At 63.2% G+C, this 54,734-nt stretch carries 62 protein-coding genes and 2 tRNA genes (2 of these 64 running past the window's edge); 54 read left to right on the top strand and 10 right to left on the bottom strand.

Annotated elements, in window-relative coordinates:
- The 29 genes from AC1D0O_RS04900 to tatC all read left to right on the top strand — a co-directional run.
- Positions 1-2,833, top strand: the 3' portion of a protein-coding gene (locus AC1D0O_RS04900; RefSeq protein ID WP_477652431.1) for a glutamate synthase-related protein. 1,913 nt of this gene lie to the left of the window's left edge; 2,833 of the gene's 4,746 nt are visible here — the last part of the coding sequence; the start codon falls outside the window, past its left edge; the stop codon is at positions 2,831-2,833.
- Between the two features lie 102 nt (positions 2,834-2,935).
- Positions 2,936-4,402 carry a glutamate synthase subunit beta gene (locus AC1D0O_RS04905; RefSeq protein ID WP_477652432.1) on the top strand — a complete coding sequence of 489 codons (1,467 nt, stop codon included), beginning with the start codon at positions 2,936-2,938 and terminating at the stop codon, positions 4,400-4,402.
- 208 nt (positions 4,403-4,610) lie between these two features.
- On the top strand, positions 4,611-5,456 hold the full coding sequence (locus tag AC1D0O_RS04910) for an ABC transporter ATP-binding protein (protein ID WP_477652433.1): 846 nt from the start codon (positions 4,611-4,613) through the stop codon (positions 5,454-5,456).
- The gene (gene mlaE / locus AC1D0O_RS04915) at positions 5,453-6,247 is read left to right on the top strand and encodes a lipid asymmetry maintenance ABC transporter permease subunit MlaE (RefSeq protein WP_477652434.1); all 795 of its coding nucleotides are present in this window, start codon (positions 5,453-5,455) and stop codon (positions 6,245-6,247) included. Before AC1D0O_RS04910 ends, mlaE begins: the two co-directional genes overlap by 4 nt.
- A gap of 122 nt (positions 6,248-6,369) precedes the next feature.
- Positions 6,370-6,876 carry an outer membrane lipid asymmetry maintenance protein MlaD gene (mlaD, locus tag AC1D0O_RS04920; protein ID WP_436157486.1) on the top strand — a complete coding sequence of 169 codons (507 nt, stop codon included), beginning with the start codon at positions 6,370-6,372 and terminating at the stop codon, positions 6,874-6,876.
- 14 nt (positions 6,877-6,890) lie between these two features.
- Entirely contained in the window at positions 6,891-7,646 is a 756-nt protein-coding gene (locus AC1D0O_RS04925) for an MlaA family lipoprotein (protein ID WP_477652435.1), read from the top strand.
- Positions 7,647-7,848: 202 nt separating this feature from the next.
- The gene (locus tag AC1D0O_RS04930; RefSeq protein ID WP_477652437.1) at positions 7,849-8,493 is read left to right on the top strand and encodes an MlaC/ttg2D family ABC transporter substrate-binding protein; all 645 of its coding nucleotides are present in this window, start codon (positions 7,849-7,851) and stop codon (positions 8,491-8,493) included.
- Between the two features lie 15 nt (positions 8,494-8,508).
- The gene (locus AC1D0O_RS04935) at positions 8,509-8,781 is read left to right on the top strand and encodes an STAS domain-containing protein (protein ID WP_477652439.1); all 273 of its coding nucleotides are present in this window, start codon (positions 8,509-8,511) and stop codon (positions 8,779-8,781) included.
- Between the two features lie 109 nt (positions 8,782-8,890).
- Positions 8,891-9,856, top strand: a complete 966-nt coding sequence (locus AC1D0O_RS04940; RefSeq protein WP_477652440.1) for an ABC transporter ATP-binding protein — start codon at positions 8,891-8,893, stop codon at positions 9,854-9,856.
- Positions 9,853-10,608, top strand: a complete 756-nt coding sequence (locus tag AC1D0O_RS04945) for an ABC transporter permease (RefSeq protein ID WP_007868150.1) — start codon at positions 9,853-9,855, stop codon at positions 10,606-10,608. The genes AC1D0O_RS04940 and AC1D0O_RS04945 overlap by 4 nt, the downstream gene beginning before the upstream one ends.
- Positions 10,609-10,621: 13 nt before the next feature.
- Positions 10,622-10,864 carry a BolA family protein gene (locus AC1D0O_RS04950; protein ID WP_436157480.1) on the top strand — a complete coding sequence of 81 codons (243 nt, stop codon included), beginning with the start codon at positions 10,622-10,624 and terminating at the stop codon, positions 10,862-10,864.
- Positions 10,865-10,886: 22 nt separating this feature from the next.
- A complete protein-coding gene (murA, locus tag AC1D0O_RS04955) occupies positions 10,887-12,167 on the top strand; it encodes a UDP-N-acetylglucosamine 1-carboxyvinyltransferase (RefSeq protein WP_477652442.1) in 1,281 nt (426 codons plus the stop codon).
- The gene (gene hisG, locus AC1D0O_RS04960; protein ID WP_477652443.1) at positions 12,164-12,814 is read left to right on the top strand and encodes an ATP phosphoribosyltransferase; all 651 of its coding nucleotides are present in this window, start codon (positions 12,164-12,166) and stop codon (positions 12,812-12,814) included. Before murA ends, hisG begins: the two co-directional genes overlap by 4 nt.
- Before the next feature lie 3 nt (positions 12,815-12,817).
- Entirely contained in the window at positions 12,818-14,140 is a 1,323-nt protein-coding gene (gene hisD / locus AC1D0O_RS04965; RefSeq protein ID WP_477652444.1) for a histidinol dehydrogenase, read from the top strand.
- A 7-nt stretch (positions 14,141-14,147) separates the two neighbouring features.
- A complete protein-coding gene (locus AC1D0O_RS04970; RefSeq protein WP_477652445.1) occupies positions 14,148-14,594 on the top strand; it encodes a hypothetical protein in 447 nt (148 codons plus the stop codon).
- Positions 14,595-14,671: 77 nt separating this feature from the next.
- Positions 14,672-14,905, top strand: a complete 234-nt coding sequence (locus AC1D0O_RS04975; RefSeq protein ID WP_436157475.1) for a CopG family transcriptional regulator — start codon at positions 14,672-14,674, stop codon at positions 14,903-14,905.
- Complete coding sequence (locus AC1D0O_RS04980; RefSeq protein ID WP_477652446.1) at positions 14,902-15,360, top strand: PIN domain-containing protein; 459 nt, start codon at positions 14,902-14,904, stop codon at positions 15,358-15,360. Before AC1D0O_RS04975 ends, AC1D0O_RS04980 begins: the two co-directional genes overlap by 4 nt.
- A complete protein-coding gene (gene hisC, locus AC1D0O_RS04985) occupies positions 15,357-16,451 on the top strand; it encodes a histidinol-phosphate transaminase (protein WP_477652447.1) in 1,095 nt (364 codons plus the stop codon). The genes AC1D0O_RS04980 and hisC overlap by 4 nt, the downstream gene beginning before the upstream one ends.
- Positions 16,448-17,074 carry an imidazoleglycerol-phosphate dehydratase HisB gene (hisB, locus tag AC1D0O_RS04990; protein WP_477652448.1) on the top strand — a complete coding sequence of 209 codons (627 nt, stop codon included), beginning with the start codon at positions 16,448-16,450 and terminating at the stop codon, positions 17,072-17,074. The genes hisC and hisB overlap by 4 nt, the downstream gene beginning before the upstream one ends.
- Before the next feature lie 108 nt (positions 17,075-17,182).
- Complete coding sequence (gene hisH / locus AC1D0O_RS04995; protein WP_477652449.1) at positions 17,183-17,869, top strand: imidazole glycerol phosphate synthase subunit HisH; 687 nt, start codon at positions 17,183-17,185, stop codon at positions 17,867-17,869.
- Positions 17,870-17,968: 99 nt separating this feature from the next.
- On the top strand, positions 17,969-18,709 hold the full coding sequence (gene hisA, locus AC1D0O_RS05000) for a 1-(5-phosphoribosyl)-5-[(5-phosphoribosylamino)methylideneamino]imidazole-4-carboxamide isomerase (RefSeq protein WP_332700223.1): 741 nt from the start codon (positions 17,969-17,971) through the stop codon (positions 18,707-18,709).
- 47 nt (positions 18,710-18,756) lie between these two features.
- Positions 18,757-19,560, top strand: a complete 804-nt coding sequence (gene hisF, locus AC1D0O_RS05005) for an imidazole glycerol phosphate synthase subunit HisF (protein WP_477652450.1) — start codon at positions 18,757-18,759, stop codon at positions 19,558-19,560.
- Between the two features lie 153 nt (positions 19,561-19,713).
- Complete coding sequence (gene hisI, locus AC1D0O_RS05010; protein ID WP_477652451.1) at positions 19,714-20,130, top strand: phosphoribosyl-AMP cyclohydrolase; 417 nt, start codon at positions 19,714-19,716, stop codon at positions 20,128-20,130.
- A complete protein-coding gene (locus tag AC1D0O_RS05015; protein ID WP_477652452.1) occupies positions 20,117-20,512 on the top strand; it encodes a phosphoribosyl-ATP diphosphatase in 396 nt (131 codons plus the stop codon). Before hisI ends, AC1D0O_RS05015 begins: the two co-directional genes overlap by 14 nt.
- A gap of 53 nt (positions 20,513-20,565) precedes the next feature.
- Positions 20,566-20,916, top strand: coding sequence for a DUF4870 family protein (locus AC1D0O_RS05020; protein WP_477652453.1), 351 nt, complete (start codon positions 20,566-20,568; stop codon positions 20,914-20,916).
- A gap of 22 nt (positions 20,917-20,938) precedes the next feature.
- Positions 20,939-21,298, top strand: a complete 360-nt coding sequence (locus tag AC1D0O_RS05025) for a histidine triad nucleotide-binding protein (protein ID WP_477652454.1) — start codon at positions 20,939-20,941, stop codon at positions 21,296-21,298.
- Between the two features lie 167 nt (positions 21,299-21,465).
- Positions 21,466-21,708 carry a Sec-independent protein translocase subunit TatA gene (tatA, locus tag AC1D0O_RS05030; protein WP_477652455.1) on the top strand — a complete coding sequence of 81 codons (243 nt, stop codon included), beginning with the start codon at positions 21,466-21,468 and terminating at the stop codon, positions 21,706-21,708.
- A gap of 17 nt (positions 21,709-21,725) precedes the next feature.
- Entirely contained in the window at positions 21,726-22,193 is a 468-nt protein-coding gene (tatB, locus tag AC1D0O_RS05035) for a Sec-independent protein translocase protein TatB (protein ID WP_477652456.1), read from the top strand.
- 67 nt (positions 22,194-22,260) lie between these two features.
- Positions 22,261-23,061, top strand: coding sequence for a twin-arginine translocase subunit TatC (gene tatC / locus AC1D0O_RS05040; protein ID WP_477652457.1), 801 nt, complete (start codon positions 22,261-22,263; stop codon positions 23,059-23,061).
- 16 nt (positions 23,062-23,077) lie between these two features.
- On the opposite strand, the gene AC1D0O_RS05045 is transcribed toward tatC, so the two are convergent.
- A complete protein-coding gene (locus AC1D0O_RS05045) occupies positions 23,078-24,238 on the bottom strand; it encodes a S1C family serine protease (RefSeq protein ID WP_477652458.1) in 1,161 nt (386 codons plus the stop codon).
- 317 nt (positions 24,239-24,555) lie between these two features.
- Here AC1D0O_RS05045 and AC1D0O_RS05050 point away from each other — a divergent pair, with 317 nt between their 5' ends.
- Entirely contained in the window at positions 24,556-25,077 is a 522-nt protein-coding gene (locus AC1D0O_RS05050; protein ID WP_477652805.1) for a chalcone isomerase family protein, read from the top strand.
- Positions 25,078-25,098: 21 nt separating this feature from the next.
- A complete protein-coding gene (locus tag AC1D0O_RS05055) occupies positions 25,099-25,860 on the top strand; it encodes a Nif3-like dinuclear metal center hexameric protein (protein ID WP_477652459.1) in 762 nt (253 codons plus the stop codon).
- A gap of 21 nt (positions 25,861-25,881) precedes the next feature.
- Here AC1D0O_RS05055 and AC1D0O_RS05060 read toward each other — a convergent pair whose 3' ends face one another.
- Positions 25,882-27,246 (bottom strand): GGDEF domain-containing protein, encoded by a 1,365-nt coding sequence (locus AC1D0O_RS05060; RefSeq protein WP_477652460.1) that lies wholly within the window; start codon positions 27,244-27,246, stop codon positions 25,882-25,884.
- Between the two features lie 218 nt (positions 27,247-27,464).
- Here AC1D0O_RS05060 and pdxA point away from each other — a divergent pair, with 218 nt between their 5' ends.
- Entirely contained in the window at positions 27,465-28,502 is a 1,038-nt protein-coding gene (gene pdxA, locus AC1D0O_RS05065; RefSeq protein WP_477652461.1) for a 4-hydroxythreonine-4-phosphate dehydrogenase PdxA, read from the top strand.
- 23 nt (positions 28,503-28,525) lie between these two features.
- On the opposite strand, the gene mscL is transcribed toward pdxA, so the two are convergent.
- Entirely contained in the window at positions 28,526-28,951 is a 426-nt protein-coding gene (gene mscL / locus AC1D0O_RS05070) for a large conductance mechanosensitive channel protein MscL (protein ID WP_477652462.1), read from the bottom strand.
- Positions 28,952-29,224: 273 nt separating this feature from the next.
- Here mscL and petA point away from each other — a divergent pair, with 273 nt between their 5' ends.
- The 6 genes from petA to AC1D0O_RS05100 all read left to right on the top strand — a co-directional run bounded on the left by petA (position 29,225) and on the right by AC1D0O_RS05100 (position 33,547).
- Entirely contained in the window at positions 29,225-29,860 is a 636-nt protein-coding gene (gene petA / locus AC1D0O_RS05075; RefSeq protein WP_477652463.1) for a ubiquinol-cytochrome c reductase iron-sulfur subunit, read from the top strand.
- A 118-nt stretch (positions 29,861-29,978) separates the two neighbouring features.
- Positions 29,979-31,388: a cytochrome b gene (locus AC1D0O_RS05080; RefSeq protein WP_477652464.1), complete on the top strand. Its 1,410-nt coding sequence runs from the start codon at positions 29,979-29,981 to the stop codon at positions 31,386-31,388.
- An 18-nt stretch (positions 31,389-31,406) separates the two neighbouring features.
- The gene (locus AC1D0O_RS05085) at positions 31,407-32,162 is read left to right on the top strand and encodes a cytochrome c1 (RefSeq protein ID WP_477652465.1); all 756 of its coding nucleotides are present in this window, start codon (positions 31,407-31,409) and stop codon (positions 32,160-32,162) included.
- An 87-nt stretch (positions 32,163-32,249) separates the two neighbouring features.
- Positions 32,250-32,861 (top strand): glutathione S-transferase N-terminal domain-containing protein, encoded by a 612-nt coding sequence (locus AC1D0O_RS05090; protein WP_007868077.1) that lies wholly within the window; start codon positions 32,250-32,252, stop codon positions 32,859-32,861.
- 41 nt (positions 32,862-32,902) lie between these two features.
- Positions 32,903-33,460 carry a ClpXP protease specificity-enhancing factor gene (locus tag AC1D0O_RS05095; RefSeq protein ID WP_477652466.1) on the top strand — a complete coding sequence of 186 codons (558 nt, stop codon included), beginning with the start codon at positions 32,903-32,905 and terminating at the stop codon, positions 33,458-33,460.
- Positions 33,461-33,471: 11 nt separating this feature from the next.
- Positions 33,472-33,547: transfer RNA gene (locus tag AC1D0O_RS05100), tRNA-Thr, on the top strand.
- 122 nt (positions 33,548-33,669) lie between these two features.
- Here AC1D0O_RS05100 and AC1D0O_RS05105 read toward each other — a convergent pair.
- Entirely contained in the window at positions 33,670-33,987 is a 318-nt protein-coding gene (locus tag AC1D0O_RS05105) for a hypothetical protein (protein WP_436157452.1), read from the bottom strand.
- A 50-nt stretch (positions 33,988-34,037) separates the two neighbouring features.
- Between AC1D0O_RS05105 and AC1D0O_RS05110 the strand changes: the two genes are divergently transcribed.
- The 5 genes from AC1D0O_RS05110 (at position 34,038) to AC1D0O_RS05130 (ending at position 40,746) form a co-directional block, all read left to right on the top strand.
- On the top strand, positions 34,038-35,030 hold the full coding sequence (locus AC1D0O_RS05110) for a M23 family metallopeptidase (protein WP_477652467.1): 993 nt from the start codon (positions 34,038-34,040) through the stop codon (positions 35,028-35,030).
- A gap of 211 nt (positions 35,031-35,241) precedes the next feature.
- Positions 35,242-38,007, top strand: a complete 2,766-nt coding sequence (gene secA, locus AC1D0O_RS05115) for a preprotein translocase subunit SecA (RefSeq protein WP_477652468.1) — start codon at positions 35,242-35,244, stop codon at positions 38,005-38,007.
- Between the two features lie 58 nt (positions 38,008-38,065).
- On the top strand, positions 38,066-39,307 hold the full coding sequence (argJ, locus tag AC1D0O_RS05120) for a bifunctional glutamate N-acetyltransferase/amino-acid acetyltransferase ArgJ (protein WP_477652469.1): 1,242 nt from the start codon (positions 38,066-38,068) through the stop codon (positions 39,305-39,307).
- 6 nt (positions 39,308-39,313) lie between these two features.
- Positions 39,314-40,288, top strand: a complete 975-nt coding sequence (locus tag AC1D0O_RS05125) for an ATP-binding protein (RefSeq protein WP_477652470.1) — start codon at positions 39,314-39,316, stop codon at positions 40,286-40,288.
- Positions 40,285-40,746, top strand: a complete 462-nt coding sequence (locus AC1D0O_RS05130) for an NUDIX domain-containing protein (protein ID WP_477652471.1) — start codon at positions 40,285-40,287, stop codon at positions 40,744-40,746. Before AC1D0O_RS05125 ends, AC1D0O_RS05130 begins: the two co-directional genes overlap by 4 nt.
- Positions 40,747-40,771: 25 nt before the next feature.
- On the opposite strand, the gene AC1D0O_RS05135 is transcribed toward AC1D0O_RS05130, so the two are convergent.
- Both AC1D0O_RS05135 and AC1D0O_RS05140 read right to left on the bottom strand, forming a co-directional pair.
- Complete coding sequence (locus tag AC1D0O_RS05135) at positions 40,772-41,425, bottom strand: lytic transglycosylase domain-containing protein (RefSeq protein ID WP_477652806.1); 654 nt, start codon at positions 41,423-41,425, stop codon at positions 40,772-40,774.
- Between the two features lie 31 nt (positions 41,426-41,456).
- Positions 41,457-43,199 carry a proline--tRNA ligase gene (locus AC1D0O_RS05140; protein ID WP_477652472.1) on the bottom strand — a complete coding sequence of 581 codons (1,743 nt, stop codon included), beginning with the start codon at positions 43,197-43,199 and terminating at the stop codon, positions 41,457-41,459.
- A 123-nt stretch (positions 43,200-43,322) separates the two neighbouring features.
- Here AC1D0O_RS05140 and AC1D0O_RS05145 point away from each other — a divergent pair, with 123 nt between their 5' ends.
- On the top strand, positions 43,323-44,024 hold the full coding sequence (locus tag AC1D0O_RS05145) for an RNA pyrophosphohydrolase (protein WP_477652473.1): 702 nt from the start codon (positions 43,323-43,325) through the stop codon (positions 44,022-44,024).
- Entirely contained in the window at positions 44,021-44,542 is a 522-nt protein-coding gene (locus tag AC1D0O_RS05150) for a CNP1-like family protein (protein WP_477652474.1), read from the top strand. Before AC1D0O_RS05145 ends, AC1D0O_RS05150 begins: the two co-directional genes overlap by 4 nt.
- 32 nt (positions 44,543-44,574) lie before the next feature.
- Here AC1D0O_RS05150 and proB read toward each other — a convergent pair whose 3' ends face one another.
- From proB to rplU, 4 genes are all read right to left on the bottom strand, one after another.
- Positions 44,575-45,711: a glutamate 5-kinase gene (gene proB, locus AC1D0O_RS05155; protein WP_477652475.1), complete on the bottom strand. Its 1,137-nt coding sequence runs from the start codon at positions 45,709-45,711 to the stop codon at positions 44,575-44,577.
- Between the two features lie 115 nt (positions 45,712-45,826).
- Positions 45,827-46,912, bottom strand: a complete 1,086-nt coding sequence (cgtA, locus tag AC1D0O_RS05160; protein ID WP_477652476.1) for an Obg family GTPase CgtA — start codon at positions 46,910-46,912, stop codon at positions 45,827-45,829.
- Between the two features lie 117 nt (positions 46,913-47,029).
- Positions 47,030-47,287 (bottom strand): 50S ribosomal protein L27, encoded by a 258-nt coding sequence (gene rpmA, locus AC1D0O_RS05165; RefSeq protein ID WP_122955354.1) that lies wholly within the window; start codon positions 47,285-47,287, stop codon positions 47,030-47,032.
- Positions 47,288-47,314: 27 nt separating this feature from the next.
- Positions 47,315-47,626, bottom strand: coding sequence for a 50S ribosomal protein L21 (rplU, locus tag AC1D0O_RS05170; RefSeq protein WP_122955355.1), 312 nt, complete (start codon positions 47,624-47,626; stop codon positions 47,315-47,317).
- 186 nt (positions 47,627-47,812) lie between these two features.
- Here rplU and AC1D0O_RS05175 point away from each other — a divergent pair, with 186 nt between their 5' ends.
- From AC1D0O_RS05175 to AC1D0O_RS05215, 9 genes are all read left to right on the top strand, one after another.
- On the top strand, positions 47,813-48,796 hold the full coding sequence (locus AC1D0O_RS05175) for a polyprenyl synthetase family protein (RefSeq protein ID WP_477652477.1): 984 nt from the start codon (positions 47,813-47,815) through the stop codon (positions 48,794-48,796).
- A gap of 15 nt (positions 48,797-48,811) precedes the next feature.
- Positions 48,812-48,888: transfer RNA gene (locus tag AC1D0O_RS05180), tRNA-Pro, on the top strand.
- A gap of 128 nt (positions 48,889-49,016) precedes the next feature.
- Entirely contained in the window at positions 49,017-50,750 is a 1,734-nt protein-coding gene (pilB, locus tag AC1D0O_RS05185; protein WP_477652478.1) for a type IV-A pilus assembly ATPase PilB, read from the top strand.
- A gap of 84 nt (positions 50,751-50,834) precedes the next feature.
- A complete protein-coding gene (locus AC1D0O_RS05190; RefSeq protein ID WP_477652479.1) occupies positions 50,835-52,052 on the top strand; it encodes a type II secretion system F family protein in 1,218 nt (405 codons plus the stop codon).
- A complete protein-coding gene (locus AC1D0O_RS05195) occupies positions 52,052-52,903 on the top strand; it encodes a prepilin peptidase (RefSeq protein ID WP_477652480.1) in 852 nt (283 codons plus the stop codon). Before AC1D0O_RS05190 ends, AC1D0O_RS05195 begins: the two co-directional genes overlap by 1 nt.
- A gap of 4 nt (positions 52,904-52,907) precedes the next feature.
- A complete protein-coding gene (coaE, locus tag AC1D0O_RS05200) occupies positions 52,908-53,519 on the top strand; it encodes a dephospho-CoA kinase (RefSeq protein ID WP_477652481.1) in 612 nt (203 codons plus the stop codon).
- 45 nt (positions 53,520-53,564) lie between these two features.
- Complete coding sequence (gene zapD / locus AC1D0O_RS05205; protein ID WP_436157435.1) at positions 53,565-54,320, top strand: cell division protein ZapD; 756 nt, start codon at positions 53,565-53,567, stop codon at positions 54,318-54,320.
- A 61-nt stretch (positions 54,321-54,381) separates the two neighbouring features.
- Positions 54,382-54,597 (top strand): DNA gyrase inhibitor YacG, encoded by a 216-nt coding sequence (locus AC1D0O_RS05210; RefSeq protein WP_477652482.1) that lies wholly within the window; start codon positions 54,382-54,384, stop codon positions 54,595-54,597.
- A 63-nt stretch (positions 54,598-54,660) separates the two neighbouring features.
- Positions 54,661-54,734, top strand: partial view of a hypothetical protein gene (locus tag AC1D0O_RS05215; RefSeq protein WP_477652483.1) — the beginning only. It continues 190 nt past the right edge of the window; 74 of the gene's 264 nt are visible here — the first part of the coding sequence; it begins with the start codon at positions 54,661-54,663; its stop codon lies off the right edge, out of view.

Consider the following 54,734-nt stretch of genomic DNA (forward strand, 5'->3'; position numbering starts at 1 on the left):
CAAGAACATCCTGATCGTCAGCGACCGCGGCATCAACGCCACGCAGGTCGCCATCCCGGCGCTGCTGGCCTTGTCGGCCATCCATCAGCACCTGGTCAAGGAAGGCCTGCGCACCACGGCCGGACTGGTGGTCGAAACCGGTTCGGCCCGCGAAGTGCACCACTTCGCCGTGCTGGCCGGTTACGGCGCCGAAGCCGTGCATCCCTACCTCGCCATGGAAACCCTGGCCGAGCTGTCCAAGGGCCTGCCGGGCGACCTCAGCACCGAGAAAGCCGTCTACAACTACACCAAGGCCATCGGCAAGGGCCTGTCCAAGATCATGTCCAAGATGGGCGTGTCTACTTATATGAGCTACTGCGGCGCGCAACTGTTCGAGGCCATCGGCCTGAACCGCGATGCCGTGGCCAAGTTCTTCACCGGCACCGCCAGTCAGGTCGAAGGCATGGGCGTGTTCGAGATCGCCGAAGAAGCGCTGCGCATGCACCGCGCCGCCTTCAGCGACGACCCGGTGCTGGCCAACATGCTGGACGCCGGCGGCGAATACGCCTGGCGCGTGCGCGGCGAAGACCACATGTGGACGCCCGACGCGATCGCCAAGCTGCAGCACTCCACGCGTTCCAACAACTGGAACACCTACAAGGAATACGCCCAGCTGATCAACGACCAGAATCGCCGCCACATGACCTTGCGCGGCCTGTTCGAGTTCAAGATCGACCCTTCCAAGGCCATCCCGATTGATGAAGTCGAGCCTGCCAAGGACATCGTCAAGCGTTTCGCCACCGGCGCCATGTCGCTGGGCTCCATCAGCACCGAAGCCCATGCCACGCTGGCCGTGGCCATGAACCGCATCGGCGGCAAGAGCAACACGGGCGAGGGCGGTGAAGACCCGAACCGCTACCGGCAGGAGCTCAAGGGCATCCCGATCAAGAAGGGTGAGACGCTGAAAAGCGTGATCGGCCCGAAACAGGTCGAGGTCGACCTGCCGCTGCAGGACGGCGACTCGCTGCGCTCGCGCATCAAGCAGGTCGCGTCGGGCCGCTTCGGCGTCACGGCCGAATACCTGGTGTCGGCCGACCAGATCCAGATCAAGATGGCGCAGGGCGCCAAGCCGGGTGAGGGCGGCCAACTGCCCGGCGGCAAGGTCAGCGAATACATCGGCCAGCTGCGTTACTCGGTGCCCGGCGTGGGGTTGATCTCGCCGCCGCCGCACCACGACATCTATTCGATCGAGGACCTGGCCCAGCTGATCCACGACCTGAAGAACGTCAACCCGCGCGCCAGCATCAGCGTCAAGCTGGTCAGCGAAGTCGGCGTCGGCACCATCGCGGCGGGTGTGGCCAAGGCCAAGTCCGATCACGTGGTGATCGCCGGCCATGACGGCGGCACGGGCGCCTCGCCCTGGTCGTCCATCAAGCATGCCGGCTCTCCCTGGGAAATCGGCCTGGCCGAAACCCAGCAGACCCTGGTGCTCAACCGCCTGCGCGGCCGTATCCGCGTGCAGGCCGACGGCCAGATGAAAACCGGCCGCGACGTCATCATCGGCGCGCTGCTGGGCGCCGACGAGTTCGGTTTCGCCACCGCGCCGCTGGTGGTCGAAGGCTGCATCATGATGCGCAAGTGCCACCTCAACACCTGCCCGGTCGGTGTCGCCACGCAGGACCCGGTGCTGCGCCAGAAATTCAGCGGCAAACCCGAGCACGTCGTCAACTACTTCTTCTTCGTCGCCGAAGAGGCGCGCCAGCTCATGGCACAGCTCGGCGTGCGCAAGTTCGACGACCTGATCGGCCGTGCCGACCTGCTGGACACGCAAAAAGGCATCGAGCACTGGAAGGCCAGCGGCCTGGATTTCAGCCGCCTGTTCTACCAGCCCAACGTGCCGGCCGACGTGCCGCGCCTGCATGTCATGGAGCAGGACCATGCGCTCGGCAAGGCGCTGGACGTGCGCCTGATCGAAAAATCGAAAGCCGCGATTGAAAAGGGCGAAAAAGTCCAGTTCATCGAAGTGGCGCGCAACGTCAACCGCACCGTCGGCGCCATGCTGTCGGGCGAGCTGACGCGCCACCACCCGCAGGGCCTGCCCGACGACACCCTGCGTATTCAGCTGGAAGGCACGGGCGGCCAGTCCTTCGGCGCTTTCCTGGCCAAGGGCATCACCATGTACCTGATAGGCGACGCCAACGACTACACCGGCAAGGGCCTGTCAGGCGGCCGCATCGTGGTGCGCCCCAGCATCGACTTCCGCGGCGACGCGGTGAAGAACACCATCGTCGGCAACACCGTGCTCTACGGCGCGACCACCGGCGAGGCCTTCTTCAGCGGCGTGGCCGGCGAGCGTTTTGCCGTGCGGCTCTCGGGCGCCACGGCGGTAGTCGAAGGCACGGGCGACCACGGCTGCGAATACATGACGGGCGGCACCGTCGCGGTGCTGGGCAAGACCGGCCGCAACTTCGCCGCCGGCATGAGCGGCGGCGTGGCCTATGTGTACGACGAGGATGGCCTGTTCGCCACGCGCTGCAACACCTCCATGGTCTCCATGGACCGCATCGTCACCACGGCCGAACAGCACACCCATGACAAGGCCGACTGGCACGCGGGCGAAAGCGACGAGGAACTGCTCAAGCGCCTGCTACAGGACCACAACCGCTGGACCGGCAGCAAGCGCGCGCGCGAACTGCTGGACAACTGGAGCGAGTCGCGCCTGAAGTTCGTCAAGGTCTTCCCGAACGAGTACAAGCGGGCCCTGATCGAGCGCAAGGAGCGTCGCCTGGAAGCAGCCACCGAGACCACCCGGGCCCAGGTCGCCACCAACCAGGAAGCGGTAGCCGCCAAGTAGGCCGCCAAGCCCCACGCTTGCATTGAACCGGAACTGCCCGCGCCCATGATGCATGGGCCGGCAGCCGGAAACGCTTAAAGAAGAATTGCACAGGACCTCATCATGGGAAAAATCACCGGCTTCATGGAATACGAGCGCGTCGAGGAGGGCTACAAGCCCGTGCCGGAGCGCCTGAAGAACTACCGCGAATTCGTCATCGGGCTGGACGACGCGCAGGCCAACAAGCAGGCCGCGCGCTGCATGGACTGCGGCACGCCGTTTTGCAACAACGGCTGCCCGGTCAACAACATCATTCCCGACTTCAACGACATGGTGTTCCGCGCCGACTGGAAGAACGCGATCGACACGCTGCACAGCACCAACAACTTCCCTGAATTCACCGGCCGCATCTGCCCGGCGCCCTGCGAGGCCGCCTGCACGCTGAACGTGAACGACGACGCCGTCGGCATCAAATCCATCGAGCACGCCATCATCGACCGCGCCTGGTCCGAAGGCTGGGTCAAGCCGGTGATGCCCAAACACAAGACCGGCAAGAAGGTCGCCGTCGTCGGCTCCGGCCCCGCCGGCATGGCCGCGGCCCAGCAGCTGGCGCGCGCCGGCCACGAGGTGACCCTGTTCGAGAAGAATGACCGTATCGGCGGCCTGCTGCGCTACGGCATCCCCGACTTCAAGATGGAAAAAGTCCACATCGACCGCCGCGTCGAGCAGATGAAGGCCGAAGGCGTGAATTTCCGCACCGGCGTGATGGTCGGCAGCCTGCCCAAGGACTCGAAAGTCACCAACTGGGCCAAGGAAAGCATCAGCCCCGAGCAGCTGCAAAAAGACTTTGACGCCGTGATCCTGACCGGCGGCGCCGAGCAGTCGCGCGACCTGCCCGTGCCCGGCCGCGACCTGGACGGTGTGCATTTCGCCATGGAATTTTTGCCCCAGCAGAACAAGATCAATGCCGGCGACAAGGTCAAGGGCCAGTTGCGCGCTGACGGCAAGCACGTCATCGTGATCGGCGGCGGTGATACCGGCTCCGACTGCGTGGGCACCAGCAACCGCCACGGCGCCGTCAGCGTCACCCAGTTCGAGCTGATGCCCCAGCCGCCCGAAGAAGAAAACCGCCCCATGACCTGGCCTTACTGGCCGATCAAGCTGCGCACCTCTTCGTCGCATGAAGAGGGCTGCGAGCGCGAGTTCGCCATCTCCACCAAGGAACTGATCGGCGAAAAGGGCAAGGTCACCGGCCTGAAGACCGTTCGCGTCGAGTGGAAAGACGGCAAGATGGTCGAGGTGCCCGGCTCCGAACAGACCCTCAAGGCCGACCTGGTGCTGCTGGCCATGGGCTTTGTCTCGCCGGTGGCTTCCGTGCTGGAAGCCTTCGGCGTTGAAAAAGACAACCGCGGCAACGCCAAGGCGAGCACGGATTTCACCGGCGGTTATGCCACCAACGTGCCCAAGGTGTTCGCCGCCGGCGATATCCGCCGTGGGCAAAGCCTGGTTGTATGGGCGATTCGGGAAGGCCGCCAGGCCGCGCGTGCGGTGGATGAGTTCCTGATGGGTTATAGCGACTTGCCTCGCTAAACGCCCTGTTGAACGCCATATCCGGCGGTTAAGGAAATCCAGGCGTTTGCCTGGATGCGCGATGGCCTGCGCCGCAAGGCGAACAGGGCGGAGACCCCACGGTATTACCGGCGGGTATTACTTCCCGGGATGGGTCGGGCCAAACCCCGTATCATTAGGGCATTCCCTTAGCATCCGCCGGCGCCTTCGTCGGCTTTCCTTTTGCCCCATGGCCGACATCTCCGCTTCATCACTGGTTGAATTCAAGGATGTGACCTTCTCCTACCCGGGTTCGGCCGGCGATCGCGTCATCCTCGACAAGGTCACCCTGTCCGTCCCCCGCGGCAAGGTCACCGCGCTGATGGGCGCCTCGGGCGGCGGCAAGACCACCGTGCTGCGCCTGATTGGCGGCCAGCAGAAGGCCACCGGCGGCGCCGTCCTGTTTGACGGCAAGGACGTCGGCCAGCTGGTGCAGGAAGAACTCTATCTCGCCCGCCGGCGCATGGGCATGCTGTTCCAGTTCGGCGCGCTGTTCACCGATCTGAGCGTGTTCGACAACGTGGCTTTTCCGCTGCGCGAGCACACCGCGCTGGGCGAGCGCCTGATCCGCGACATCGTGCTGATGAAGCTCAATGCCGTGGGCCTGCGCGGCGCGCGCGACCTGATGCCGAGCGAAATCTCCGGCGGCATGGCCAGGCGCGTGGCGCTGGCGCGCGCCATCGTGCTGGACCCCGAACTCATCATGTACGACGAGCCCTTCTCCGGGCTGGACCCGATCTCGCTGGGCACCGCCGCGCAGCTCATACGCCAGCTCAACGATACCCTGGGCATCACCAGCATTGTTGTCTCGCACGACCTGGAAGAAACCTTCCGCATCGCCGACAAGGTCATCATCCTGGCCAACGGCGGCATCGCGGCGCAGGGAACGCCCGACGAGGTCAGGCATTCCACGGACCCGCTGGTGCACCAGTTCGTCAACGCCGAGAGCGAGGGCCCCGTGAAATTCCATTACCCCGGGCCGGGCGTGGAGGCCGACTTCGGCAATGCGGAAGCAGTCAAAAAGGAGCGCGCATGAGCCGCTACAGTCCCGTCGGCCTGGTGTCCGACCTCGGTTTTGTGGTGCGCAGGCAACTGGTCGACCTGGGTTATGCCGCGCGGCTGATGTCGCGGCTGGTGGCCCTGACCGGACCGGCCCTGGCCCGCTTTGGCCTGGTGCGGGACCAGATATTCTTTTTGGGCAACTATTCACTGGCCATCATCGCGGTGTCCGGCCTGTTTGTGGGTTTTGTGCTGGGCCTGCAGGGCTATTACACGCTGCAGCGCTACGGTTCGGCCGAGGCGCTGGGCCTGCTGGTGGCGCTCAGCCTGGTGCGCGAACTCGGGCCGGTGGTCACCGCGCTGCTGTTCGCCGGCCGCGCCGGCACGGCCCTGACCGCCGAAATCGGCCTGATGAAGGCCGGCGAGCAGCTGTCGGCCATGGAAATGATGGCGGTCGACCCGATACGCCGCATCCTGGCGCCGCGCTTCTGGGGTGGCGTCATTGCCATGCCGCTGTTGGCTGCGGTGTTCAGCGCTGTCGGCATCATTGGCGGTTGGCTGGTCGGCGTGGTCATGATCGGCATAGACGCCGGCTCCTTCTGGAGCCAGATGCAGTCCGGCGTGGACGTCTGGCGCGATGTGGGCAACGGCATCATCAAGAGTTTTGTGTTCGGCGTGACCGTCACCTTTGTGGCCCTGCACCAGGGATTTGAGGCCCAGCCCACGCCCGAAGGCGTCTCGCGCGCCACCACGCGCACCGTGGTGGTGGCTTCGCTGGCCGTGCTGGGGCTGGATTTCCTGCTTACCGCGTCGATGTTCAGCCTCTGATCCGGCCTTTCAACCACCCTAAAACATTTTTAATCCGCCCATGAGAAAATCCACCGATCCAGTGTTCGCCTTGTTGAATGGTCGGTGCAGGGCAGCCCTTCGGGGCCACTGAAAGAAGAACCATGCAACGCTCCAAAAATGATCTCTGGGTTGGCCTGTTTGTCCTGATTGGGGGCGCCGCCATCCTGTTCCTGGCGCTCAAATCCGCCAACCTTCTTTCACTGAATTTCGACACTTCTTACAAGATCACGGCGAAATTCGACAATATTGGCGGCCTGAAACCGCGCGCCGCGGTTAAAAGTGCCGGTGTGGTGGTCGGGCGGGTTGAAAATATCACTTTCGACGACAAGTCCTACCAAGCGAGCGTAAGCCTGGCGATGGAAAGCCGTTATGTGTTTCCCAAAGACAGCTCGCTCAAGATTTTGACCAGCGGCCTGCTCGGCGAGCAGTACATCGGAGTGGAGGCCGGCGGGGACGAGAAAAATTTCGCGGCGGGAGACGTGATCAAAAACACGCAATCTGCCGTAGTACTTGAGAATCTGATCAGCCAGTTTTTATACAGTAAAGCGGCGGATAGCAGTTCCGGATCAGGGTCTGCGCCGCCACCAGCGACGACAGAAAAAAAATGACAAGCAACAACACAATGAAAAAATCAACAGGGTGGGCCGGCGCTGCTCTCGCAGTAGCGCTGCTTCAGGGATGCGCAACCGGCCCCGGCGCCAATCCGTCCGATCCGCTGGAGCCCTTCAACCGGGCCATGTTCGGCTTCAACGAAGGCCTGGACCGCACCGTCCTCAAGCCCGTGGCCACCGCCTACCGCGACGTCACACCCCAGCCTGTGCGCACCGGCGTCACCAGCTTCTTCGGCAACATTTCCGATGTCTGGTCCATGGTCAACAACCTGCTGCAGGGCAAGGGCGAAGCGGCCGCCGACAGCCTGTTCCGCGTCACCACCAACACCCTCTGGGGCCTGGGCGGCATTTTTGACGTGGCCAGTGAAATGAAGATTCCGAAACACTCGGAAGATTTCGGCCAGACCCTGGGTGTCTGGGGCGTGGGATCGGGTCCTTACTTGGTGCTGCCCGTGCTGGGCTCCTCCTCGGTTCGCGATACCGCCGGCCTGCTGGTGGACTCCCAGATGGACGCGGTCACCCAGGCCAGCAATGTCCGTGTCCGCAATACCCTGACGACGCTGCGCGTGGTCAATGTCCGCGCCAACCTGCTGGGCGCCAGTGACGTGCTGGACCAGGCAGCGCTGGACAAATACAGTTTTACCCGTGATATCTACCAGCAGCGCCGCAACAGCCTGATCGGCAATGGGACGGTGGAAAAGGAAGAACGCTTTGACCTGCCTGAGGGCGCGCAGGCCACGCCCGCACCCGCGCCGGCGGCCAAGTAAGCAGGTGAAACAAGCTTGAACAGGGCCAAAACCAGGCCTTGAGAAGGCCTGGTAGCGCCAATATTTACAAGACTGCCGAATAACTTCATCCCCAGTCCGGAAACAATCCCGCAAAATACCTTCGAAACACCGGCTTTCAGCGTGTCATGCATCAACCCGATGCCATGAAGTTGATACCGGGTTTCGACACCGAAGGAGCACCATGAAACGCAGAACCCTTGGCCATTTGTTAACCGCCACCCTCAGCCTGGCCTTGCTGGCCGCCGCACCTTTCGCGCGTGCCGCCGCCGACGAGGCCCCCGACGCACTGATCAAACGCGTGTCGGCCGAAGTGCTGGACAACATCAAGACCGATAAAGCCGTGAAAGCCGGCGACCTGACCAAAGTGCTGTCCCTGGTGGACAGCAAGATCATGCCCAACGTGAACTTCACGCGCATGACGGCGGCGGCTGTGGGCCGCAACTGGCGCCAGGCCACGCCCGAGCAGCAAAAGAAGCTGCAGGACGAGTTCAAGATCCTGTTGATCCGCACCTATTCAGGCGCCCTCGCACAGGTCAGCGACCAGAGCGTCAGCGTCAAGCCGCTGCGTGCGGAGCCCGCCGACACCGAAGTGGTGGTGCGTACCGAAGTGCTGGGCCGTGGCGACCCCGTCCAGCTCGACTACCGCATGGAAAAAACCCCCACAGGCTGGAAGATCTATGACCTGAACGTGCTCGGCGTGTGGCTGGTGGAAACCTACCGCACCCAGTTTGCCCAGGAAATCAGCACCAAGGGCGTGGACGGCCTGATCGCCTCTCTGGTGCAGCGCAACCAGTCCAACAGCGGCGCAAGCGCCAAGAAGTCCTGAGCGGACGCGCTGCCGGTGCTGACGCTCCCCCCCATCCTCACGCATGCCGAAGCCGCAGGTTTTGCCCGCGGTCTGAAGCAGGCCGTGCTGTCCCAGCCGGCCGGGGTGGTGGCGGACGCCGGTGCGCTCAAGGAATTTGATTCTTCCGCCCTGGCCGTGCTGCTCGAATGCCGGCGCGAAGCGCTGGCCGCCGGCAAGGATTTTTCGGTGGCGGGCCTGCCGCCTCGCCTGCGCCAGCTGGCCGGCCTCTATGGCGTGGCTGAGTTGATTCCGGCCGCCCAGGCCTGAGGCGCTTCACCCGCCACTGTCCGCCGTTGGTCCCCAAGGCGGTCCCGCCAAGGGCATTGCACGGCGCGCCCAGTTGAAAAACGGCATCAGCCCTTAAAATGGCGGGCTCATGCCAGCGATCTCATTCCAGTCCGTCTCCAAAACCTACTCCTCCGCGCGAAATCAGACAGGTCCCGTCGTCAAGGCGCTTGACGACGTCAGTTTCGATATCCGGCAGGGTGAATTTTTTGGCTTGCTGGGCCCCAACGGCGCGGGGAAAACCTCTCTCATCAGCATATTGGCCGGCCTGTCGCGCGCCAGCGGCGGCAGCGTCAAGGTGCACGGCAGCGACGTGCTGACCGACTATGCCAACGCCAGACGCAAGCTCGGCGTGGTGCCGCAAGAACTGGTGTTCGACCCTTTTTTCTCGGTGCGCGAGGCGCTGCGCATCCAGTCCGGCTATTTCGGCATCAAGCACAACGACGACTGGATCGATGAACTGCTGGTCAGCCTGGGCCTGGCCGACAAGGCCAATGCCAATATGCGCCAGCTCTCGGGCGGCATGAAGCGCCGCGTGCTGGTGGCGCAGGCCCTGGTGCACAAGCCGCAGGTCATCGTGCTCGACGAGCCCACCGCCGGCGTTGACGTCGAACTGCGCCAGACCCTGTGGCAGTTCATCGCCAAACTCAACAAGCAGGGCAGCACCGTGCTGCTGACCACGCATTACCTCGAGGAGGCCGAAGCCCTGTGCAGCCGCATCGCCATGCTCAAGCAGGGCCGGGTGGTGGCGCTGGCGCAGACCTCCGAGCTGCTCAAGGCGGCGTCTTCCAACGTGCTGCGTTTCAAGATCGACAGCGAACTGCCCACGCACCTGGCTGTGCAGGCCCGTATCACCGGCCGCATCGTGCAGTTCCCGGCCCACAACGCGAACGAAATTGAACAATACCTCGCAGCCATCCGCGAGGCGGGCCTGGTGGCTGAGGACGTTGAAATCCGCAAAGCCGACCTGGAAGATGTCTTCCTTGATGTCATGAACAAAAAGCCGGCCGGCGAGAGTACGGCCGTGGCGGTAGACCTCGCGAAAGTAGCAACATGACCGGCTGGCAAACCCTGCTCTACAAAGAGACCCTGCGCTTCTGGAAGGTGGGTTTCCAGACGGTGGGGGCGCCGGTGCTGACCGCCGTGCTCTACATGCTGATCTTCGGCCACGTGCTGCAAGACCAGGTGAAGGTCTATAACCAGGTCAGCTACACCGCCTTCCTGGTGCCCGGCCTGGTGATGATGAGCGTGCTGCAGAACGCCTTCGCCAACAGCTCCTCCTCGCTGATCCAGAGCAAGATCATGGGCAGCCTGGTGTTTGTGCTGCTCACGCCGCTGTCGCACTGGCACTGGTTTTTCGCCTATGTGGGCTCCTCGGTCGCACGCGGCCTGCTGGTGGGCGTGGGCGTGTTCGCCGTCACCGTATTTTTCGGCCAACCGGCTTTTGTGGCGCCGCTGTGGATTGTGCTGTTCGCGGTGCTGGGCGCCGCCATGCTGGGCGCGCTTGGCGTGATCGCCGGCTTGTGGTCCGAGAAGTTCGACCAGATGGCGGCCTTCCAGAATTTCGTCATCATGCCCATGACCTTCCTGAGCGGCGTGTTTTACTCCATCCACTCGTTGCCGCCTTTCTGGCAGAAGGTCAGCCACCTGAACCCCTTCTTCTACATGATCGACGGCTTCCGCTACGGCTTTTTCGGCGTCAGCGACGTCTCGCCCTGGCTGAGCCTGGGCATCGTGGCAACGGCCCTGCTGGCCGTCAGCGCCGTCGCCGTCAACCTGCTGCGCACCGGCTACAAAATACGGCACTGACTGAGCACAAAACATGACCAGCGAAGAACTCCAATCCATCATCGCCGCGGGCCTGCCCTGCGAGCACCTCGAGCTGTCGGGCGACGGCCGCCACTGGTATGCCACTGTGGTCTCCAGCGCCTTTGAAGGCCAGCGCCTGATCCAGCGCCACCAGAAGGTCTATGCCACCTTGGGCGGCCGCATGCAGACCGACGAGGTGCATGCGCTGTCGATGAAAACCTATACGCCGGCCGAATGGGCCAACAATCAACAATAACGGCAACGCGAACTGAAAAAACATGGACAAACTACTCATCAAGGGCGGCAAGCCGCTGGCAGGCACGGTTGAGATTTCTGGCGCCAAGAACGCCGCGCTGCCCGAGCTGTGCGCCGCGCTGCTGACGGCCGACGACGTTACCTTGCGCAACGTGCCGCGCCTGCAGGACGTCGCCACCATGCTCAAGCTGATCCGCAACATGGGGGTCGAGGCCGAACGCGGTGACGACGGCACGGTGCGCATCAACGCCGGCAAGCTCAGCTCGCCCGAGGCGCCCTATGAGCTGGTCAAGACCATGCGCGCCTCCGTGCTGGCCCTGGGCCCGTTGCTGGCGCGCTTCGGCGAAGCAACGGTTTCGCTGCCGGGCGGCTGCGCCATCGGCTCGCGCCCGGTGGACCAGCACATCAAAGGTTTGCAGGCCATGGGCGCCGAGATCGCGGTGGAGCACGGCTACATGCTGGCCAAGCTGCCGGCCGGCCCGAATGGCGAAAGAGGGCGGCTCAAAGGCACCAGCATCACCACCGACATGGTGACCGTCACCGGGACCGAGAACTTCCTGATGGCCGCCAGCCTGGCCGAGGGTGAGACCATCCTGGAAAACGCCGCGCAAGAGCCGGAAATCGGCGACCTGGCCGAAATGCTTATCAAGATGGGCGCGAAAATTGAAGGCCACGGCACGCGCCGCATCCGCATCCAGGGCGTGGAACGCCTGTACGGCTGCACCCACCAGGTGGTGGCCGACCGCATCGAGACCGGCACCTTTCTGTGCGCCGTGGCGGCCGCCGGCGGCGACGTCGTGCTCAAGCACGGCCGCGCCGACCACCTCGACGCTGTGATCGACAAGCTGCGCGAAGCCGGCGCCATCGTGACGGCGGGCGAGGGTTTTATCCGCATCCAGGCCAGCGGCCGCATGAAGGCGCAGTCCTTCCGCACCACCGAGTACCCAGGCTTTCCCACCGACATGCAGGCCCAGTTCATGGCGCTCAATGCCATCGCGTTGGGCGGCAGCACGGTGACCGAGACGATTTTTGAGAACCGCTTCATGCACGTCAACGAGATGGTGCGCCTGGGCGCCAAGATCCAGATCGAAGGCAAGGTCGCGGTCATGGAAGGCGTCGAAAAGCTGTCCGGTGCCACCGTCATGGCCACCGACCTGCGCGCCTCCGCCAGCCTGGTGATCGCCGGCCTGGTGGCCGAAGGCGAAACCCTGGTGGACCGGATCTACCACCTGGACCGCGGCTACGACCAGATGGAAGCGAAATTGCGTGGAATCGGCGCCGACATAGAGCGAGTCAAAGCATGATCACCTTAGCGCTGTCCAAGGGCCGCATCTTCGACGACATCCTGCCGTTGCTGAAAACGGCCGGCATCGAGGTGCTGGACGACCCCGAAAAATCCCGCAAGCTGATCCTGGACACCAACCAGCCCGGCGTGCGCGTGGTGCTGGTGCGCGCCACCGACGTGCCCACTTACGTGCAGTACGGCGGCGCCGACATCGGCGTGGTCGGCAAGGACACCCTGCTCGAGTCCGGCAGCCAGGGCTTGTACCAGCCGCTCGATCTGCAGATCGCCAAATGCCGCATCAGCGTGGCGGTGCGCGAGGGTTTTGACTACGCCGCCGCCGTGCGCCAGGGCTCGCGCCTGAAAGTTGCCACCAAATACGTGGCGATCGCGCGCGACTTCTTCGCCACCAAGGGCGTGCACGTCGACCTGATCAAGCTCTACGGCAGCATGGAACTCGCGCCGCTCACGGGCCTGGCCGACGCCATCGTCGACCTGGTCTCCACCGGCAGCACGCTCAAGGCCAACCATCTGGTCGAAGTCGAGCGCATCATGGACATCAGCTCGCATCTGGTTGTCAACCAGACCGCGCTCAAGCTCAAACAAGAGCCGATCCGCCAGCTCATTGATGCCCTTTCGGCCGCCACGGCCTCCTCGCGAAAATCCTGACCCATGACACTGACCGCCGCACCCGCCCGCCTGTCCACCGTTTCCGCCAACTTTGAGGCGGAATTCAAGGCGCGCCTGCATTGGTCCGCCGACACCGACGCCGCCATCGAACAGCGCGTGGCCGACATCCTGGCCGACGTGCAGCAGCGTGGCGATGCGGCGGTGCTGGAATACACCGCGCGCTTTGACGGCCTGGACGCGGCCGCCATGGGCCAGCTGGAACTCACGCAGGCCGAGCTGAAGGCCGCGTTTGATGCGATCCCGGCGGCGCAGCGCGATGCACTCGAAGCCGCCGCGCGCCGCGTGCGCAGCTACCACGAGGCCCAGAAGAAAGCCAGCGGCGAAAGCTGGAGCTACCGCGACGAAGACGGCACCCTGCTGGGCCAGAAGGTCACGCCGCTGGACCGCGTCGGCATCTATGTGCCCGGCGGCAAGGCCGCTTATCCTTCGTCGGTGCTGATGAACGCCATCCCGGCGCACGTGGCCGGCGTCGGCGAAATCATCATGGTCGTGCCCACGCCCAAAGGCGAGAAAAACGCCCTGGTGCTGGCCGCCGCCTACGTGGCCGGCGTGACCCGCGCTTTCACGATAGGCGGCGCGCAGGCCGTGGCCGCGCTGGCCTATGGCACACAAACGGTGCCCAAGGTCGACAAGATCACCGGCCCCGGCAATGCCTACGTTGCCAGCGCCAAGAAGCGCGTCTTCGGCACGGTGGGCATAGACATGATCGCCGGCCCCTCGGAAATCCTGGTGCTGGCCGACGGCAGCACACCGGCCGACTGGGTGGCCATGGACTTGTTCAGCCAGGCCGAACACGACGAACTGGCCCAAAGCATCCTGCTGTGCCCCGACGCCGCGTATATCGATGCCGTGCAGGCCGCCATAGACCGCCTGCTGCCCGAAATGCCGCGCGCCGAGATCATCGCCAAGTCCCTGAGCGGGCGCGGCGCGCTGATCCACACACGCAGCATGGAAGAGGCCTGTGCGATCAGCAACCGCATCGCACCCGAACACCTGGAAGTCTCCAGCCGCGACCCGCACAAGTGGGAGCCCCTGCTCAAGCACGCGGGCGCCATCTTCCTGGGCGCCTACACCAGCGAATCGCTGGGCGACTACTGTGCCGGCCCGAATCATGTGCTGCCCACCAGCGGCACGGCGCGTTTCAGCTCACCGCTGGGCGTCTACGACTTCCAGAAACGCTCCAGCCTGATCGAAGTCAGCGAAGCCGGCGCCCAGGTGCTGGGCAAGATCGCCGCCGAACTGGCTTACGGCGAAGGCCTGCAGGCGCATGCGCGGGCGGCCGAGATGCGGCTCAAGCTCGATTGAGCCGGCAATGACGCGTATTTTCGGATCGTCGGCTCTAGTCTTGGTTGCCTGCATGGTGTTGACCGTGTTGCAGGGTTGCGCCTCCGTGGTTCAACCCTCGGAGAAACCTCCCAATGCGATTGAGTTGCCCGGCGTGATCTCTCAGGTATCTGCGCCTCCTTACCAGGGCTTGAGTTCGGTTCAGCAAAGTAGCGCGACGGTGGCTGGCGGCTATGCCGGTGTTTTGCTGGCCAACGCAATTGATGCGCGGCAAGGCAATCGCGATGTGAGTTCTATCGTGGTGTCCGTTTCAAACACCTTGTCACTAACGCTTCCTGTGAGCGGCACTTTCCAGATCGGCGAGTGCGTGAAGCTTTTTGTGGATCCCTTGTTCAGGGAACTCCTGAATCGCAAGGATGTGGCCAACATGAGCATGCCCACGGGTTCCGTTTTCATACAGAAAAGCGCTTGCTAGCCGATTCTGCAATCTTGCGTGGGTGCTGAAGGCAACACGAAATTCGTGCAACACGAAATTCGTGTAAACTTTGAACCATGAAGAACGTCACCATCACCGTCGACGATGCCGCCCTGGAATGGGCGCGCATCGAGGCGGCGCGGCGCAATACCAGCGTCTCGCGCCTGGTGGGCGAGATGCTGGCCGAGAAGATGCAGCGCACCGACGCCTACCAGCGCGCCATGCACGACTGGCAAAACAAGGACCGGCTGTGGGTGTCCGACGGCCAGCCCTACCCCAGGCGTGTCGACCTGGATGAGGCTGGCGCATGAGCGAGGCTTCGAACAACGTTTTTGTGGACGCCAGCATCCTGGTCTACAGCGAAGACGGCGCCGACCCTGCCCGGCAGCAAGCCGCGCTGGCCTGGCTGACCGTGTTGTGGCGACGCGGGTTGGGCCGCACCAGCACGCAGGTGCTCAATGAGTTTTACTTGCTGGCCACGCGCAAGATCCAGCCACCCATGCCTGCGGGCGATGCGCGCGCTGAAGTGCGCCGCTATGAACTCTGGCAGCCCTGGTTGACCGACCACGCCACCGTCGAGTCCGCCTGGGCGGTGGAAAGCCGCTATGGCCTGGATTACCGGGACAGCCTGGTGGTCGCGGCGGCCCAGCACCTGGGTTGCCGCTACCTGCTCAGCGAAGACCTGGCGCATGAGCAGCACTATGGTGGTGTCCAGGTGATCAATCCTTTTAAAACCGGCGTTGAACTGTTGGAGCCCCTTGCATGACCCTGCCTGCCCCTCTGTTGGATAACAAGCTCAAAAAACTGATACGCCAGGACGTGCAGTCCATGCACGCCTACGCCATCCAGGACTCGGCCGGCATGGTCAAGCTTGACGCCATGGAGAACCCGCACCGCCTGCCCGCGGCGCTGCAGGCCAAGCTGGGGCAGCGCCTGGGCGCGCTGGCGCTGAACCGCTACCCCGACGGCCGGGTCAACGACCTTCGCCGTGCGCTGGCCGATTACGCGCGCATGCCCGAGGGCTTCGACATCATGCTGGGCAACGGCTCGGACGAGCTGATTTCGCTGCTGGCCATGGCCTGCGACGTGGAAGGCGGCTCGATACTGGCGCCCTTGCCGGGCTTTGTGATGTACGGCATGAGCGCGCAGCTGCAGGGCCTGAAATTCATCGGCGTGCCGCTGACGGCCGACTTTGAGCTGGACGAAGCCGCCATGCTGGCCGCCATCAAGGAACACCAGCCCTCCATCATCTATCTGGCCTACCCGAACAACCCCACGGCCAACCTGTGGGACGACGCGGTGATCGAAAAGATCGTTGAAGCGGCGCCGGGGCTGGTCGTGATGGACGAGGCTTACCAGCCGTTCTCAAGCAAAAGTTATATCGACCGTATCGCCAAACATGGCCACGTGCTGCTGATGCGCACCCTGAGCAAGTTCGGCCTGGCCGGCGTACGCCTCGGCTACATGATGGGCCCCAAGGCCCTGATTGCCGAGGTCGACAAGGTGCGCCCACCCTACAACATCAGCGTGCTCAACTACGAATGCGCACTGTTCGCGCTAGAGCACCAGGAAGAATTCGCCGCCCAGGCCCAGGACCTAGTGGCCCAGCGCGCCGCGCTGATGGACGCGCTGGCCGGCATGGCGTCCAGAGGTGTCAAAACCTGGAAAAGCGATGCCAACATGATCCTGGTGCGCGTGCCCGATGCGGCCAAAACCTTTGATGGCATGAAATCGCACAAGGTGCTGGTTAAAAACGTTTCTAAAATGCATCCATTGCTGGCCAATTGTTTGCGCCTGACGGTCGGCACCGCGGACGAGAACGCGCAAATGCTGGCGGCGCTTGAAAAATCCCTATGACTACCCCCACACCTGTTTCCATCGCCCCCCTTGCGCCCAGGACGGCCGAAGTTTCGCGCAACACGGCGGAGACTCAGATCACCGTCAAGCTCAACCTGGACGGCACCGGCAAGGCCAGCCTGTCCACGGGCATAGGCTTTTTCGACCACATGCTGGACCAGATCGCCCGCCACGGGCTGATCGACCTGGACATCCAGGCCAAGGGCGACCTGCACATTGACGGCCACCACACGGTGGAAGACGTGGGCATCACGCTGGGCCAGGCCGTGGCCAAGGCCGTGGGCGACAAAAAAGGTCTGCGCCGCTACGGCCACGCTTATGTGCCGCTCGACGAGGCGCTATCGCGCGTGGTGGTCGATTTTTCGGGCCGCCCGGGCCTGGAGATGCACGTGCCCTTCAAGAGCGGCATGATCGGCACCTTCGACAGCCAACTGGCCTACGAGTTCTTCCAGGGCTTTGTGAACCATGCCTTCGTGACCCTGCACATCGACAACCTCAAGGGTGAAAACGCCCACCACCAGGCCGAGACCGTGTTCAAGGCCTTTGCCCGCGCGCTGCGCATGGCGCTGGAAATAGACCCGCGCGCGGCCGGTGTGATTCCTTCGACCAAAGGCTCGCTTTAAGCTTCTTCCCAAAGCCGCCGCGCCGAAACCCACTTTTGTTTTTGGCCTCGCCCCCTACCAATGGGCGCCGGCAGCCCTTAAATTCATAGCCAACCCTTCTTAACCCTGATGGCAAAACCCAAAACAGTGGCCGTGGTCGACTACGGCATGGGCAACCTGCATTCCGTCTCGCAGGCCGTGCGCCACGTGGCGGCGGGCAGCGGCTTTGAGGTGCTGGTCACCTCCAGGGCCGAAGACGTGATGGAAGCCGAGCGCATCGTGCTGCCCGGCCAGGGCGCCATTGCAGACTGCATGCGCGAGCTCGCCGATTCCGGCATGCTGGAGTCGGTGCTGCACGCGGCGGCCCACAAACCGCTGTTCGGCGTCTGTGTGGGCATGCAAATGCTGCTGAGCCACAGCGACGAAGGCCAGCCCGGCGACGGCGGCGTGGGCACAGCCGGGCTGGGGCTGATTCCCGGCCAGGTCGTCAAGTTCGAACTGGCGGGCAGGACGCAGCCCGACGGCAGCCGCTACAAGGTGCCGCAGATGGGCTGGAACCAGGTTTACCAAAATGGTGCGGGCACAGCCCCCCACCCGGTCTGGGCCGGCGTGCCCGACGGCGCCTACTTTTACTTCGTGCACAGCTTTTATGCCCGCCCGTCGGATGCGCACCACATCGCCGGCGAGGCCGATTACGGCGCGCGCTTCGCGGCGGCGATTGCACGCGATAATATTTTTGCCACCCAGTTCCACCCCGAGAAAAGCGCCGACCACGGGCTGGCGCTGTACCGCAATTTCCTGCACTGGAACCCGTAGCCACTTACAGCCGCCTTGGGTCAGACCCGGTATCGGGGCTTCCCGCTTTTTGTTACCCTGAGCACCCGTTTCTTTTTTTACCGTCTTTTTTACCGCCACATGCTACTCATCCCCGCGATTGACCTGAAAGACGGTCACTGCGTCCGCCTCAAACAGGGCGACATGGATCAATCCACCATCTTCAGCGAAGACCCGGCCGCCATGGCGCGCAGCTGGGTCGACAAGGGCGCGCGGCGCCTGCACCTGGTGGACCTGAACGGCGCCTTCGCGGGCAAGCCCAAGAACGAGGCGGCCATCAAGCAGATCCTGGCCGAAGTGGGCAGCGAAATCGACGTGCAGCTGGGCGGCGGCATCCGCGACCTGGACACCATCGAGCGCTACCTCGACGCCGGCCTGCGCTACGTCATCATCGGCACGGCCGCCGTCAAGAACCCGGGTTTCCTGCAGGACGCCTGCACCGCCTTCGGCGGCCACATCATCGTCGGCCTGGACGCCAAGGACGGCAAGGTCGCCACCGACGGCTGGAGCAAGATGACCGGCCATGAGGTCATAGACCTGGGCAAGAAGTTTCAGGACTACGGCGTCGAATCCATCATCTACACCGACATTGGCCGCGACGGCATGCTGACCGGCATCAACATCGATGCCACCGTCAAGCTGGCCCAGGCGCTGACGATTCCCGTGATCGCCTCTGGAGGCCTTTCGAACATGGCCGACATCGAAAAGCTCTGTGAAGTCGAGGAAGAGGGCGTGGAAGGCGTGATCTGCGGGCGCTCAATTTACAGCGGCGACCTCGATTTTGAGAAAGCGCAGGCCCGCGCTGACGAGCTGAACGGCTAGGAATGTCTAGAGACATCTCCAACCACCGCCAGGTCCACTGAACCCAAATGCTCGCCAAACGAATCATCCCTTGTCTTGACGTCACTGGCGGCCGCGTGGTCAAGGGCGTTAATTTCACCCAACTGCGTGACGCAGGCGACCCGGTGGAAATCGCCGCGCGCTACAACGAGCAGGGCGCCGACGAACTCACTTTCCTCGACATCACGGCCACCAGCGATGGGCGCGACCTGATCCTGCCCATCATCGAGGCCGTGGCTTCGCAGGTCTTTATTCCCCTCACCGTGGGCGGTGGTGTGCGCACCGTCGAAGACGTGCGCCGCTTGCTCAATTCCGGGGCCGACAAGACCAGCTTCAACTCGGCCGCCATCGCCAATCCGCAGGTGATCGCCGACGCGTCGGCCAAATACGGATCACAGTGCATCGTGGTCGCGATTGACGCCAAGCGCCGCAATGCGGAAGACGAAAAACGCCTGACCCCCGCCGGTGAACCCGTGGGCCCGGGCTGGGACGTCTACAGCCATGGCGGGCGCAAAAACACCGGCCTGGACGCCGTGGCTTGGGCCACCGACATGGCACGGCGCGGCGCCGGCGAGATTTTGCTGACCAGCATGGACCGCGACGGCACCAAGTCGGGCTTCGACCTGGCCCTGACCCGCGCAGTGAGCGATGCCGTCAGCGTGCCGGTGATCGCCTCGGGTGGGGTCGGTAACCTTGAGCATTTGGCCGACGGTATCCAGACCGGTGGTGCCGACGCAGTGCTGGCCGCCAGCATTTTTCATTACGGCGAATACACGGTGCAGCAGGCCAAGCAGCATATGGCGGAACGGGGTATCCCCGTGAGGATGACGTAACCCCCGTCGAATAGGCGCAACCCCCGTCGGACGCTCACTGCGTGTAGCACCTTCCCCCCTGCCGGGGCGATATCTGCGGTCCGGCAAAGCCGGTCCCGCGATATCCTTGGCCTGAACGTTTTTAAGCCTCTTTAAATCCCCGACAATAGCCCGATGAACTGGTTAGATGAAGTCAGCTGGGACGACAAGGGCCTGATCCCGGTCATTGCACAGGAAGCCTCCAGCGGTGATGTGCTCATGTTCGCCTGGATGAACCGCGAGGCGCTGCAAAAAACCGCCGAGCTGGGCCAGGCGGTCTACTACAGCCGCTCGCGCGGGCGTCTCTGGCACAAGGGCGAGGAATCCGGCAATCAGCAAACGGTGCATGAAATCCGGCTGGACTGCGACAACGACGTGATCCTGCTCAAGGTGACGCAACTGGGCCACACGCCGGGCATCGCCTGCCACACGGGCCGCCACAGCTGCTTTTTCAGTGTGTATAAAGACGGCCGGTGGGTGGTGACCGAGCCGGTCCTGAAAGACCCGACAACCATGTACAAACCGACTCCCGGCAAACATGACCACGAATGACTCTCTCCAGCGCCTGGCGCTCATCATCGAAAGCCGCAAAGCGGCCAACGGCGGAGACCCGGACAAAAGTTATGTGGCGCGCCTGCTGCACAAGGGCCCCGACGCCTTTTTGAAGAAAATCGGCGAGGAGGCCACCGAAACCGTGATGGCCGCCAAGGACATCGACTGTGCGCTGGCCCAGGGCGGTGCGTCGGACGAGCTCAAGGGCAAGCTGGTCGGTGAAGTCGCCGACCTGTGGTTTCACAGCCTGATCGCGCTGGCGCACTACGGCCTGAGCCCGGCCGACGTGATCGCCGAACTGGAGCGCCGCGAAGGCACCAGCGGCATCGAGGAAAAAGCGCTGCGCAAGGCCCAGCACCGCGACGCGGCTGAAAAACCGTGAGAGCGCCGGCCGCCGATTTCACTTTTGACTTCACCGTGACAGGAAGCTGACCCATGGAAACCGATCTGGCCGAATTCGAAGGCAAGAACCCCAACGACCGCGTTGTCATGCACGTGCTGTACGGCCTGCACACGCTGGCCTGGTTCAGCGGCGGCGTGTTCGCGGTGATTGCCCTGATCGTCAATTACATACGCCGYGCCGAAGAGTCCGACCCGCTCTACATCGATCACCACAATTACATGATCCGCACCTTCTGGTGGACGCTGGGCTGGCTGGTGCTGCTGTCGCCGCTGTGGCTGCTGTTTGTGTTCCCGGGTTTTATCGCCTACGTCGTCGTGTGGCTCTGGTACCTGTACCGCTGCGTGCGCGGCTGGATGCGTTTCAACAGCCATCGCCCCACTTAAGTCCTTCCAAACTGACCAAGCCATGAGCCATTCCGACAATTGCATTTTCTGCAAGATCGCCGCAGGCGCCATCCCCAGCCGCAAGGTCTATGAAGACGACGAATTGTTCGCTTTTCACGACATCAATCCCTGGGCGCCGGTGCATTTCCTGATCATCCCCAAAGCGCATATCCCGTCCATGGCGCAGGTGGGTCCCGAACACGCCGTGCTGCTGGGCCGCATGATGGTGCTGGCCCCGAAACTGGCGATGGAGCAGGGCTGCAACCCCTATCCAGCTGGTGGGTACCGCATCGTGACCAATACCGGCGCGGAAGGCGGGCAGGAAGTTCACCACCTGCATTTCCACGTGATCGGCGGCCCTCGCCCCTGGCTGAAGGGCTAGGAAGCACCGGGAACCCCGGACCACGGTAAACACACTAACCCGGTAGGCCAATGGGTGTAATCGGCGCCCAGGCGGGACTGGCCTTTAGAATCAACGCAACTGCGTGCAAACCGCCCCCAACCGGCAATATTGCATTTACACCTGTATTTACAGATTAGGAGCAAATCATGGGTTCATTTTCCATCTGGCACTGGCTGATCGTGCTGTTGATCGTGGTCATGGTCTTCGGCACCAAAAAGCTGAAAAACATGGGCAGCGACCTGGGTGGCGCGGTCAAGGGTTTCAAGGACGGCATGAAGGACGGCAGCCAGCCTCCCGCCGACGTTCCCGTGCCGCCCGCAAGCGTCACGACGAATGCCCAGGCCTCGGACAAGACCACGATCGACGTCGAAGCCCGCCAGAAATCGTAATTCAGGCCTGACATTCAGTGATTGACCTCGGCATTTCCAAAATGGCGCTGATAGGCGCCGTGGCGCTGATCGTTATCGGCCCGGAAAAGCTGCCGCGCGTGGCGCGCACCGTGGGCATGTTGCTGGGCAAGGCCCAGCGTTATGTGGCCGACGTCAAGAACGAGGTCAACCGCTCCATGGAGCTGGACGAACTCAAGAAGATGAAGGAAACCGTCGAGGGCGCGGCCCGCGACGTCGAGAATTCCATCCAGACCAATGCCAGCGACTTCGAGAAGTCCTGGGCCGAGGCCACGGGCGAGTCGTCCTCAGGCGCCTTGCCGGGCATGGAAATTTTCCCCGAGTACAAGCACCCCAAAAAGAAGTGGCGGCTCAAGCAGGGCGCGACACCCCAGTGGTACAAGGCCCGTTCCGGCGTGCGCACCCGCGCCCAGTCGGGGGCCGCCCGTGTGGCACGTTTCCGTCCGCAGCCGGGCCGCCTGTCTTGAGTCTTCCTGCTGACCTTCTGTTTTTTGCGCATCCCACGGCGCCACCCACCCAGCGCAAACTTCCTTCATGAGCGATCCCAACACCGACAAGCCCGACGAACTCGCGGGCACTGAGCAGCCCTTTGTGCAGCACCTCATGGAGCTGCGCGACCGGATGATCAAAGCGGTGATCGCCATCGGTATCGCCGCCGTGGTGCTGGCGTTTTATCCCGGTGCCAGTGCCCTGTATGACCTGATGGCCGCGCCGCTGGTGGCAACCCTGCCCCAGGGCTCCAAACTGATCGCCATCAGCGTGATCACGCCTTTTGTGGTGCCGATCAAGATTCTATTCATGGCGGCCTTCATGATCGCGCTGCCGGTGGTGCTTTATCAGGTATGGGCTTTTGTGGCGCCGGGCCTTTACTCGCACGAGAAAAAGCTGGTCATGCCGCTGGTGATCTCCAGCACGCTGCTGTTTTTTATCGGTGTGGCGTTTTGTTATTTCGTCGTGTTCGGGCAGGTGTTTCATTTCATCCAGAGTTTTGCGCCCAAGTCCATCATCGCCACGCCTGACATCGAGGAATACCTGAGCTTCGTGCTGGGCATGTTTCTGGCCTTTGGGCTGGCCTTTGAGGTGCCGATCGCGGTGATCCTGCTGGTGCGCATGGGCGTGCTCACCGTGGCTCAGCTGCGCGAATACCGTGGGTACTTCTGGGTGGCGGCCGCTATCGGCACCGCGTTGGTCACGCCACCGGACGCGGGCTCGATGATCATGCTGCTGGGTGTTGTCGGAGGCCTCTATGAAGTGGGCATCCTCGCCGCCCTGCTTTTCGTCAAGCACACCAAGCCGCCCGAAACCGACGGCGACGCCGAAGCGGCCAAATCCTGAAACGGCCGCCGGCAGCCTAGCGCTGCTGCTGCGCCCTGGGCCGCTGGCGCTTGCCGGGCGTGACGGCGATTTCGGTCTGCTTGTCCTTGCGCAGCACCGTCAGCGGGGCGGGGGTGCCGGGCTTGAGGGCCGCCACGGCGGTCAGCAACTGGCTCACATTGCGCACACCCTTGCCATCCACCGCGGTGATGACGTCGCCCGGCTGTATGCCGGCCTGCGCGGCCGGGCCGTTTTGCAGCACGCCGGTGATGATGACGCCGCCGTCCCTGGCCGCCGCGGGCTTGAGGCCGAAGGTTTCGGCCAGTTCGGGGTTCAGGTCCTGCGGCTCCACGCCTATCCAGCCGCGCGTGACCTGGCCGTCCTTCACGATGCCTTCAAGCACCTGTTTGGCGGTGGACACCGGAATGGCGAAGCCTATGCCCATGGAGCCGCCCGAGCGCGAGTAGATCGCGGTGTTGATGCCCATCAGGTTGCCGTTCACGTCGACCAGCGCGCCGCCCGAGTTGCCGGGGTTGATGGCCGCGTCGGTCTGGATGAAGTTCTCAAAGGTGTTGATGCCCAGCTGGTTGCGCCCCAGCGCGCTCACGATGCCGCCGGTGACGGTCTGGCCCACGCCGAAGGGATTGCCGATGGCCATCACCGGGTCGCCGACCTGCAATGCGTCGGAGTTGCCCAGCACGATGACGGGCAGCTTGTCCAGGTCGATCTTGAGGATGGCCAGGTCGGTATCGGGGTCCGTGCCTATGACCTGCGCCTTGGCTTTGCGCGTGTCGTTGAGGATGACCTCAATGTCGTCGGCGCCCTCGACCACATGGTTGTTGGTCAGGATGTAACCGCTGGCGCTGATGATCACGCCGCTGCCCAGCCCGCCCTGCGGCTCGTTGGGGCTCTGGTCGCCGAAGAAAAACTTGAACCACGGGTCTTCGGCGTGCGGGTTCCTGGCGGCGGCCTTGCTGGTGTTGATGCTGACGACGGCCGCGGAGGCCGTTTTGGCGGCGGAGGCAAAGCCGCCGGCGGCGCCCGGGCTGCGCGGTGCGCTGCCGGCCGGCGCCTCGATCACGGAGACACCGGGCGTGTTGCCGCGGTCCAGCCACTGTGGCTTGAGCGTGGCCACCACAAAATAGGCGGCCAGCAGGACGGTCACCGTTTGGGAAAAAAGGAGCCAGGTACGTTTCATGAAGCGATGGGGGCGGGTGCGGCGCGGGATGCGGGGAACAAACAGGGGTGAAGCCAGGGGCCTGGCCAGGGAGCGGCCGGGTGATGAAGTTTATCGCTTCGGGTCCCCGGCCGCTTGTAAGCAAGCATGCCGCTTCGCTCCGGTACCATGTTTCCGGGCGGCTGTCAGGCCGCGCCGCAGGACTGGCCGGAACAGCCGTCCCGGGATCAACAACCATAACGGAGGCGACATTCATGCATCAATGTTCAAGGCGGACCTGGCTTGCGCGCGGCGCGGCCACAATGGCGGCGGGTTCGGCGGGGTTGGCGTTGCCGGTCCTGGCTACGCCCACCACGACGAAATTTCCGGCCAGCCTGGTGGTGCAGGGCACGGCGCTGCAGCTCAACGGCGCTGGCACACGCTTCAAGGCCATTTTCCAGGTCTATGACATGGCCATGTACACGAGCCGCAAGGTGGCGTCGGCGGATGAGGCGATGAAGCTGGGCGCCCCCATCCGCCTGGCATTCGTGGCGCTGCGGGAAGTTTCCGGCACCGACCTCGGCCGGCTCTTCCTGCGCGGCATGGCCGACAACTCCAGCCGTGATGCGGTCAGCCGCCATTCGGTGTCGAGCAACCGGCTGATCGACATCTTCTCGGGCCGCAGCAAGCTGATGCCCGGCGATTCATTCGCGATGGAGTTCGTGCCGGGCAAAGGCACCAGTTTTTTTATCGTCGAGCAGCCGCAAGGCGCGCCGGTCGGCGACGCGGAGTTCTTCCGCATGGTGCTGGGCATCTGGCTGGGCTCCGTGCCGGCCGACTTCATGCTGAAGGACGCCCTGCTGGGCCTCGAAAAAAGCTGAGCGCCCTGAGACAATCGGGCCATGAGCACCACACGACAGGACTTGCTGCAGGCCTTTGACGCGCTTTTGCAGCCCGCGCGCTTCAAGGACTACGGCCCCAACGGCCTGCAGGTCGAGGGCAAGCCCGAGGTCCGCACGATAGTCTCCGGCGTCACCGCCAGCCTGGCGCTGATAGATGCGGCGGTTGCCGCGCGGGCCGATGCCATTTTTGTGCACCACGGCCTGTTCTGGCGCGGGCAGGACGGCCGCGTCACGGGCTGGATGAAGCAGCGCCTGGCGTTGCTGCTGGCGCACGACATCAACCTCTATGCCTACCACCTGCCGCTGGATGCGCATCCCGAACTGGGCAACAACGCGCAACTGGGCCTGCAACTGGGGCTGGCCGCCAGCGGGCGCTTTGGCGAGCAGGACCTCGGCTTTATAGGTGAGCGTGCCGACGGTGGCCGTTTTGCCGATACCGCCGCGCTGGCGGCGCATGTGCAGCAGGTACTGGGGCGGCCGGTGGTCCAGGCCGGGCCGGCGCAGAAAGCCATCCACCGGATCGCCTGGTGCACGGGCGGCGCCCAGGGTTATTTCGAGGCGGCGATCGCCGCGGGCGCCGACGCCTTCATCACGGGTGAGATTTCCGAGCCGCAAGCGCATTACGCGCGCGAGATGGGCGCGGCCTTCATCGCCTGCGGCCACCACGCCTCCGAGCGCTACGGCGCGCCGGCGGTGGCGGGGCAGGTCGCGGCCCAACTGGGCCTGGCCCACCAGTTCATCGACATCGACAACCCGGCCTGAGGCCTGTCCGCGGGGTCCGGGTCAGGCCGGTTTGTGGCGCGGCCTGCCGGCCCGGGGCGGCTTGATGCCGGCGGTTTTCGGGTTTTTCGGGGTTTTCGTGGTTTGGGGCCGTGAAGCCGCCTTCGGCACGGCATCGCGCAGGGCGCGCCAGCTGGAGCCCAGTTCGGCATGCTCCACCGGGACGGCGGTGCGGCTTTCCGGGTCCAGCAGCGCCGCGCGGGAACGCATCGCGCGAGCGGCTTCGGCGACCGACTGCGCTTCGTGCAGCAACTGGTCCACGTCCTTGCCGGCGGCCGACAGGTGGACGATGCCGACGGCGATGTCCGGTGAGATCCGGATGTGCCGGCCATCCAGCGAGGCCACGTCCAGGGGTCGGCGCAGGCTGGTGGCCACGCGCAGGCCCAGCGTGCGTATCCAGCGCGGCGAGTGCATGGTCTCCAGCAGCACCACGAAGCAGCGGTCGTAGTAGCGGCCCGCCGGGTTCACGGTGCCGGTGTGGCGTTGCATGCGGCGCGCCAGCTGGATGTAAATGTCGTTGAGGCCTGCCTGGCCTATTTGCGGCAGCAGGCGCTCGGGCTCGAACAGCAGCACGGCCATCAGGGCGCCATCGCGCCGGGTGCGCTGGCGCCGATGCTGCGCGCGAATGATTTTCTGCACCATGGCCACGCCATCGTAGAGCTGCGTGATGGGGTCGCGCCGCGACACCTCGCCCTGCATCATCTGCCGGATCTGGTGGTTACGCAGCCACAGCATCGCGGCAGTGATGAGCACGCTGAGCAGCGCCGCCAGCGCCACGCCGGCCTGCAGCGGCAGCGGCGGCCGCGTGGTATTCAGCGCCATCCCATAAAGGCCGATTTGCGCGGGCAGGGTCAGCAGGCAGCCCAGGGCCAGGCCCCAGGCCATACGGTCGCCCAGCTGCGTGGCGCGCACCGACAGCCAGAGCACCACCGACAGGTTGGCGATCGCCAGCGCGCCGGAGACCGGCAGGCGCCATTCGGGCGCGAGCAGCAGGCACAACGGCCCGCCTGCCAGGCACACCAGGGTCATCGCCAGCAGGCTGACTTTCATCAGGTGGTCGCGCTGGTGGGCCGACAGCCACTGGCTGGCGCCGTAGCTGCCCATGGCCGCGCACAGCGGTCCGGCCAGGATCTGCGCCGTGGCCAGCGGGTCTTGCGCGTCCGGCCAGATGGCGGCGGGCAGCCCGCTGAGCAGCACCACCACCACCCAGCACAGGGCCAGGTAGGCCAGTGTCTGCGAGGCGGCGCGCGTGCGGCTGTAAAAGGTATCGGCCAAGGCCAGCAGGACCACCAGGCCGAGCGCGCCGGCGGCCGCGCTCCACAGCACCATGTCGGCGTCGGGCATCAGCAGGTGGACGGCCGCATTCATGGCCGGCTCAGTACTGCGCGCAAGGGCCTGCCGGCCGCTGCGCTGTGGTTTGCGCCAAAATACCCCAAGAATGCATCTGCCCGAACCCCTCGTGTTTTTTTGCCAGCCGCGGCGCCATGCCGCCCGCGGGCTTACCCATTTTTTCGCGATTATGGTCCGTCCGGCCGCGGAATGCACCTTGCCACTGGAATTCGCCGTATTGCGGCGGGGGATGCGCTGTGGCTAAGCCGCTGCTCATCACCATGGGTGACGCGGCCGGCATAGGCCCGGAAATCATCGCAAAAGCTTTTCGCGAGGCGCCTGCCGACCTGGCCGGCTGTGCCGTGGTGGGCGACGTGGCCACGCTGCGCCGTGCCGCCGCGCTGACCGCATCCCCGCTGGCGCTGCCGGTGGCGCAACTGGACAGCCTGGCGGCGTTGCCCGGTGTGCCGCCGCGCTGCATTCCGGTGTTGCAACAGTGCGCCTTGCCGAGCCTTGTTCCTTATGGACAGGTCAGCGGTATGGCCGGCCAGGCCGCGGCTGACTGCATCGTCTGGGCGGCGCGTCGCGTGTTGGCCGGCGAGGCTGCGGCGCTGGTGACCGCGCCCATCCACAAGGAGGCCCTGGCAGCCGCCGGTGGCTGGGCGGCTGGTTTTCCGGGCCATACCGAAATGCTGCAGGCTGAAGCGGCCGCGTTTTTGGGTAAAGCCGTCGGCGAGGTGCCGGTGCGCATGATGCTGGCCAATGACGAGCTGCGCACCGTGCTGGTCAGCATCCACATGTCGCTGAGGCAGGCCATCGAGGCCGTGACTTTCGACAATGTGCTGCAAACCCTGCGCATCACGCACGGCGCTGTGGGTGCCAGCCTGGGGCGCGCACCTCGCATCGCGGTGGCCGGGCTCAATCCCCATGCCGGCGAAGGCGGGCTGTTCGGCCATGAGGAGCAGGCCATCATCGCCCCGGCCATCGCCGCCGCCCGCGCGGAAGGCTTTGATGTGAGCGGCCCCTTCGCGCCCGACACGGTGTTCATGCGCGCGCGCCAGGCCGCCGGCAAGCCCGGCGAGTTTGATGTGGTGGTCGCGATGTACCACGACCAGGGGCTGATCCCGGTCAAGTACCTGGGGGTGGAGCAGGGGGTCAACGTCACGCTGGGACTGCCGCTGGTGCGGACCAGTCCCGACCACGGGACGGCCTTCGACATCGCGGGCACCGGCCGCGCTGATGCCTCCAGCCTGCTGGCCGCCGTGCGCATGGCGCGCCGGCTTGCGGCTTGCTGACGCCTATCGGCCTGCGTTACGCCCTATTTTTTGAGGCTGTCGCGGATCTCGCGCAGCAGCTCGATGTCTTCGGGGGTTGCCGCCGGCGCTGGCGCGGCTTCGTGGCTGCGCTTGAGGCGGTTGATCTGCTTGACCATCAGGAAAATGATGAAGGCCAGGATGACGAAGTTGACGGTCACGGTCAGGAAGTGGCCGTAAGCGAAGACCGGCACGCCGGCCTTGCGCAGCGCGTCCAGCGACATGTCGGTGCCGGCAGGCACGTTGCCCAGCAGCACATACATGCTGGAAAAATCCAGCTTGCCGAAGACCAGGCCCACCACCGGCATGATCAGGTCGCTCACCACGGCGTCGACGATCTTGCCGAAGGCCGCGCCTATGATCACACCGACGGCCAGGTCGATCACATTGCCCTTGACGGCAAATTCCTTGAATTCCTGCATCATTCCCATGAAGTCTCTCCTCTTGTTGCGGGGGGCATTACCGGCCGTGCCGGGTGCTTTTGGAAAAAACATTATCAAGGCTGGGCCTGCCGGCGCGGCCCCGGCTTGAAACAAAGTATGTGCAATCCGGGCGGTGCTTAAATAACAGGCAGAAGGCAGGCCGCGGCGCGGCTTCGTGCCACCGGGATACGGGCGCTTGCCTTGAAAACCGGCATCGCGCTCCGCTACAATTGCGGGTTGACCCCACTATGCCTATTTCAAGCCAGTTCTTGAAGGACTCTCATGACCCAAGCAAGCGAAGCAAGCGTGAATGGTGTGCCGCACGGCGCTCCCGTAGACAAAGATAAAAGAAACTGGCTGGTGACCACCTGTGCGGTGGGCGGCGCAGGCGCCCTCGCCACCGCTGTTCCCTTTGTCAGCACGTTCCAGCCCTCCGAAAAAGCCAAAGCCGCCGGCGCCGCCGTCGAAGTCGATATTTCCGACGTCAAGCCCGGTGAAAAAATCACGGTGGAATGGCGCGGCAAGCCGGTCTGGATCATCAAACGCACGCCCGCGCAGCTCGCCGAACTGCCCAAGGTTGATGCCCTGCTGGCCGATCCCAAGTCCGAGCGCAAGCCCGACGAACTGACCCCCGCCTACGCACGCAACGAAAACCGCTCCATCAAGCCCGAAACGCTGGTCGTGGTCGGCATTTGCTCGCACCTGGGTTGCTCCCCTTCCGACAAGTTCCAGCCCGGCGCGCAGCCTTCGTTGCCCGACAACTGGGCCGGCGGCTTCCTGTGCCCCTGCCACGGCTCGACTTTCGACATGGCCGGCCGCGTCTACAAGAACAAGCCCGCGCCCGACAACCTCGAGGTCCCTCCGCACATGTACCTGTCAGACACCCGGTTGCTGATTGGTGAAGACAAGAAGGCCTGAAGGCGCTTTGTTCCCCAAGCTCCTTCACAAGACCCTGTAGCCAGCGCCAGATAGCTGCCGACACCCAGACGCACCTATCCGGCGCTTGCCAAAGAACCCCACCGAACCAGGATCAGTTATGGCTGAATTCAAAGAAATTTCCCCCGATGCCCCGCTCGCCGCCAAGGCGATGAACTGGGTCGATAACCGGTTTCCCGCCAGCAAGCTCTACAAAGAGCACATGAGCGAGTACTACGCACCGAAGAACTTCAACTTCTGGTACATCTTCGGCTCGCTGGCCATGCTGGTGCTGGTCATCCAGATCGTGACCGGCATCTTCCTGACGATGAACTACAAGCCTGACGCCGCCCTGGCTTTCGGCTCGGTCGAATACATCATGCGCGACGTCCCCTGGGGCTGGCTGATCCGCTACATGCACTCGACGGGCGCTTCGGCCTTCTTCGTGGTGGTGTACCTGCACATGTTCCGCGGCCTGCTCTACGGCAGCTACCGCAAGCCGCGCGAGCTGGTCTGGATTTTCGGCTGCGCGATTTTCCTGTGCCTGATGGCCGAAGCCTTCATGGGCTACCTGCTGCCATGGGGCCAGATGAGCTACTGGGGCGCCCAGGTGATCGTCAACCTGTTTGYCGCGATTCCCTTCATCGGTCCTGACCTCGCGCTGCTGATCCGCGGCGACTACGTGGTGGGCGACGCCACGCTGAACCGCTTCTTCGCGTTCCACGTGATCGCCGTGCCGCTCGTGCTGCTGGGCCTGGTGGCCGCGCACATCATCGCGCTGCACGAAGTCGGCTCCAACAACCCCGACGGCGTCGAGATCAAAGGCCCGAACGCACCGAAAGACGCGCAAGGCCATCCGCTGGACGGCATCCCCTTCCACCCGTACTACACGGTGCACGACATCTTCGGCGTGAGCGTCTTCCTGATGATCTTCTCGGCGATCATCTTCTTCGCGCCCGAATTCGGCGGCTACTTCCTCGAGTACAACAACTTCATCCCGGCCGATCCGCTGAAGACGCCGGCGCACATCGCCCCGGTCTGGTACTTCACGCCTTATTACTCGATGCTGCGTGCCATCACCAGCGAGATGATCTATGCATTGATCGCCTGCGTGATCGGTGCCGCGGCTTTCAGCATCTGGAAATTCCGCATGCCGGTGCTGCTGAAGGCGGTCATCGCCGGTGCGGCTGTCGTGGGCGCCGCGCTGCTGCTGTCCATCGATGCGAAATTCTGGGGTGTGGTCGTGATGGGCGGCGCCGTGGTGATCCTGTTCTTCCTGCCCTGGCTCGATCACAGCCCTGTCAAGTCGATCCGCTACCGCCCCGACTGGCACAAATACCTCTACGGCATTTTTGTCGTCAACTTCCTGGTGTTGGGCTACCTCGGCGTCCAGCCGCCATCGCCCATCGGTGAGCGCGTCTCCCAGGTCGGCACGCTGTTTTACTTCGGCTTCTTCATCCTGATGCCGTGGTGGAGCCGTGTAGGCACCCCCAAGACACCGCCGGACCGTCCTGTTTTCCACGGTCACTGAGAGTTGGAGATAAAAACGATGAAAAAGATTATTTTTGCGCTGGTTACCGCCTTTGGCCTTGTGGCCGGGGCACAGGCTTCGGAAGGCGGCATCGCCTGGGACAAGGCGCCCGACCGGACCAACGACCTGGGGTCCCTGCAAAACGGCGCCAGGCTGTTCGTCAATTACTGCCTGAACTGCCATTCCGCTGCCTTCATGCGTTTCAACCGCCTGAAAGACATCGGCCTGACCGACAAGGAAATCAAGGACAACCTGCTGTTCACCACTGAAAAAGTGGGCGACACCATGAAGGCCGCGATCGACCCGAAACAGGCCAAGGAATGGTTCGGCGGCAATCCTCCAGACCTCACCGTGATCGCACGCTCGCGCGCCGGCGCCGGCGGTACCGGCGCCGACTACCTCTACACTTACCTGCGCACCTACTATCGCGACGAAACCAAGGCCACGGGCTGGAACAACTTGGCTTTCCCCAGCGTTGCCATGCCGCATGTGCTGTGGGAACTGCAGGGTGTGCGCACACCCGTGTACGAAGAAAAGGAAGAGCACGGCCACAAGGTCGCGATTTTCAAAGGTTGGACCCAGGTCACGCCCGGTACCATGACGCCGCTGCAGTACGACCAGGCCATGGGCGACCTCGTGGGCTACCTGCAGTGGATGGGTGAGCCGGCCCAGAACACCCGTATCCGTGTCGGTGTCTGGGTGCTGATTTTCCTTCTCGGCTTGACCTTTGTCGCCTGGCGCCTGAATGCGGCGTTCTGGAAAGACATCAAGTAATTTTTCGCCGGGGCCTTGTTCCCGGCACCTTCTGGAGTGGATGCTTTTTATATGTATCCACTCCTTTGCATTTAGGAGTTCCGCACCATGATGGTCCTTTATTCAGGCACAACCTGCCCCTTCTCGCACCGCTGCCGCTTTGTGTTGTTTGAAAAAGGCATGGACTTCGAAATCCGCGATGTCGACCTGTACAACAAGCCCGAAGACATCAACGTGATGAATCCCTACGGCCAGGTGCCCATTCTGGTCGAGCGCGATTTGATTCTGTATGAGTCGAACATCATCAACGAGTACATCGACGAGCGCTTCCCGCATCCGCAACTGATGCCCGGCGACCCGGTTGATCGCGCACGCGTCCGCCTCTTCTTGCTGAACTTCGAGAAAGAGCTGTTCGTCCATGTCAGCACGCTGGAATCGCGCGCGTCCAAGGGCAACGAAAAAGCGCTGGAAAAGGCCCGCTCGCACATCCGCGACCGCCTGACGCAGCTGGCGCCCATCTTCCTGAAGAACAAGTTCATGCTGGGCGACAATTTCTCCATGCTGGATGTGGCTATCGCTCCGCTGCTGTGGCGCTTGGATTACTACGACATCGACCTGTCGAAGAATGCCGCGCCGCTGCTCAAGTATGCTGAACGCATCTTTTCGCGCCCGGCCTACATCGAGGCGCTGACGCCGTCCGAAAAGGTCATGCGCAAGTAATTTCATAGCCCGATTTCCGGACAAGCAGTTTGGCTGAATTCATGAACGCCCTGGACGCCACGTCGACGCGCCCCTACTTGATAAGGGCGCTCTACGACTGGTGCACCGACAACGGCTTCACGCCTTATGTGGCCGTGTCGGTGGATGACACCGTGCAGGTGCCGCGCGAGTACGTGAAGAACAATGAAATCGTGCTCAACATCAGCTTTGACGCGACTTCGTCGCTCAAGCTGGGCAATGATTTCATCGAGTTCAAGGCACGTTTTGCCGGCAGCGCCCGGGAAATCATGGTGCCCATCAGCCATGTGATCGCCATCTATGCCCGTGAAAACGGGCAGGGCATGGCTTTTCCCATGGTGGCGCCCGTTGCCGCCGGCCCGGTTTCCGGTGCCGAGGCGGGGAGCGATGCCGGCCTGACGGCGCCTGCGGCTGCGGCATCACCGGCTTCCGTGCCGGCGCAGCATGGTCCGGCGGATTCCGACGGAAAGATCATGCAACTGGTGCCTGATAGTGCCCCGGATGCGGAAGACGGCGGCCCCGACAGTCCCGAACCCCCCAAGCCGCCGCGTGCGCGGCCTTCGCTGAAACGGGTCAAGTAAAATAGACTCGCGCCGCTTTAGCTCAGTTGGTAGAGCAACCGCCTTGTAAGCGGTAGGTCGTCAGTTCGATTCCGACAAGCGGCACCATTTCCCACGATTCTTGCCTTCCCCATGCAACGTGGGTACCATACGCTACCAATTTTGTAGCGAGCCGTCAGGCAGGAGCTTTATCTTTCATGTCGCCTTGCCGTTATTGAAGAAACTGGCTACTACTTTTTCCTTATTAGGATCTTGAGTCGGATTGAGGTAACCTTCCAACCTTTGCCTATAAGGCGGGTCTGGATCAAGGGGAGCAATTGGCGGATTTTTGCGGCGGCCGCGTTGCCGTTGACCAGCAGGCACCAGGTTTCGCCGTCGATGGGCCCGGCTTGGACCGCCGGCCGCAAGGCTTCCGGCAACAGCGGCTCGATCGCCTTGAGCCTGTCGCTGGACTCCTGGACGAGTTCAGTCAGCCGTGCCAGGGAGGGTGAATTCCCGGCGGCCTGATAAACGGAGAGCGCCTGCGGAAGGCGCCGGTCGGAGGTCATGGTGGACGGTGCTCGGCTTGGTGAGCGCAAGCTTTTAAAGAGGTAGACAAGTGCACTTGATTATCACGGATGCGTGGCTGGCGAAAAGCCGGGCCATCTATTTAAGCGGGACAAAACTGGTCCTGGCGGGCTTTGTCGCCGCGCTGGCGCTCATGCTTGTGGCCGCCGGCCTCTACCACTGGGTGTTTCTCAAGGGTGCCCGCGAAGGATGGCCGGTCATAGGCTCGCTGGTCAAACTCATGGTCAAGGACGAATTCGACCAGCGCGACCGTTTCATGCGTGAAAACCTCGACGTAATGGCCAAACGGGTCGGCGAGATGCAGGCCAAGATGATGCAGCTCGAGGCGCTCGGCGAGCGGGTGTCCGGCCTGGCCGGCGTCAATCCCAATGACATCAAAGTCGCACCCGGCCGTGGCGGAGCACTGGTGGCCGGCCCCTCGCTGACCATGGAAGAGCTGCAAGCCACGCTGGCGGACCTGGACAAACTCACTGATCAGCGGGTCGATCTGATGACCGTGATGGAGTCGCGCCTCTTCGATCAAAAGATCAAGAAAATGATGGTGCCGACCCAGGAGCCCGTGGCAGGGGGCAACCTCGGCTCGCCTTTCGGCTGGCGCATAGACCCGATGAACGGACGCTCCGCGCTGCACACCGGGCTCGACTTCCCGTCCGAGCCGGGCACGGCCATCCTGGCTGCCGCGGGCGGCGTCGTGGTCACGCAGGAATACCACCCGGCCTATGGCAACATGGTCGAAGTCGACCACGGCAATGAGCTCGTCACGCGTTATGCCCATGCCTCGCGCGTGCTGGTCAAAAAGGGCGACCTGGTCAAGCGCGGCCAGAAGATCGCCGAAGTGGGCACCACCGGCCGGTCCACGGGCCCGCACCTGCACTTCGAGGTGCTGGTTCAGGGCGTTTTCCAGGATCCGCAGAAATTCCTGACCGCGGGACAGAAACTGCCCGGGCCCATGGTGGCATCGGCTGCCGCGCGGACTCCCGCTCCCGCGCAGGCACAGGCCGCGCAATTGCCGCGCCCCCACTAGGCGGTACGCCCGCCATGCGCATGTGCATGGCTTTTCAGGCCCGATGGCGGTTTTATCTCGGATAGCCGTGCAGCTCCCCTGGCAGAGTTAAAATCAGAAGTTTGGGCCCAGTTGAACTCACTGATGGCGCCCACACCTAGGTTCCGTACTCAATAAGGGATTTCGGCCGCATTGCCAGCTCATGGGGAGCGGTCAAGGCGGCCTCGCATTTATGGCTTCCAACATCCTGACCAAAATTTTCGGCAGCCGCAATGACAGGCTGCTCAAAACCTACCGCAAAACCGTAGAACGCATCAATGCGCTGGAGATCCAGTACGAAAAGCTTGACGACGACCAACTGCGTGCCAAAACCCAGGAGTTCAAAACCAGGGTAGCCGCTGGCGAGGAACTCGATGCCATTCTTCCCGAAGCTTTCGCGGTGGTGCGGGAGGGCAGCAAGCGCATCATGAAGATGCGCCACTTCGATGTGCAGATGCTGGGCGGCATGTCGTTGCACAACGGCAAGATTTCCGAAATGCGTACGGGCGAGGGCAAGACCCTGACAGCCACGCTGCCGGTTTACCTCAATGCACTGACCGGCAAGGGCGTGCATGTGGTCACGGTCAACGACTACCTGGCCAGCCGCGACGCGCGCTGGATGGGCAAGCTCTACAACTTCCTGGGCTTGACGGTGGGCATCAACCTGCCCAATATGTCGCGCGAGGAAAAGCAGGCCGCCTACGGCTCCGACATCACCTACGGCACCAACAACGAGTACGGTTTCGACTACCTGCGCGACAACATGGTCTACGAAGTGGCGGACCGCGTCCAGCGCGGCCTGAACTACGCCATCGTCGACGAGGTCGACTCCATCCTGATCGATGAGGCGCGCACGCCGCTCATCATCAGCGGCCAGGCCGAAGACCACACCGAGATGTACCTGGCGATGAACAAGATCGTCCCCATGCTGACGCGCCAGGAGGGCGAGGCCGACCCGCGCACCGGCGAAGGCGTGACCAAGCCCGGCGACTTCACCATCGATGAAAAAAGCCACCAGGTGTTCCTGACCGAACAGGGCCATGAGAGCGCCGAGCGCCTGTTGTTCAACCTGGGCCTGATTCCCGAAGGCGCCACGCTGTACGATCCGGCCAACATCTCGCTGATGCATCACCTGTATGCGGCCTTGCGCGCCAACCTGCTGTATCACCGCGACCAGCATTACGTGGTGCAGGACGGCGAAGTCGTGATCGTTGACGAGTTCACCGGCCGCCTGATGTCGGGACGCCGCTGGAGCGACGGACTGCACCAGGCCGTCGAAGCCAAGGAAGGCGTGCAGATCCAGGCCGAGAACCAGACCCTGGCGTCCATCACCTTCCAGAACTACTTCCGCCTCTACACCAAGCTGGCCGGCATGACCGGCACCGCCGACACGGAAGCTTACGAATTCCAGGAAATTTACGGCCTCGAAACCACGGTGATCCCGCCCAACCGCGTGAGCCGCCGCGATGACCAGCTGGACCGCGTCTACAAGACCACGCGCGAAAAATACGAAGCCGCCATCAGGGACATCCGCGAATGCTATGAGCGCGGGCAGCCCGTGCTGGTCGGTACGACCTCGATCGAAAACTCCGAGATCATCGACCAGTTGCTGATCAAGGAAGACCTGCCGCACCAGGTGCTCAACGCCAAGCAGCATGCCCGCGAAGCCGACATCATCGCCCAGGCAGGCCGTCCGAAAATGATCACCATCGCCACCAACATGGCGGGCCGCGGCACCGACATCGTGCTGGGCGGCAACGTTGAAAAGCTGATTGAAGCGGTTGAAGCGGACGAGGCGCTGGATGCCGCCGCTAAGGAGGCGGAAATCGCCCGTCTGCGCGCGGTGTGGAAGGAAGAACACGACCAGGTCACCGCGATGGGCGGCCTGCGCATCATCGCGACCGAACGCCATGAATCGCGCCGAATCGACAACCAGCTGCGCGGCCGTTCCGGCCGCCAGGGCGACCCCGGCTCCTCACGCTTCTACCTGAGCCTGGACGACCCGCTGATGCGCATCTTCGCGGGCGACCGCGTCAAGGCCATCATGGAGCGGCTCAAGATGCCCGACGGTGAGGCGATCGAAGCCGGTATCGTCACCCGCAGCATCGAGTCGGCCCAGCGCAAGGTCGAGGCGCGCAATTTCGACATCCGCAAACAGCTGCTCGAATACGATGACGTCGCCAACGACCAGCGCAAGGTGATCTACCAGCAGCGCAACGACATCATGGATGCCGCCAGCCTGCAGGCGCAGATCGCTTCCTTGCGCGAAGGCTGCTTCACCGACCTGGCGCGGCAGTACGTGCCGGCCGAAAGCGTCGAAGAGCAATGGGACGTGGCGGGCCTGGAGAACGTGCTGCGCGAAGAGTGGCAGATCGAACTCCCGCTGCGCCAGGAACTGGAAGCCGCCACGGCCATCACCGATGAAGAAGTGGTTGAAAAGGTCATCGCGGCCGCCAACGCCGCCTTCGCTGACAAGGTTGAAAAAATCGGTGAAGAAAACTTCACGCAGTTCGAACGCGTGGTCCTGCTGCAAAGCATCGACAGCCATTGGCGCGAGCACCTGAGCGCCCTCGATTACCTGCGCCAGGGCATTCACCTGCGCGGCTACGCCCAGAAGCAGCCCAAGCAGGAATACAAGCGCGAGGCATTTGAGCTCTTCGGCCAGCTGCTCGACAGCGTGAAGAACGAGGTCACCAAGGTCCTGATGACGGTCAAGATCCAGTCGGGCGAGCAGCTCGAGCAGGCGGCCGAGGAAATGGAGAACCGCGCCGAAAACATCGCCAACGTCACCTACACGGCGCCCACCGAAACCGGCGGCGTGGAAACGACGGTGGACGAGGAATCGCAGCGCCGCGCGCCGGCTGTGCCGGTCGGCGACATGCCCCGTGTCGGCCGCAACGACCCGTGCCCTTGCGGTTCGGGCAAAAAATACAAGAACTGCCACGGCCAGCTGAACTGAGCGCCTGCCCGAACTGAACGTTTCCAAGCACCCCACACTGGTCTTCCGGAGTCAACACATGCCCGTCAATCTGGTCGCCACGCCCGCCGCGGACCTCCACCCTGTTCCCGGCGTGCGCTGGGGCATTACCGAAGCGGGCATACGCAAAGCCAATCGCAAAGACCTTTCCGTGCTGCTGCTCGACGAAGGGGCATCGGTAGGGGCGGTCTTTACGCAGAACCGCTTTTGCGCGGCGCCCGTGCAGATCTGCCGCGAACACCTTTCGAAGAACGGCGGCATGACGGCGGGCATACGCGCCATGGTCATCAACACCGGCAATGCCAATGCCGGCACCGGCGACGACGGCCTGAGCCGAGCGCACGCCACTTGCATCGCGCTGGCCCGCCTGCTGGACCTCGCGCCAGAACAGGTCCTGCCGTTTTCCACCGGCGTCATCATGGAGCCACTGCCCAACGACCGCATCGCGGCGGGCCTGCCTGCCGCGCTGGCGGACGCGAAAGAAAACAACTGGGGCAATGCGGCTGAAGCCATCATGACCACCGACACGGTGGCCAAGGCTTTTTCCAAACGCATCCAGCTTTCGGGCACCGAAGTCACCATCACCGGCATCAGCAAGGGCGCCGGCATGATACGTCCCAATATGGCCACCATGCTGGGTTTCATGGCGACCGACGCCTGCGTGGCCCAGCCTCTCATGGCGCAGCTGGCCCGGGAACTGGCGGAGGGTTCGTTCAACCGCGTGACGGTGGACGGCGACACCTCGACCAATGATTCCTTTGTGGTCGTGGCCAGCAACAAGGCCGCCCACGCGCCCGTGACCTCGCTGGACAGCGCCGACGGCCAGGCCCTGCGCGCAGCCATGATGGACATCGCCCGGCAGCTGGCGCAGGCCATCGTGCGTGACGGCGAAGGCGCCACCAAGTTCATGACCATCCAGGTCGAGGGCGGTAAGGACGGTGAGGAATGCCGCAAGGTGGCTTACGCGATCGCCCATTCGCCGCTGGTGAAAACCGCATTCTTCGCCAGCGACCCCAACCTGGGCCGCATTCTCGCGGCGGTCGGTTATGCGGGCATTGGCGACCTGGACCAGACGAAAATCGATTTGTACCTGGACGAAGTGCTGGTGGCCAAGAACGGCGGCCGGCATCCCGGCTATGTCGAGGCCGACGGCCAGCGTGTGATGAAACAAAGCGAGATCACGGTGCGCGTGGTGCTGGGCCGCGGCACGGCGGCCGACACCGTCTGGACCTGCGATTTTTCCTACGACTACGTCAAGATCAACGCCGATTACCGAAGCTGAGCCCGCATGAACGAGCAGTTTGAGCGCCTGATCACCCGCGTCGAGTCCCTGATGGCGCGGATCGAGTCCGTGCTGCCGCAGCCCCTGGCCGCACCTGACTGGAACGCCTCGATCGCCTACCGTTACCGCAAGCGCAGTTCCGGCCACGGCTCGCTGGAGCCGGTGCGGCACATCGGCAACATGCGCCTCGGTGACCTCAAGGAAATCGAGGACCAGAAGGAAAAGATCAAACGCAACACCGAGCAGTTCGTGCTGGGCAAGCCCGCCAACAACGTGCTGTTGACGGGCGCACGCGGCACCGGCAAGTCCTCGCTGATCAAGGCCTGCCTGAACGAGTATTCGTCACGCGGCCTGCGCCTGATTGAAGTCGACAAGGCCGACCTGATCGACCTGCCGGACATCGTCGACGTGGTGTCCGGCCTGCCCGAGAAATTTATCGTCTTTTGCGACGACCTGAGTTTTGAGGAAGGCGAGCCGGGCTACAAGGCGCTCAAATCCATTTTGGATGGCTCCGTCGCGGCGGCCACGCCCAACGTGCTGATCTACGCGACCAGCAACCGGCGCCACCTGCTGCCCGAGTACATGACGGAAAACCTCACCTACACCCGCAGCGAAGACGGTGAAGTGCACCCTGGCGAAGTCGTTGAAGAGAAGATTTCTCTGTCCGAACGCTTCGGCCTCTGGGTCAGTTTTTACCCCTTCAGCCAGGACGAATACCTGACCATCGTCGCGCAGTGGCTTTCGTCTTTCGGCGTTGGCCCGGATGCGATTGCGGCGGCAAAACCGGCTTCGCTGGTCTGGGCGCTGGAGCGCGGCTCGCGCAGCGGCCGCGTGGCCTACCAGTTTGCCCGCGACTATGCCGGCCGCGACAGTGCCAGCCGGCCCGTGGCGGCGCCGGCCATTGCCGCCTACGAGCGGCCGGGCGCTTCCGTCGCCGCGTCACCCGACGCGAACGACCAGGCCCCGGACCATTCGACATGAGCGTGCTGGTCGCCGACGCTGAGCGGCCGCGCGAGGGCGGCGCGGACCGCAAGGTGGTTGATGTCGCGGTGGGTGTCCTGATTCGCCCCGATGGCGACTTCCTGCTGACATCCCGCCCTCCCGGCAAGGTCTACGAAGGCTACTGGGAATTTCCGGGCGGCAAGCTCGAGCAGAGCGAAAGCGTTGAAGCCGCGCTGCGCCGCGAGCTGCAGGAAGAAATCGGCGTGACCATAGGCGCTGTCCATCCCTGGAAGGTCGAGATGGTCGACTACCCGCATGCGCTGGTGCGCCTGAATTTCTGCAAGGTGTTCGAGTGGACTGGTGAGCTGCAGATGCATGAGGGCCAGTCTTATGCCTGGCAATCGCTGCCGGTCAGCGTGGAACCCGTCTTGCCGGGCACAGTGCCGGTGCTGGCCTGGTTTGCCGAAGAACGGGGCTTTGCCGGCACGACCTGCTGACCTGGCCTGGCTTTCCCGCCTTGCCTCAGCCGGCAAACACCCAGTTCTTGCTTGCGCCCAGCACCGCGTCGGGGTAGGGCGATTTGCCGCGTGAGCCGTTGTAGCGGCCCAGGCCCAGGAAGAGGTCGCCGCGCTCCCTGTCCAGGTAGTGGCGCAGGATCACACAGCCGAAGCGCAGGTTGGTCTGCATGTGGAACAGCTTGCCGGGGTCGCCGTCCCCGATCACGCGCGTCCAGAAGGGCATGACCTGCATGTAGCCGCGCGCGCCGACGTTGCTGACCGCGAACTTGCGGAAGTTGCTTTCAACCTGGATCAGGCCCAGCACCAGCGTGGTGTCCAACCCGGCGCGTTTGCTTTCGTACCAGACGGTTTGCAAAAACTCCTTGCGGATCTGCCACTCGGGTTTTTTCTTCTTGAGGCGGTCGCTCATGGCGCCCAGCCAGCGCAGGTAGGTCAGGCGGCTTTCCGTGTCCTTGAACTCGGGCACGGGAGGGGCTTGGTTGGCGATGGCCGAGCTCAGCGCGGTGCGCACCGAATCGATCAAGGGCTCTTCGATCTGCGCGCCGGCATGCGCCTGCCGCGCCAGCAGCAGCGGGCTGCAGGCAATTGGCAAGGCCAGCAGGCAGCTTCGGCGGGAGAGCCCTTGCGCCTTTGCCGGGGCGGCACCGGATGCGGACATGGTCAATGAGCGCACGGAAACCATGGAAACGTCAAAGCGCCAGCTTTCCCTTGAGGAAGTCGAAGGCGCCGGCAACGTCTATCTTGCTGGAGGCCGCGTCGCGGCGGTGCTGGTATTCGAGTTGCCCGTCTTTCAGGCCGCGGTCGCCGATGGTGACGCGGTGCGGCACGCCTATCAGTTCCCAGTCGGCGAACATGGCGCCGGGCCGCTCGCCACGGTCGTCCAGGATCACGTCCACACCGGCCGTGAGCAGTTCGCCGTAAAGTTTGTTGGCAGCCGCTTCGACTTCGGGGAAGCGGTCGGGGCTGATGGGGCACAGCACCACGGTAAAGGGGGCAATGGCGTCGGGCCAGATGATGCCGCGCTCGTCATGGTTTTGCTCGATGGCCGCAGCCGGCAGGCGCGTGATGCCGATGCCGTAGCAACCCATCTCCATGAATTGCGGCTTGCCGTTCTCGCCCAGGAAGGTGGCGTTCATGGCCCGGCTGTATTTGGTGCCGAGGTAGAAAACGTGGCCGACTTCGATGCCACGCTCAATCACCAGCGCCCCCTTGCCGTCCGGCGACGGGTCGCCCGCCACCACATTGCGGATGTCGGCCACCAGTTCGGGCTCTGGCAGGTCGCGGCCCCAGTTGACGCCCGTCATGTGGAAATCGGCTTCATTGGCGCCGCACACCCAGTCGGCCATGGCGGCGACTTCGCGGTCGACCACCAGCTTGACGGGCTTCTTCAAATTCAACGGGCCGAGGTAGCCCGGTTTGCAGCCGAAATGGTCTTCAATCTCGGGCAGCGTGGCGAAGCGGACATCCGCCAGGCCCGGCACCTTGCCGACCTTGACTTCGTTCATGTCGTGGTCGGCGCGCAGCAGCAGCAGCCAGACCTGGGATTTCACGATCTTGCCTGCCTCGTCAAGTTCGTCGGTGGCCATCACCAGCGACTTCACGGTGGTGTTCAGCGGGATGCCCAGCAGTTCGGCTACGGCGGCGCAGGTGGCCTTGCCGGGGGTGGGCGTTTTGGCCATGGCCTGCGACGCCGGCTTGCGCGCACCCTGGGGCGGCAGTGCCTCGGCCTTTTCCATGTTGGCTGCGTAGTCGCTGCCGGGGCAGTAGACGATGGCGTCTTCGCCGGTGGCGGCGATCACCTGGAATTCCTCGCTCAGGTCGCCGCCTATGGCGCCGCTGTCGGCAGCGACTGCGCGGTAAGTCAGGCCGAAACGGTCAAAAATCTTGCGGTAGGCGGCCGCCATGACCTGGTAGCTGGCCTTGGCGCCGGCCTGGTCCCGGTCGAAGCTGTAGGCATCCTTCATGATGAACTCGCGCCCGCGCATCAGGCCGAAGCGCGGACGCCGCTCGTCGCGGAACTTGGTCTGGATCTGGTACAGATTTTTCGGCAGCTGCTTGTAGCTCTTGATGTCCTGCCGCATCACGTCGGTGACGACTTCTTCGCTGGTCGGCTGGACGATGAAGTCGCGGCCGTGGCGGTCTTTGATGCGCAGCAGCTCGGGGCCCATTTTTTCAAAGCGGCCGGTTTCCTGCCAGAGCTCGGCTGGCTGGATCACCGGCATGGTCATCTCCACGGCGCCGGCGCGGTTCATTTCCTCGCGCACGATGGCTTCGACCTTGCGGATCACGCGCAGGCCCATGGGCATGTAGTTGTAAACGCCGGCACCTAGTTTCTTGATCATGCCGGCCCGCATCATGAGCTGGTGGCTGACGACTTCCGCATCGGCAGGGGCTTCCTTGAGGGTGGAAATGAAGAACTGGGAGGCTTTCATGGGCGGTTTTCGGGGATTCCGGGTGGGAAAATTGGGGAAAAGGTGCTGCAGCCCGCCGTGCGCTTGGCGCTGGGGCCTTCGCTGTGCATAATGGACTCAGTTTAAAAATTTTGAGGTTTGATTATGCTTGACCGGGACGGCTTTAGGCCCAACGTCGGCATCATCTTGCTCAACCAGAGAAGTCAGGTATTTTGGGGCAAACGTATCCGTACCCACTCGTGGCAATTTCCGCAGGGTGGCATTGATCGGGGCGAAAATCCCGAGCAGGCCATGTACCGCGAGTTGCATGAAGAAGTGGGGCTGTTGCCGCAGCATGTGAATGTGCTGGCCCGAACCCGAGACTGGTTGCGCTATGAGGTGCCTGACCGGTTCATCCGCCGCGATGCGCGCGGACATTACAAAGGCCAGAAACAAATCTGGTTTCTCCTTCAGCTGGTCGGCCACGACTGGGACCTGAACCTGCGCGCCACCGACCATCCCGAGTTCGATGCCTGGCGTTGGAACGACTACTGGGTGCCGCTGGACGTGGTGGTCGAGTTCAAGCGCGGCGTCTACGAGATGGCGCTGACCGAGCTCTCAAGGTTTGTCCCGCGCACGGACAACCGGGCCGAGCCGCGTCCCGACCATCGCAACCGCTACTTGCGCGGCGGCCTGCACCAGCGCGACCATGCGGGCCCGGCCGGCGAGGGCGGATTCCATGCTGCTGGCGAGTCTTTCCACGCGCAGATCAGGCCGGGTGCCTCTTTTGAATTGCCACCCGGCGCCACCTTTGAACCTGATCCGCAAACCAGCCTGGGCGCGGATCCCACTATCCCAAAACCATGAAATTCTCCTCGGCCATTCTGGCCTCGTTATTCCTGATGGCGCTGAACGTCCCTGGCCCGGCGCAGGCCCAGACGTACGTGCTGGAGGATCCCGCCGACTGGAAGGAAATCGAGACGCCGCCGCCACCGGCGTTTGACGTCAAGAAGCTGATCACGTTCGAGGTCTCGCCCAATTCCCAGCTGGTGTATGGCGTGGACCCGGCCGCCCTCAGCATTTCCAAGAAGGACGGGATCGTGCGTTATGTCATGGTGGCTTCCAATGCCAGCGGCGCCCGCAATGTGATGTATGAAGGCATACGCTGCTCGACCGGCGAATTCAAAACCTATGCGCGCCAATCAGCGGACGGGAAGTGGACTCACGTGAGCAATCCCGAGTGGCGCTCCATGTTTGAGAACATGCCGTCCAAGCACGCCTTGCGTTTCGCGAGGGCCGGCGCCTGCGACAGCGCGGCGCCCGCGACCTCGGTCGACGTGCTGGTCCGCCGCCTGAAAAACCCGAACTTCCGGATGGCCGATTAATATCGGCCGACTTGCCGATCACCCAAGCAGAGCTAGCGGGTCAATACGAGGTTGGTGCGGTGGACCATTTCGGGCTCACCCGTGTAGCCCAGCAGTTTCTCGAATTCCGAGGATGCCTTGCGGCAGATCAGCCGGGCTTCGGCGCTGGAATAGTTGGCCAGGCCGCGCGCGATCTCCGTCCCCTCGGGACTTCGGATGGCGATGACGTCGCCGCGTGAAAAGTCGCCCTGAACCGCCGTCATGCCGATGGGCAGCAGGCTTTTGCCCTCGCCCTGCACCTTGACCACCGCACCCGCGTCCACCGTGACCGAGCCGCGCATCTGCAGGTGATCGGCCATCCATTGCTTGCGTGCTTGCATCTTCTGGGTCTGCGCCACGAGCAGTGTGCCTATGGGCTCGCCCTGCGTCAGCCGTATCAGCGCATGCGGTTCGCGCCCCCAGGCGATCACGGTTGACGCGCCCGATCCCGCGGCGCGCTTGGCGGCCAGAATCTTGGTGATCATGCCGCCTTTGCCGATGCTGGAACCGGCGCCCCCTGCCATGGCTTCCAGCGCCGGGTCGCCGGCTTTGGCTTCGTGCACAAACTGCGCCGCCGGGTCCTTGCGCGGGTCGGCGGTGTACAGGCCTTTCTGGTCTGTGAGGATGACCAGCGCATCGGCCTCCACCAGGTTGGCGACTAGCGCACCCAGCGTGTCGTTGTCGCCGAACTTGATCTCGTCGTTGACCACCGTGTCGTTCTCGTTGATGACAGGCACGACACCGAGCTGCAGCAGGGCCAGCAGGGTGGAGCGGGCGTTGATGTAGCGTTCGCGGTCGGCCAGGTCGGCGTGTGTGAGCAGGACCTGGGCGCTGCCGATGCCGTTTTCACGCAGTTTGGTCTCGTAGACCTGGACCAGGCCCATCTGGCCTACCGCTGCGGCCGCCTGCAGCTCATGGATGGCCCTGGGGCGCGCGCTCCAGTTCAGGCGCTTCATGCCCTCGGCAATGGCGCCGCTGCTCACCATGATCACCTCGCGCCCGTCCTTGACGAGAGCCGCCAGCTGTTCGCACCACAGGCCGATGGCCACCGCATCCAGCCCGCGGCCTTCATTGGTGACCAGGCTGGACCCCACCTTGACCACAATGCGTCTGGCGTTGCGCAGGATGGGGGAGCCTGGTTTGTCTTGCATGTTCAGTACTTCTCAGGCTGCGTTCCCGTCAACACGGGCATCGGCAGCGGTTGTGTGGAGTGGGGCGGATGCAGCCCTGCAGCTACCCGCGGCTGGGATGCCGAAAACAAGGATGTCAGGACGGTTCCGGCGATTCAGGGGGCAGCGGGGCGAAGCGCGGGTCGATTTCTTCCACCGGCTGTTCGCTTTTCTGCACCTGCTTGACGTGCTGGTAGATGGTCTTGATCAGGTGTTCGCAGCCCTCGCGCGTCAGCGCCGAAATCTCGAAAACCGGGCCCTTGAATTTGAAACGCTTGACGAAGTCCTTGACGATGGCCGCGCGCTTGTCGTTGTCCACCATGTCGAGCTTGTTCAGAACCAGCCAGCGCGGTTTTTCATAGAGCGATTCATCGTATTTCTTGAGCTCTCCGACAATGGCCTTGGCCTGTGCCACCGGGTCCACACCTTCGTCGAAGGGGGCCAGGTCCACGATGTGCAGCAGCAGGCGGGTACGCTGCAGGTGCCGCAGGAAAAGATGGCCCAGGCCGGCGCCTTCGGAAGCGCCTTCGATCAGGCCGGGCAGGTCGGCCACCACAAAACTTTGTTCGGGGCCGACCCGCACCACGCCCAGGTTGGGGTGAAGCGTGGTGAAGGGGTAGTCGGCGATGCGGGGGCGGGCGTTGGAAACCGCCGAGATGAAGGTAGATTTGCCGGCGTTGGGCATGCCCAGCAATCCGACGTCGGCCAGCACCTTGAGCTCCAGCTTGAGGCTTTTGCGCTCGCCGGGCCAGCCCGGCGTCTTGCTGCGCGGCGCACGGTTGGTCGAGCTTTTGAAGCGCAGGTTGCCGAAACCGCCGTCACCACCCTTGGCGATCAGCACCTGCTCGCCGGGCACCAGCAGCTCAAAAAGGACTTCGCCGGTTTCGGCATCGGTCAGGATGGTGCCCACAGGCATTTTCAGGATGACGTCGTCGCCCTTGGCGCCAAACATGTCCGAGCCCATGCCATGCTGGCCGTTGCGGGCATCGTGGCGACGCGAAAAGCGGAAATCCACCAGCGTGTTCAGGTTGATGTCCGCGACCGCGTACACATGGCCGCCGCGCCCGCCGTCACCGCCGTTGGGGCCGCCGAACTCTTTGTACTTTTCATGGCTGAAGGAGACGCAGCCACTCCCGCCATCGCCTGCGGCAATGTCAATAAAGGCTTCGTCAACGAATTTCATGATGGAGTGCTGCGGTTAAACCAGGGGCGATGGAGCCGAAGATCAAGTTTACAAACAAAAAAGCCCCGACAGGTCGGGGCTTCGTTTCAGTCGAAGTGACTTATCGAAGTGATCAGCTTACGCCGGAGTCACATTCACGGTGTGCTTGTTCAGCGCACCTTTGACGGAAAACGAGACCGAGCCGTCAACCAGCGCAAACAGCGTGTGGTCTTTGCCGATGCCGACATTGACGCCTGGATGGAACTTGGTGCCGCGCTGGCGCACGATGATGCTACCTGCGTTGATGACTTCGCCGCCAAATTTCTTGACGCCAAGCATTTTGGGCTGTGAATCACGGCCGTTTCGCGTAGAGCCGCCGCCTTTTTTCTGTGCCATTTTTCGTTACTCCTGGTACGTCCCTGCTTAACCGGCGATGGCGCCGATTTGCAGTTCCGTGTAGTTTTGCCGGTGGCCCTGGCGCTTTTGGTAGTGCTTGCGACGGCGCATTTTGAAAATGCGAACCTTGTCGTGCCTACCTTGCGAAAGGACAGTGACTGTAACAGTAGCGCCGGAAACCAAGGGCGTACCAACCGTGATCGTGCTGCCGGTGCCGACAGCCAAGACCTGGTCAATAACGATCTCTTGGCCTACGTCCGCAGCAATCTGTTCTACTTTAATTTTTTCTCCAGTAGCAACCTTGTATTGTTTGCCACCGGTTTTTATGACCGCGTACATGTAAGACCTCGTAAATTGAGTTCTGCAGACGGATTTCCGCAGAGCCCAATATTCTAGCATGGCAGTCCGAAATTGACCAGAAGGGCTGTTTTGGGGCTTTGGGGCGCCGGTTTCCGGAGCCGGCCGGGCCTGGGCGGGCGGGACGGCTTCCTATAATCGGGCCACATTTAACGTCTGGATCGCCTTTTGTCTGCCAATTCCTCAAGCACCGCCGCAGCCCTCGCCCTGATTGCCGACGACATGCGCGGGATGGACGCGGTGATCGAGCGCCGCCTGAAGTCCGAAGTGCCCCTGGTCAGCCAGGTCTCGGGCTACATCGTGGCAGCCGGCGGGAAACGGTTGCGCCCAGCCCTTTTATTGCTGATGTGCGGCGCCCTCGGGTACCGCGGCGACCAGCGTTACAACCTCGCGGCCGTCGTGGAGTTCATTCACACCGCGACCTTGCTGCATGACGACGTCGTGGACGAGTCCACCTTGCGGCGCGGCCGTGCCACCGCCAACGAGGCCTTCGGCAACCCCGCGAGCGTGCTGGTCGGCGACTTCCTGTATTCCCGGGCCTTCCAGATGATGGTGGAGGCTGGGGACATGCGCATCATGCAAACCCTGGCCGAAGCCACAAATGTGATTGCCGAAGGGGAAGTGCTGCAGCTCATGAATATGCACGACGCGGCACTGTCCGAAGAAGGCTATCTCAGGGTAATTCGCTCCAAGACGGCCAAGCTGTTTGAAGCAAGCGCTCGCTTGGCGGCCTTGCTGGCGCAGTCGCCGTCGGCCGTCGAGGAAAGCTGCGCCGACTACGGGCAGGCGCTGGGCACGGCATTCCAGGTAATCGACGACGTGCTTGATTACGACGGGGATGTCTCGGAAATGGGGAAGAACCTTGGGGATGACCTGCGGGAGGGCAAGGCAACCCTTCCCTTGATCATCGCCATGCAACGCGGCAGCGAGGCCGAACGATCCACCATCCGGCAGGCCATTGAAACCGGCGGGACCGACCAGATGGCGCGAATCATCGAGATCGTGCACCAGACAGGCGCATTGCGGGCAACCCGCGATGCCGCCGCCGTGGAAGCTCAGCGCGCGCTGAATGCCTTGCGGGTCTTGCCGCAAAACATTTACAGTAATGCCTTGACCCAACTGGCCTCCCAATTGCTGGAGAGGCGTTCCTGACGGGTTGTGTGACGGCGGGGTGTAGCTTAGCCTGGTAGAGCGCTACGTTCGGGACGTAGAGGCCGGAGGTTCGAATCCTCTCACCCCGACCAAGCCCGGTTTTTTCTTAAGTGTGCGTTTCTTCGCAAACTTCCAACGCTACCCGGGGGGTGGGGGCGTTTTCGATTTACACCCGGGAATCTATAGGCGATGATACCTATTTGAGCTAAACCCCAGAACCATGGCCGCTGTCGACACCGCAATCAACCAACCGCCTTCCATGGCCCTGCCCGGCCTGGGACGGGCCTTGGTGGTGGCGGGGAAACTGGGTCAAAAGGCCGCCGAAGACATTTTTCGCAAGGCCCAAAGCGGGCGAACCAGCTTTATTGCCGAGCTGACGGGGTCCGGCGCGGTATCCGCGTTCGACTTGGCCCATACCATGTCCACGGCATTTGCCGCGCCTTTGCTGGACCTGGAGGCCATTGACGCCCAGCGTCTGCCCAAGGGCCTGCTTGACCCCAAGATCTGTACAACTTACCGCATTGTTGTCTTAAGCAAGCGCAACAACCGGCTGATCGTGGCGACGGCGGACCCCTCCGACCAGGAGGCGGCAGAAAAAATCAAGTTCTCCACCCAGATGGGCGTGGACTGGGTGATCGCCGAATACGACAAGCTTTCCAAGCTGGTGGAGGTTTCCAATACCTCCGCGTCCGAGGCAATGGAAAGCATCATCGGCGACGATTTCGAGTTTGACGAGTCCAGCGCTGACGCGACGGCCGAGGACAGCGACGCGAGCGTCTCTGAGGTCGAGGACGCGCCGGTCGTCAAATTCCTCCAGAAAATGCTGCTCGATGCTTTCAGCATGCGGGCTTCCGATCTGCACTTTGAACCATTCGAGCATACCTACCGCGTGCGTTTCCGGGTTGACGGAGAATTGCGCGAAATCGCCTCGCCGCCAGTGGCCATCAAGGAAAAGCTGGCCGCCCGCATCAAGGTCATTTCCAAGCTCGACATCTCCGAAAAGCGCGTGCCGCAAGACGGCAAAATGAAGCTCAAGATCGGCCCGGACCGGGTCATCGACTTCCGGGTCAGCACCTTGCCCACCATGTATGGCGAAAAAATCGTCATTCGTATCCTGGACCCGAGCAGCGCCAAGCTCGGCATTGACGCCCTCGGCTATGAGGCCGTTGAAAAAGAACGTTTGATGGCCGCCATCCAGCGGCCGTACGGCATGGTGCTCGTGACCGGGCCTACTGGCTCGGGCAAGACCGTGTCCCTGTATACCTGCCTGAACATCCTCAACAAGCCGGGCGTCAACATCGCGACGGCCGAAGACCCTGCTGAAATCACCTTGCCGGGCGTCAACCAGGTCAGCATGAATGACAAGGCCGGCATGACCTTTTCGGTCGCGCTCAAGGCCTTCCTGCGGCAGGATCCAGACATCATCATGGTCGGTGAGATTCGTGACCTCGAAACCGCCGATATCGCGATCAAGGCCGCGCAGACCGGCCACATGGTCATGTCGACCCTGCACACCAACGATGCGCCGACCACACTGACGCGTATGCGCAACATGGGCATTGCGCCCTTCAACATCGCTTCCAGCGTGATCCTGATCACCGCCCAGCGGTTGGCCAGGCGGCTTTGCCCCAATTGCAAAGCCCCAGCGGACATCCCGCGGGAGACCCTGCTGGATGCGGGTTTCAAGGAAGAGGATGTGGACGGTTCCTGGACTCCTTACCGGCCTGTAGGCTGCTCCATGTGTACAAATGGTTACAAGGGCCGCGTCGGTGTTTATCAGGTTATGCCCATTTCAGAGGAGATTCAGCGTATCGTCCTTCGCGACGGCAGCGCCCTGGAAATCGCGGCCCAGGCGGAGTTGGAGGGGGTCAAAAGCTTGCGCGTGTCGGGGTTGTCCAAGGTCAAGCTCGGCATGACTTCGCTGGAAGAGATCCTGGGCTGCACCAATGTTTAAGCAGTCGCGTTCAATTGCCGCCACCTGGCGGCATGAGCGTGGCGACAAGGCGGTCTGAGACTGTCGATACAACGAGAAAGCATCATGGCAACTGCAGTATCCAAGGGCATCAAGGAATTTGTTTTCGAGTGGGAGGGCAAGGACCGGGGCGGCAAGCAGGTTCGCGGTGAGATCCGCGCCGCCGGCGAGAACCAGGTCAAATCCTCCCTGCGCCGCCAGGGCGTCCTGCCCACCAAAATCAAGAAGCGCAAGATGCGCGCGGGCAAATCGATCAAGCCCAAGGATATTGCGATCTTCACCCGCCAGCTGGCCACCATGATGAAGGCCGGCGTACCGCTGCTTCAGGCTTTCGACATTGTGGGCCGCGGCAATCCCAATGCCAGCGTGACCAAGTTGCTCAATGACGTGCGCACCGACGTTGAGACCGGTACTTCGCTGAGCGCGGCGTTTCGCAAATTCCCGATGTATTTCAATGCGCTCTACTGCAACCTGGTCGAGGCCGGCGAGGCCGCCGGTATCCTGGAGTCGCTGCTGGACCGGCTGGCGACCTACATGGAAAAAACCGAAGCCATCAAGTCCAAAATCAAGTCGGCCCTGATGTACCCGATTTCGGTGGTGGTGGTGGCCTTTGTCGTGGTGGCCGTGATCATGATTTTTGTGATCCCGTCGTTCAAAAACGTGTTTTCCTCATTCGGCGCCGATTTGCCGGCGCCCACGCTGATCGTCATTGCGATGAGCGAGTTTTTCGTGGCCTATTGGTGGCTGATTTTCGGTGGCATAGGCGGCGGGCTCTACTTCTTCTTCCAGGCCTGGAAACGCAACGAGAAAATGCAGAAGTTCATGGACAGGGTTTTGCTCAAGGTGCCGGTGTTCGGCGCACTGATCGAAAAATCCTGTATCGCCCGTTGGACCCGCACGCTCGCCACGATGTTCGCCGCAGGCGTGCCGCTGGTCGAGGCGCTGGATTCCGTCGGTGGCGCTTCCGGCAACTCGCTGTATGCCGATGCCACCGAGAAAATCCAGCAGGAAGTTTCCACGGGTACCAGCCTGACGGCGGCCATGAGCAATGCCAACCTGTTCCCCTCCATGGTGCTGCAGATGTGCGCGATCGGCGAGGAGTCCGGCTCCATCGACCACATGCTGGGCAAGGCGGCGGACTTTTATGAAGCGGAAGTCGATGAAATGGTGGCCGGCCTTTCCAGCCTGATGGAGCCCATCATCATCGTGTTCCTGGGCACGCTGATCGGCGGGATCGTGGTCTCCATGTACCTGCCTATTTTCAAGCTGGGTCAAGTCGTTTGATGGGGACCGGTCTGGGGCCGGCATTCGATGCGTTGCCGGCCGGCTTTATGGGCCTGTTGATCGGCAGTTTCCTCAACGTCGTTATCTACCGCCTGCCCAAGATCATGGAGCGGCAGTGGGCGCAGGAATGCGCCGAACTGACCGGAATTGCCCAGGAACCCGCCGAAAAATTCAACTTGCTGGTGCCGCGTTCGCGCTGCTCCAGCTGCGGACATGTCATACGTTGGTATGAAAACATTCCGGTGGCCAGCTACCTGTTTCTCCGGGGCAAGTGTTCCGTGTGCGGTACGCCCTACGGCCTGCGTTACCCGATGGTCGAAGCGGTGACAGGGGCCCTGTTCTTCTTTTGTGCGTGGCGCTGGGGCTTGTCGCTGACCGCGTTGGCCTGGTGCGGTTTTTCCGCGGCGCTTCTGGCCCTGGCGGTGATCGACTGGGACACGACCTTGCTGCCGGACGACATCACCTTGCCCTTGCTATGGGCCGGCCTGATTGTTGCAGCCCTTCAGTGGAATCCCCCGGTCACCCTGGGGACGGCCTTGTGGGGTGCGGTCGCCGGCTACCTTTCCCTGTGGCTGGTGTATTGGGCGTTCAAACTGGTGACCGGCAAAGAGGGCATGGGCTATGGCGACTTCAAGCTTTTCGCCGCGCTAGGCGCCTGGTTCGGCTGGCCTGCGCTGGTGCCCATGATCCTGATGGCGTCCGTGATCGGCGCCGCCGTCGGCATTGCGATGAAGTTTTCCAGCGGATTGCGTGAAGGCGGCTACGTGCCCTTCGGCCCTTTCCTGGCCGGGGCGGGCTTCACAGCCATGGTCTTCGGGCCTCAATCCATCCTCCGGTTTATCGGCCTGTGATGCCATGCGCCGTGCAGCCTTGCGCATCGGACTGACCGGCGGCATAGGCAGCGGGAAAAGCACGGTCGCCCGCACCCTGGTGGCTTGCGGCGCGGCGCTGGTGGATGCCGATGCGATCTCCCGTGCGGTCACGGCGGCAGGTGGCGCCGCCATGAAGGAGATCGCCGCGCAGTTCGGCGGCCAGATGGTCACCGCCGACGGCGCCATGGACCGGGACCGGATGCGCCAACTGGCCTTTGACGACCCCTCCGCCAGGCGGCGGCTGGAGTCCATTGTCCACCCCCTGGTCAGCCGCGAGACCTTGCGGCAATACGAGCAGGCCGCCGCTGCCGGTTGTGCCTGTGTGGTGTTTGATGTCCCCCTGCTGGTGGAGTCCGGGCGCTGGCGGCAGCAACTGGACCAGGTGCTGGTCGTGGACTGCGGCGAAGCCACCCAGGTTAGCCGCGTGATGGCCCGCAACGGCTGGCCCCGGGAGGCGGTGGAGAAAATCATCGCTGGACAGGCCAGCCGCGCGCAGCGGCTGTCGGCCGCCGATATATGCTTGCACAATGACGGTTTGCCGCTGGAGGCCCTGGACGCGGAGGTGCGGCGGCTTGCCGCGCGCTTCGGGCTATGATGCGCAAACAAACCTCCTCATTGAAGCCGACGAAAATATAGCGCTGTGATCCTTTACGAGTATCCTTTTCACGAACGCATACGCACGTATTTGCGACTTGAACACCTGTTCCGCCGCCTTGGGGAACTGGTGGAGCGGGAGAGCCCGACGGATCACCACTACGCCATCACGACGATTTTTGAAATCATGGACGTGGGCGCGCGGGCCGACCTCAAGACCGACGTCCTCAAGGACCTTGAGAAACAGAAACACGTCCTCAACGGCTACCGCGGCAACCCGGCCATTTCGGAGGCCGTCCTGGACGAGGTGACCGGCCAGCTCGAAAGCTGTTTTTCCGCCCTGAACAGCCTGCCCGGAAAGGCCGGCCAGTCGCTGACCGAAAACGACTGGCTGATGAGCATCCGCAGCCGCGTCGGCATCCCGGGCGGAACCTGCGAGTTTGACCTGCCGGCCTACTATGCCTGGCAGCACCTGCAGACGGGTGTGCGCAAGCAGGACTTGCAGCGATGGATCACCCCCCTGGTTCCGCTCGCCGAGTCCATACGCGTGCTGTTGACCTTGCTGCGAGACTCCGGCGCGCCGCAAAAAGTGGTGGCACCGGCCGGCCAATACCAGCAGACGCTGCCGCAAGGACGCACTTTCCAGCTTTTGCGCCTCCGGATAGACCCCGCCCTGGGGCTGATTCCTGAAATCAGCGGCAACCGGTTGATCGTTTCGGTGCGCCTCATGCGCCACGGCGAAGACGACCGGCTGCATGCCAGCACCGACGATTCGGCGTTTGAACTGACCCTCTGTTCCTGATCCTCGGGCTTGCCAAGCACCGGCCTCTTTTCCGATTGATCCCCCAGACTTGTCCTGAAACATGCCTGTGACGAAAAAAGACTCCCCACCCGTCAAGCTGGTCGTATGCCCTGGTTGCGGCGGCGAAAGCATTTACGCGCCCAGCAACCCTTTTCGCCCTTTTTGCAGCGAGCGCTGCAAAAACATCGACCTGGGCGCCTGGGCCAGCGAAGGCTTCCGCCTGCCGGCGGACACGCCGCCTGATGACGAGGTTTTCGGCGATCCCAAGCTGCAATAGAATTTGCCGAGGCGCGCGGTGTCAGCCGCGTTTGATAAAAGCAAAAAAGAGAGGGAGCGAAAAATGAACATCAAGTCTTTGATGAGACCCGTCCTGGCCGCGCTCATGGCGGCCGCTTTGGCGGCAAGCCATGCCCA

The sequence above is a fragment of the Polaromonas sp. P1_F2 genome, assembly GCF_056405735.1.

Bases quoted from the DNA above. Each gene is read 5' to 3' on its own strand.
- mlaE (WP_477652434.1), top strand. From the start codon at position 5,453: ATGAGCCGCTACAGTCCCGTCGGCCTGGTGTCCGACCTCGGTTTTGTG.
- hisD (WP_477652444.1), top strand. From the start codon at position 12,818: ATGACACTGACCGCCGCACCCGCCCGCCTGTCCACCGTTTCCGCCAAC.
- mlaD (WP_436157486.1), top strand. From the start codon at position 6,370: ATGCAACGCTCCAAAAATGATCTCTGGGTTGGCCTGTTTGTCCTGATT.
- AC1D0O_RS05210 (WP_477652482.1), top strand. From the start codon at position 54,382: ATGCCTGTGACGAAAAAAGACTCCCCACCCGTCAAGCTGGTCGTATGC.
- hisI (WP_477652451.1), top strand. From the start codon at position 19,714: ATGAACTGGTTAGATGAAGTCAGCTGGGACGACAAGGGCCTGATCCCG.
- AC1D0O_RS05025 (WP_477652454.1), top strand. From the start codon at position 20,939: ATGAGCCATTCCGACAATTGCATTTTCTGCAAGATCGCCGCAGGCGCC.
- hisF (WP_477652450.1), top strand. From the start codon at position 18,757: ATGCTCGCCAAACGAATCATCCCTTGTCTTGACGTCACTGGCGGCCGC.
- AC1D0O_RS05130 (WP_477652471.1), top strand. From the start codon at position 40,285: ATGAGCGTGCTGGTCGCCGACGCTGAGCGGCCGCGCGAGGGCGGCGCG.
- proB (WP_477652475.1), bottom strand. From the start codon at position 45,711: ATGCAAGACAAACCAGGCTCCCCCATCCTGCGCAACGCCAGACGCATT.
- mscL (WP_477652462.1), bottom strand. From the start codon at position 28,951: ATGGGAATGATGCAGGAATTCAAGGAATTTGCCGTCAAGGGCAATGTG.
- AC1D0O_RS05125 (WP_477652470.1), top strand. From the start codon at position 39,314: ATGAACGAGCAGTTTGAGCGCCTGATCACCCGCGTCGAGTCCCTGATG.
- petA (WP_477652463.1), top strand. From the start codon at position 29,225: ATGACCCAAGCAAGCGAAGCAAGCGTGAATGGTGTGCCGCACGGCGCT.
- AC1D0O_RS05060 (WP_477652460.1), bottom strand. From the start codon at position 27,246: ATGAATGCGGCCGTCCACCTGCTGATGCCCGACGCCGACATGGTGCTG.
- AC1D0O_RS05015 (WP_477652452.1), top strand. From the start codon at position 20,117: ATGACCACGAATGACTCTCTCCAGCGCCTGGCGCTCATCATCGAAAGC.
- AC1D0O_RS05140 (WP_477652472.1), bottom strand. From the start codon at position 43,199: ATGAAAGCCTCCCAGTTCTTCATTTCCACCCTCAAGGAAGCCCCTGCC.
- AC1D0O_RS04970 (WP_477652445.1), top strand. From the start codon at position 14,148: ATGACGCGTATTTTCGGATCGTCGGCTCTAGTCTTGGTTGCCTGCATG.
- AC1D0O_RS05190 (WP_477652479.1), top strand. From the start codon at position 50,835: ATGGCAACTGCAGTATCCAAGGGCATCAAGGAATTTGTTTTCGAGTGG.
- hisB (WP_477652448.1), top strand. From the start codon at position 16,448: ATGACTACCCCCACACCTGTTTCCATCGCCCCCCTTGCGCCCAGGACG.
- AC1D0O_RS04910 (WP_477652433.1), top strand. From the start codon at position 4,611: ATGGCCGACATCTCCGCTTCATCACTGGTTGAATTCAAGGATGTGACC.
- secA (WP_477652468.1), top strand. From the start codon at position 35,242: ATGGCTTCCAACATCCTGACCAAAATTTTCGGCAGCCGCAATGACAGG.
- AC1D0O_RS04925 (WP_477652435.1), top strand. From the start codon at position 6,891: ATGAAAAAATCAACAGGGTGGGCCGGCGCTGCTCTCGCAGTAGCGCTG.
- AC1D0O_RS05095 (WP_477652466.1), top strand. From the start codon at position 32,903: ATGAACGCCCTGGACGCCACGTCGACGCGCCCCTACTTGATAAGGGCG.
- tatC (WP_477652457.1), top strand. From the start codon at position 22,261: ATGAGCGATCCCAACACCGACAAGCCCGACGAACTCGCGGGCACTGAG.
- AC1D0O_RS04940 (WP_477652440.1), top strand. From the start codon at position 8,891: ATGCCAGCGATCTCATTCCAGTCCGTCTCCAAAACCTACTCCTCCGCG.
- AC1D0O_RS05145 (WP_477652473.1), top strand. From the start codon at position 43,323: ATGCTTGACCGGGACGGCTTTAGGCCCAACGTCGGCATCATCTTGCTC.
- hisH (WP_477652449.1), top strand. From the start codon at position 17,183: ATGGCAAAACCCAAAACAGTGGCCGTGGTCGACTACGGCATGGGCAAC.
- AC1D0O_RS05085 (WP_477652465.1), top strand. From the start codon at position 31,407: ATGAAAAAGATTATTTTTGCGCTGGTTACCGCCTTTGGCCTTGTGGCC.
- hisG (WP_477652443.1), top strand. From the start codon at position 12,164: ATGATCACCTTAGCGCTGTCCAAGGGCCGCATCTTCGACGACATCCTG.
- AC1D0O_RS04905 (WP_477652432.1), top strand. From the start codon at position 2,936: ATGGGAAAAATCACCGGCTTCATGGAATACGAGCGCGTCGAGGAGGGC.
- tatA (WP_477652455.1), top strand. From the start codon at position 21,466: ATGGGTTCATTTTCCATCTGGCACTGGCTGATCGTGCTGTTGATCGTG.
- murA (WP_477652442.1), top strand. From the start codon at position 10,887: ATGGACAAACTACTCATCAAGGGCGGCAAGCCGCTGGCAGGCACGGTT.
- AC1D0O_RS05105 (WP_436157452.1), bottom strand. From the start codon at position 33,987: ATGACCTCCGACCGGCGCCTTCCGCAGGCGCTCTCCGTTTATCAGGCC.
- coaE (WP_477652481.1), top strand. From the start codon at position 52,908: ATGCGCCGTGCAGCCTTGCGCATCGGACTGACCGGCGGCATAGGCAGC.
- AC1D0O_RS04975 (WP_436157475.1), top strand. From the start codon at position 14,672: ATGAAGAACGTCACCATCACCGTCGACGATGCCGCCCTGGAATGGGCG.
- AC1D0O_RS04980 (WP_477652446.1), top strand. From the start codon at position 14,902: ATGAGCGAGGCTTCGAACAACGTTTTTGTGGACGCCAGCATCCTGGTC.
- AC1D0O_RS04945 (WP_007868150.1), top strand. From the start codon at position 9,853: ATGACCGGCTGGCAAACCCTGCTCTACAAAGAGACCCTGCGCTTCTGG.
- hisA (WP_332700223.1), top strand. From the start codon at position 17,969: ATGCTACTCATCCCCGCGATTGACCTGAAAGACGGTCACTGCGTCCGC.
- AC1D0O_RS05135 (WP_477652806.1), bottom strand. From the start codon at position 41,425: ATGTCCGCATCCGGTGCCGCCCCGGCAAAGGCGCAAGGGCTCTCCCGC.
- pilB (WP_477652478.1), top strand. From the start codon at position 49,017: ATGGCCGCTGTCGACACCGCAATCAACCAACCGCCTTCCATGGCCCTG.
- AC1D0O_RS04930 (WP_477652437.1), top strand. From the start codon at position 7,849: ATGAAACGCAGAACCCTTGGCCATTTGTTAACCGCCACCCTCAGCCTG.
- argJ (WP_477652469.1), top strand. From the start codon at position 38,066: ATGCCCGTCAATCTGGTCGCCACGCCCGCCGCGGACCTCCACCCTGTT.
- AC1D0O_RS05150 (WP_477652474.1), top strand. From the start codon at position 44,021: ATGAAATTCTCCTCGGCCATTCTGGCCTCGTTATTCCTGATGGCGCTG.
- AC1D0O_RS05195 (WP_477652480.1), top strand. From the start codon at position 52,052: ATGGGGACCGGTCTGGGGCCGGCATTCGATGCGTTGCCGGCCGGCTTT.
- rplU (WP_122955355.1), bottom strand. From the start codon at position 47,626: ATGTACGCGGTCATAAAAACCGGTGGCAAACAATACAAGGTTGCTACT.
- AC1D0O_RS05045 (WP_477652458.1), bottom strand. From the start codon at position 24,238: ATGAAACGTACCTGGCTCCTTTTTTCCCAAACGGTGACCGTCCTGCTG.
- cgtA (WP_477652476.1), bottom strand. From the start codon at position 46,912: ATGAAATTCGTTGACGAAGCCTTTATTGACATTGCCGCAGGCGATGGC.
- AC1D0O_RS05055 (WP_477652459.1), top strand. From the start codon at position 25,099: ATGAGCACCACACGACAGGACTTGCTGCAGGCCTTTGACGCGCTTTTG.
- AC1D0O_RS05090 (WP_007868077.1), top strand. From the start codon at position 32,250: ATGATGGTCCTTTATTCAGGCACAACCTGCCCCTTCTCGCACCGCTGC.
- rpmA (WP_122955354.1), bottom strand. From the start codon at position 47,287: ATGGCACAGAAAAAAGGCGGCGGCTCTACGCGAAACGGCCGTGATTCA.
- hisC (WP_477652447.1), top strand. From the start codon at position 15,357: ATGACCCTGCCTGCCCCTCTGTTGGATAACAAGCTCAAAAAACTGATA.
- AC1D0O_RS04950 (WP_436157480.1), top strand. From the start codon at position 10,622: ATGACCAGCGAAGAACTCCAATCCATCATCGCCGCGGGCCTGCCCTGC.